Annotated in this window: 47 protein-coding genes and 1 pseudogene (2 of these 48 cut by a window edge); 31 read left to right on the top strand and 17 right to left on the bottom strand. The window is 71.4% G+C overall.

Annotation, left to right across the window (positions count from 1 at the left end):
• A protein-coding gene (treZ, locus tag ACWD4J_RS23170; RefSeq protein WP_451397318.1) for a malto-oligosyltrehalose trehalohydrolase crosses the window boundary here: on the top strand, positions 1-1,382 show its 3' portion. Its footprint begins 400 nt before the window's first position; 1,382 of the gene's 1,782 nt are visible here — the last part of the coding sequence; its start codon lies off the left edge, out of view; its stop codon occupies positions 1,380-1,382.
• 22 nt (positions 1,383-1,404) lie between these two features.
• Here the strand turns inward: treZ and ACWD4J_RS23165 are convergent, their stop codons facing one another.
• The 3 genes and pseudogenes from ACWD4J_RS23165 to ACWD4J_RS23155 all read right to left on the bottom strand — a co-directional run.
• Positions 1,405-2,325, bottom strand: a complete 921-nt coding sequence (locus ACWD4J_RS23165; protein WP_451397317.1) for a phosphotransferase family protein — start codon at positions 2,323-2,325, stop codon at positions 1,405-1,407.
• A 109-nt stretch (positions 2,326-2,434) separates the two neighbouring features.
• Complete coding sequence (locus ACWD4J_RS23160) at positions 2,435-3,559, bottom strand: M24 family metallopeptidase (RefSeq protein WP_451397337.1); 1,125 nt, start codon at positions 3,557-3,559, stop codon at positions 2,435-2,437.
• A 190-nt stretch (positions 3,560-3,749) separates the two neighbouring features.
• Positions 3,750-4,034 (bottom strand): annotated as a pseudogene (locus tag ACWD4J_RS23155) (LysE family translocator); the annotation flags it as partial.
• Between the two features lie 164 nt (positions 4,035-4,198).
• On the opposite strand from ACWD4J_RS23155, the gene ACWD4J_RS23150 reads away from it, so the two are divergent.
• Together ACWD4J_RS23150 and ACWD4J_RS23145 are read left to right on the top strand one after the other, a co-directional pair.
• Positions 4,199-4,684, top strand: a complete 486-nt coding sequence (locus ACWD4J_RS23150) for a cation:proton antiporter regulatory subunit (protein ID WP_451397316.1) — start codon at positions 4,199-4,201, stop codon at positions 4,682-4,684.
• Positions 4,685-4,688: 4 nt separating this feature from the next.
• Entirely contained in the window at positions 4,689-6,041 is a 1,353-nt protein-coding gene (locus ACWD4J_RS23145) for a cation:proton antiporter (RefSeq protein WP_451397315.1), read from the top strand.
• Between the two features lie 63 nt (positions 6,042-6,104).
• Here ACWD4J_RS23145 and ACWD4J_RS23140 read toward each other — a convergent pair whose 3' ends face one another.
• Entirely contained in the window at positions 6,105-8,315 is a 2,211-nt protein-coding gene (locus ACWD4J_RS23140; protein ID WP_451397314.1) for a terpene synthase family protein, read from the bottom strand.
• Between the two features lie 165 nt (positions 8,316-8,480).
• Here ACWD4J_RS23140 and ACWD4J_RS23135 point away from each other — a divergent pair, with 165 nt between their 5' ends.
• Positions 8,481-9,230: an MBL fold metallo-hydrolase gene (locus ACWD4J_RS23135; protein WP_451397313.1), complete on the top strand. Its 750-nt coding sequence runs from the start codon at positions 8,481-8,483 to the stop codon at positions 9,228-9,230.
• A gap of 25 nt (positions 9,231-9,255) precedes the next feature.
• Here the strand turns inward: ACWD4J_RS23135 and ACWD4J_RS23130 are convergent, their stop codons facing one another.
• Complete coding sequence (locus ACWD4J_RS23130; protein ID WP_451397312.1) at positions 9,256-10,122, bottom strand: putative protein N(5)-glutamine methyltransferase; 867 nt, start codon at positions 10,120-10,122, stop codon at positions 9,256-9,258.
• Positions 10,123-10,377: 255 nt separating this feature from the next.
• On the opposite strand from ACWD4J_RS23130, the gene ACWD4J_RS23125 reads away from it, so the two are divergent.
• From ACWD4J_RS23125 to ACWD4J_RS23115, 3 genes are all read left to right on the top strand, one after another.
• Positions 10,378-11,004, top strand: coding sequence for a hypothetical protein (locus ACWD4J_RS23125; protein WP_451397311.1), 627 nt, complete (start codon positions 10,378-10,380; stop codon positions 11,002-11,004).
• 202 nt (positions 11,005-11,206) lie between these two features.
• The gene (locus ACWD4J_RS23120; RefSeq protein WP_451397310.1) at positions 11,207-12,583 is read left to right on the top strand and encodes a protein kinase domain-containing protein; all 1,377 of its coding nucleotides are present in this window, start codon (positions 11,207-11,209) and stop codon (positions 12,581-12,583) included.
• Positions 12,584-12,705: 122 nt separating this feature from the next.
• Positions 12,706-13,236, top strand: a complete 531-nt coding sequence (locus tag ACWD4J_RS23115) for a hypothetical protein (protein WP_451397309.1) — start codon at positions 12,706-12,708, stop codon at positions 13,234-13,236.
• A gap of 12 nt (positions 13,237-13,248) precedes the next feature.
• Here the strand turns inward: ACWD4J_RS23115 and msrB are convergent, their stop codons facing one another.
• The 4 genes from msrB to ACWD4J_RS23095 all read right to left on the bottom strand — a co-directional run bounded on the left by msrB (position 13,249) and on the right by ACWD4J_RS23095 (position 16,970).
• Positions 13,249-13,656 carry a peptide-methionine (R)-S-oxide reductase MsrB gene (msrB, locus tag ACWD4J_RS23110; RefSeq protein WP_451397308.1) on the bottom strand — a complete coding sequence of 136 codons (408 nt, stop codon included), beginning with the start codon at positions 13,654-13,656 and terminating at the stop codon, positions 13,249-13,251.
• A gap of 22 nt (positions 13,657-13,678) precedes the next feature.
• Positions 13,679-15,067: a UDP-N-acetylmuramate--L-alanine ligase gene (gene murC / locus ACWD4J_RS23105; RefSeq protein ID WP_451397307.1), complete on the bottom strand. Its 1,389-nt coding sequence runs from the start codon at positions 15,065-15,067 to the stop codon at positions 13,679-13,681.
• 517 nt (positions 15,068-15,584) lie between these two features.
• Positions 15,585-16,058, bottom strand: a complete 474-nt coding sequence (locus tag ACWD4J_RS23100; RefSeq protein ID WP_451397306.1) for an indole-3-glycerol phosphate synthase — start codon at positions 16,056-16,058, stop codon at positions 15,585-15,587.
• Positions 16,059-16,172: 114 nt separating this feature from the next.
• Positions 16,173-16,970 (bottom strand): pyrimidine reductase family protein, encoded by a 798-nt coding sequence (locus ACWD4J_RS23095; protein WP_451397305.1) that lies wholly within the window; start codon positions 16,968-16,970, stop codon positions 16,173-16,175.
• 37 nt (positions 16,971-17,007) lie between these two features.
• On the opposite strand from ACWD4J_RS23095, the gene zapE reads away from it, so the two are divergent.
• The 14 genes from zapE to ACWD4J_RS23025 all read left to right on the top strand — a co-directional run bounded on the left by zapE (position 17,008) and on the right by ACWD4J_RS23025 (position 33,103).
• Complete coding sequence (zapE, locus tag ACWD4J_RS23090) at positions 17,008-18,105, top strand: cell division protein ZapE (RefSeq protein WP_451397304.1); 1,098 nt, start codon at positions 17,008-17,010, stop codon at positions 18,103-18,105.
• Between the two features lie 196 nt (positions 18,106-18,301).
• The gene (locus ACWD4J_RS23085; RefSeq protein ID WP_451397336.1) at positions 18,302-20,290 is read left to right on the top strand and encodes an NAD-binding protein; all 1,989 of its coding nucleotides are present in this window, start codon (positions 18,302-18,304) and stop codon (positions 20,288-20,290) included.
• 313 nt (positions 20,291-20,603) lie between these two features.
• The gene (locus ACWD4J_RS23080; protein ID WP_451397303.1) at positions 20,604-21,617 is read left to right on the top strand and encodes a slipin family protein; all 1,014 of its coding nucleotides are present in this window, start codon (positions 20,604-20,606) and stop codon (positions 21,615-21,617) included.
• A 229-nt stretch (positions 21,618-21,846) separates the two neighbouring features.
• Positions 21,847-23,328: an alkaline phosphatase PhoX gene (locus ACWD4J_RS23075; protein ID WP_451397302.1), complete on the top strand. Its 1,482-nt coding sequence runs from the start codon at positions 21,847-21,849 to the stop codon at positions 23,326-23,328.
• Between the two features lie 254 nt (positions 23,329-23,582).
• Positions 23,583-23,858, top strand: coding sequence for a DUF1876 domain-containing protein (locus ACWD4J_RS23070; protein ID WP_451397301.1), 276 nt, complete (start codon positions 23,583-23,585; stop codon positions 23,856-23,858).
• A 142-nt stretch (positions 23,859-24,000) separates the two neighbouring features.
• Positions 24,001-24,927, top strand: coding sequence for a polysaccharide deacetylase family protein (locus tag ACWD4J_RS23065; protein WP_451397300.1), 927 nt, complete (start codon positions 24,001-24,003; stop codon positions 24,925-24,927).
• A gap of 38 nt (positions 24,928-24,965) precedes the next feature.
• Entirely contained in the window at positions 24,966-25,178 is a 213-nt protein-coding gene (locus ACWD4J_RS23060) for a hypothetical protein (protein ID WP_451397299.1), read from the top strand.
• Positions 25,179-25,248: 70 nt separating this feature from the next.
• Positions 25,249-26,004 (top strand): aminoacyl-tRNA hydrolase, encoded by a 756-nt coding sequence (locus tag ACWD4J_RS23055; protein ID WP_451397298.1) that lies wholly within the window; start codon positions 25,249-25,251, stop codon positions 26,002-26,004.
• 202 nt (positions 26,005-26,206) lie between these two features.
• Positions 26,207-26,968, top strand: a complete 762-nt coding sequence (locus ACWD4J_RS23050; RefSeq protein WP_451397335.1) for a DUF4142 domain-containing protein — start codon at positions 26,207-26,209, stop codon at positions 26,966-26,968.
• Positions 26,969-27,078: 110 nt separating this feature from the next.
• Positions 27,079-28,410: a DUF692 domain-containing protein gene (locus ACWD4J_RS23045; RefSeq protein ID WP_451397297.1), complete on the top strand. Its 1,332-nt coding sequence runs from the start codon at positions 27,079-27,081 to the stop codon at positions 28,408-28,410.
• A gap of 4 nt (positions 28,411-28,414) precedes the next feature.
• The gene (locus tag ACWD4J_RS23040; RefSeq protein WP_451397296.1) at positions 28,415-29,437 is read left to right on the top strand and encodes a TIGR04222 domain-containing membrane protein; all 1,023 of its coding nucleotides are present in this window, start codon (positions 28,415-28,417) and stop codon (positions 29,435-29,437) included.
• Positions 29,438-29,572: 135 nt separating this feature from the next.
• Positions 29,573-30,418: a DUF4142 domain-containing protein gene (locus tag ACWD4J_RS23035; RefSeq protein ID WP_451397295.1), complete on the top strand. Its 846-nt coding sequence runs from the start codon at positions 29,573-29,575 to the stop codon at positions 30,416-30,418.
• 43 nt (positions 30,419-30,461) lie between these two features.
• Complete coding sequence (locus ACWD4J_RS23030) at positions 30,462-31,292, top strand: TIGR04222 domain-containing membrane protein (protein ID WP_451397294.1); 831 nt, start codon at positions 30,462-30,464, stop codon at positions 31,290-31,292.
• A gap of 119 nt (positions 31,293-31,411) precedes the next feature.
• Entirely contained in the window at positions 31,412-33,103 is a 1,692-nt protein-coding gene (locus ACWD4J_RS23025; RefSeq protein WP_451397293.1) for an alpha/beta hydrolase, read from the top strand.
• Between the two features lie 122 nt (positions 33,104-33,225).
• Here the strand turns inward: ACWD4J_RS23025 and hemQ are convergent, their stop codons facing one another.
• Both hemQ and hemG read right to left on the bottom strand, forming a co-directional pair.
• Complete coding sequence (gene hemQ / locus ACWD4J_RS23020) at positions 33,226-33,957, bottom strand: hydrogen peroxide-dependent heme synthase (protein WP_451397292.1); 732 nt, start codon at positions 33,955-33,957, stop codon at positions 33,226-33,228.
• Positions 33,958-33,961: 4 nt separating this feature from the next.
• The gene (gene hemG, locus ACWD4J_RS23015; protein ID WP_451397291.1) at positions 33,962-35,464 is read right to left on the bottom strand and encodes a protoporphyrinogen oxidase; all 1,503 of its coding nucleotides are present in this window, start codon (positions 35,462-35,464) and stop codon (positions 33,962-33,964) included.
• 174 nt (positions 35,465-35,638) lie between these two features.
• Here hemG and ACWD4J_RS23010 point away from each other — a divergent pair, with 174 nt between their 5' ends.
• From ACWD4J_RS23010 to ACWD4J_RS23000, 3 genes are all read left to right on the top strand, one after another.
• Positions 35,639-36,727: a DUF4349 domain-containing protein gene (locus ACWD4J_RS23010; RefSeq protein ID WP_451397290.1), complete on the top strand. Its 1,089-nt coding sequence runs from the start codon at positions 35,639-35,641 to the stop codon at positions 36,725-36,727.
• Between the two features lie 182 nt (positions 36,728-36,909).
• Positions 36,910-38,286: an FAD-dependent oxidoreductase gene (locus ACWD4J_RS23005; RefSeq protein ID WP_451397289.1), complete on the top strand. Its 1,377-nt coding sequence runs from the start codon at positions 36,910-36,912 to the stop codon at positions 38,284-38,286.
• 158 nt (positions 38,287-38,444) lie between these two features.
• On the top strand, positions 38,445-39,263 hold the full coding sequence (locus ACWD4J_RS23000; RefSeq protein ID WP_451397288.1) for a rhomboid family intramembrane serine protease: 819 nt from the start codon (positions 38,445-38,447) through the stop codon (positions 39,261-39,263).
• Between the two features lie 23 nt (positions 39,264-39,286).
• Here ACWD4J_RS23000 and hemE read toward each other — a convergent pair whose 3' ends face one another.
• Entirely contained in the window at positions 39,287-40,396 is a 1,110-nt protein-coding gene (gene hemE / locus ACWD4J_RS22995) for a uroporphyrinogen decarboxylase (RefSeq protein ID WP_451397287.1), read from the bottom strand.
• Between the two features lie 187 nt (positions 40,397-40,583).
• Here hemE and ACWD4J_RS22990 point away from each other — a divergent pair, with 187 nt between their 5' ends.
• The 6 genes from ACWD4J_RS22990 to ACWD4J_RS22965 all read left to right on the top strand — a co-directional run bounded on the left by ACWD4J_RS22990 (position 40,584) and on the right by ACWD4J_RS22965 (position 49,915).
• A complete protein-coding gene (locus tag ACWD4J_RS22990; RefSeq protein ID WP_451397286.1) occupies positions 40,584-41,243 on the top strand; it encodes a DUF3000 domain-containing protein in 660 nt (219 codons plus the stop codon).
• Between the two features lie 386 nt (positions 41,244-41,629).
• Positions 41,630-42,292, top strand: a complete 663-nt coding sequence (locus ACWD4J_RS22985) for a response regulator transcription factor (protein ID WP_030687574.1) — start codon at positions 41,630-41,632, stop codon at positions 42,290-42,292.
• 100 nt (positions 42,293-42,392) lie between these two features.
• Positions 42,393-43,688, top strand: coding sequence for an HRDC domain-containing protein (locus ACWD4J_RS22980; protein ID WP_451397285.1), 1,296 nt, complete (start codon positions 42,393-42,395; stop codon positions 43,686-43,688).
• A gap of 269 nt (positions 43,689-43,957) precedes the next feature.
• A complete protein-coding gene (locus ACWD4J_RS22975; protein ID WP_451397284.1) occupies positions 43,958-46,417 on the top strand; it encodes a SpoIIE family protein phosphatase in 2,460 nt (819 codons plus the stop codon).
• A 154-nt stretch (positions 46,418-46,571) separates the two neighbouring features.
• Positions 46,572-47,789 (top strand): thiolase family protein, encoded by a 1,218-nt coding sequence (locus ACWD4J_RS22970; RefSeq protein WP_451397283.1) that lies wholly within the window; start codon positions 46,572-46,574, stop codon positions 47,787-47,789.
• Positions 47,786-49,915 (top strand): 3-hydroxyacyl-CoA dehydrogenase NAD-binding domain-containing protein, encoded by a 2,130-nt coding sequence (locus ACWD4J_RS22965; protein WP_451397282.1) that lies wholly within the window; start codon positions 47,786-47,788, stop codon positions 49,913-49,915. The genes ACWD4J_RS22970 and ACWD4J_RS22965 overlap by 4 nt, the downstream gene beginning before the upstream one ends.
• 84 nt (positions 49,916-49,999) lie before the next feature.
• On the opposite strand, the gene ACWD4J_RS22960 is transcribed toward ACWD4J_RS22965, so the two are convergent.
• Positions 50,000-51,190: a phosphodiester glycosidase family protein gene (locus tag ACWD4J_RS22960; protein WP_451397281.1), complete on the bottom strand. Its 1,191-nt coding sequence runs from the start codon at positions 51,188-51,190 to the stop codon at positions 50,000-50,002.
• Positions 51,191-51,745: 555 nt separating this feature from the next.
• Here ACWD4J_RS22960 and ACWD4J_RS22955 point away from each other — a divergent pair.
• Positions 51,746-53,338, top strand: coding sequence for a hypothetical protein (locus ACWD4J_RS22955; RefSeq protein WP_451397280.1), 1,593 nt, complete (start codon positions 51,746-51,748; stop codon positions 53,336-53,338).
• A 30-nt stretch (positions 53,339-53,368) separates the two neighbouring features.
• Here ACWD4J_RS22955 and ACWD4J_RS22950 read toward each other — a convergent pair whose 3' ends face one another.
• The 4 genes in view from ACWD4J_RS22950 to ACWD4J_RS22935 are tightly spaced (at most 4 nt apart) and all read right to left on the bottom strand, a layout consistent with a single transcriptional unit that may run on beyond the window.
• Positions 53,369-54,664, bottom strand: coding sequence for a phosphodiester glycosidase family protein (locus ACWD4J_RS22950; RefSeq protein WP_451397279.1), 1,296 nt, complete (start codon positions 54,662-54,664; stop codon positions 53,369-53,371).
• Positions 54,657-55,385: a hypothetical protein gene (locus ACWD4J_RS22945; RefSeq protein WP_451397278.1), complete on the bottom strand. Its 729-nt coding sequence runs from the start codon at positions 55,383-55,385 to the stop codon at positions 54,657-54,659. Before ACWD4J_RS22945 ends, ACWD4J_RS22950 begins: the two co-directional genes overlap by 8 nt.
• Complete coding sequence (locus tag ACWD4J_RS22940) at positions 55,382-56,173, bottom strand: rhamnogalacturonan acetylesterase (protein WP_451397277.1); 792 nt, start codon at positions 56,171-56,173, stop codon at positions 55,382-55,384. The genes ACWD4J_RS22945 and ACWD4J_RS22940 overlap by 4 nt, the downstream gene beginning before the upstream one ends.
• A 4-nt stretch (positions 56,174-56,177) precedes the next feature.
• Positions 56,178-57,671: the 3' end of a bifunctional glycosyltransferase/CDP-glycerol:glycerophosphate glycerophosphotransferase gene (locus ACWD4J_RS22935; protein WP_451397276.1), read on the bottom strand. Its footprint extends 3,072 nt past the window's final position; the window shows 1,494 of its 4,566 coding nt (coding positions 3,073-4,566); the start codon falls outside the window, past its right edge — the gene reads right to left on this strand; it ends in the stop codon at positions 56,178-56,180.

The following is a 57,671-nucleotide window of genomic DNA, read 5'->3' as shown; positions in this document are numbered from 1 at the left end:
AGCTCGGCGTCACGCATGTGGAGCTCATGCCGCTGTGCCCGTTCCCGGGACGGCACGGCTGGGGGTACGAGGGGGTCTCGCTGTGGGCCGTGCACGAGCCCTACGGCGGCCCGGAGGCGCTGAAGCGCTTTGTCGACAGAGCGCATGAGCACGGTCTTGGTGTCGTACTCGACGTCGTGCACAACCACCTCGGCCCGTCGGGCAACCATCTCCCGCAGTTCGGGCCGTACTTCACGGACGCGTACCACACGCCGTGGGGCGTCGCCGTCAACCTCGACGGCGCCGGTTCGGACGAGGTGCGCGCGTATCTCATCGGCAGTGCGCTGGTCTGGCTGCGCGACTACCGGATCGACGGGCTGCGGCTCGACGCGGTGCACGAACTGCACGACAAGCGCGCGATCCACTTCCTGGAGGAGCTGTCCACCGCGGTCGACGGGCTCGCCGACGAGCTCGGCCGGCCGCTGTTCCTGATCGCCGAGTCGGACCTCTGCGACCCGCGCCTGATCACACCGCGCCCGGAGGGCGGCCTGGGGCTGCACGCGCAGTGGAACGACGACTTCCACCACGCGCTGCACACCGCGCTCAGCGGCGAATCTCAGGGCTACTACGCGGACTTCGCCCAGGCACCGCTCGCCGCGCTCGCCAAGACGCTGACCGGCGGATTCTTCCACAACGGCACGTACTCGAGCTTCCGCGGCCGCCACCACGGCCGCCCGCTCGACCTCACACGCATCTCCGCGCACCGCCTCCTCGGCTACTCGCAGACCCACGACCAGGTCGGCAACCGCGCCCAGGGCGACCGGCTCGCCGCGTCCCTCTCCCCCGGTCTGCTCGCCTGCGCGGCGGTCCTCACGCTGACCGGGCCGTTCACGCCGATGCTCTTCATGGGCGAGGAGTGGGCCGCGAGCACGCCCTGGCAGTTCTTCACGGACCACACCGACCCGGCCCTCGCGGAGGCGGTCCGCCGGGGCCGGCGGCGGGAGTTCGCGGCCCACGGCTGGGCGGAGGAGGACATCCCGGATCCCCAGGACCCGGCGACCCGGGACCGCTCGTGCCTCGACTGGTCGGAGCGGGAACGCGAGCCCCACGCGCGCGTGCTCGCCTGGTACCGGGAGCTGATCGCCCTGCGGCACGGGCTTCCGGACCTCTCCGATCCGGACCTGGCGGCCGTGCGGGTCGCGTATGACGAGCAGGCGCGTTGGTTCGCCTTCCGGCGCGGTGAAGTCCGGGTGGCCGTGAACCTCTCCAAGGAGCCGGTCGCAGTCCCGCTGGATGCGGCCCACGCGCGCGTGCTGGCCGAGTGGGAACCGGTCGGGCAGCCGGACGCCGAGGGGACGCTCGTCGTCCCGGGCGAGTCGTGCGCGGTACTGGTGCAGGGCTGACCGAGGCCTCCGGCCCCGCTGGTCAGAGGCCCTGGTCCGGCACATCCGTGAGACGTTCGAGGAGGATCGCCTCCCAGGCGCGCCGCTGCTGCGCGCGCAGCGGCGGCAGCGGGCCCTCGTCCGGGCCGTGGAGCCGGCCCGCGAGCCGGATGACGGTGTCGCAGCGGGCCAGCCACAGACCGCGCAGGCACACCCGGGCCTCGTACCCCGCAAGGGTCGCGGCCCGGACCGCGGCAGGAGCGCCCACGGCGACGGCGAGGCCGGCGATGTCCTCGGCAGGGTCGCCGATCACCGCGTGGGCCCAGTCGAGGACGCCGCACACCCGTCCGTCCGCGGTCACCCTGAGGTGCTCGCCCGTGAGGCCGTGGTGGACGACGACACCGGTGCCGGGCAGCGGAGCGAGCTGCTGCATGGCGCGGGGCGTCAGCCGGTCGAGCCCAACGGGGTCGAACTCACCGTCCGCGGCGAGTCGTTCAGCGGCCCGCGCCGCCTGCGCCCGCAGCTTCTCGAGCGACCGCGGCCCCGTCACTCGTACGCCGAGTGCCGCGGCCGCGTGCACGGGCACCGAGCGCAGCCCGGACAGCAGCCCCGCGAGGTCCGCCTCACCCGCCGGGGAGACGCCGCGCCCTTCCGCGAAGGCGCCCGGCAGCCGGGTGTCCAGCGTGAAGGCGAGCCCGCTCGCCCACTCACCGGCCGCGTAGCTGGCCGGTACGGGGACGCCGACGTGGGGGCGTACGAGGTCGCGGAGCCGGACCTCGCGCCGCTGGCGGGCGGAGGCGGCGGGGTCGGGGGCGAGCCGCAGCACATGGCGCTTGCCGATCCACCAGTGCTCGCCGCCCTCGTCGACGGGGCGCACGTCGAGGCCGTCGGCGACGTCGGCCGCATCGCCCAGGGCGGTGCGGACGAGTCCCCGAACGGTGTCCGCTGTCGGTGGCCGGTGCATCCTCGCCGTCGCTCCCAGTCCACGATCTCCACGTTCGCCGGTTACCCGACCTCCACGATGTCCGGCCGGCACTCGTCCCGCGCCGCCGGGTCTCGCCCGCAGTCGGTCGCTAGTGGACGATCGCCATCTCCCGTGCCGTGGTGTTGAGCCGTCGCCCGCCGTCCTCGGTGACGGTCACGATGTCCTCGATACGCACCCCGAAACGCCCCGGCAGATAGATGCCGGGCTCCACGGAGAAGCACATCCCCGGCACCAGCGTCCGCTGTTCCCCCTCGATCATGTAGGGCGGCTCATGGGTGGTGACGCCGATGCCGTGGCCGGTGCGGTGGATGAAGAACTCGCCGTACCCGGCCTCGGTGATGTACGCGCGGGCGACCCGGTCGACGTCCTGGCAGGCGATACCGGGCCGCACGGCCTTGACGGCCTCCTCCTGGGCGGCGCGGACCACGTCGTGGACGCGCTGCTCCTCGGCGCTCGGCTCTCCGACGTGCACGGTGCGGGAGGTGTCCGAGCCGTAGCCGTGCATCAGGCCGCCGAAGTCCAGGACGACCATGTCGCCGTGCCCGATGACCCGGTCGCCCGCCTCGTGGTGCGGATTCGCGCCGTTGGGTCCCGAGCCGACGACGGTGAAGTCGACCTGCTCGTGCCCGCACTGCCGCAGCAGATGCGCGAGATCCGCAGCGACGTCCGCCTCCCGGCGGCCCTCGAACTGGACCCTCTTGATCTCCTCGTACGTCATGTCGGCGGCCGCCCCCGCGGCCGTGAGACGTTCGAGTTCCGCGGCGTCCTTCACGGCCCGCAGCATCGGCAGGGCGTCGGTGAGCGAGACGTACGAGGTGCTCGGCAACTCCTTCTGGAGTCCGAGCAGATGCAGCGCCCAGGTGCTGTCGCTGATGCCGAACCGGCCGGAGGCGTCCAGGAACGGTGCGGTCGCCGCATAGGGGTCCTTGCCGTCGGTCCAGTCGTGCAGGGTCAGCGCGGGCGCGCCCGCCGCCTCTGCCGCGTCCGGCGCCTCGAGCGTCGGTACGACGAGAACGGGGTCCTGCCCGGCGGCGAGCACCAGCAGGGTGAGCCGCTCGGTCGTCGCGGGCGGCCGGTAGCCGGTGAGCCACACGAGGTCGGGGCCGGGCGCGACGAGGACGCCGGCCAGACCCGCATCCGCCGCCGCCTGTGCGGCGCGGTCCATACGGGCCTTGTAGTCGTCGGCGGTGAAGGGCGCGGGCATGCCGGACATCTGGACCTCCAGGTCTCCATGGCTCACGCGTCCACGGACCTACGGTTTCGAGGGTGCGAGGGGTGCGAGGGTTCGCGGGTCTACGGCTCCAACGGTCTCTCTACGGGTCTACGGGCAGCATCCTGCCCGCCCGTCCCGGTCCGCGCGAGCGGGCATGCACGGCTTCAGCCCTCGAGGCCCAACCGGATCCCGGCAGATGAGGCGCGCCAGCCGGCACGAACTGCGGCAGGAAGGACATCGCGAAGATCGCGGCTTTGGGGTTGGCGAGGTTGAGCAGCAGCCCGTCCCGGTAGGAGGCCCGGCCGGACTTCCGCGTGCCCTGCCAGCCGTCGTCCGCGGCCCCGGCTCCCTTGTGGCGGCGTGCGTTCCGCAGCGTCTGAACGCCGAAGACCACGAGGACGACGGCACCCACGATCCGCATGATGTCGTACGCGATCTGGGAGGCGGCCGGCAGCGCGGTCAGCCCGAACGCCGCGGGTGACACGGACAAAGCAGCAGATGACGGACGTGAACGGACCCCGCCGACCAAGGGTGAATCACGATCGAGTAAAAAAGATGCCAAATACAAAGACTTGGTAAAGCGCCCTGCAGGGGATCACGCCGCATCAGACAGGGACACATCAGACAGGGGAGACCACCGTGCCCGCACCGCGCCTGCGCCAGACACCGCTGCCCGGCATCGGCGTCCGATACGACCTCACCACCCGAGAACAGGACCGCCTCTCGGTGATCGCGCACCGTGACGGCGGCCGCACGCTCAGCGCATACCGCTCGGACGACCCCGACGCCTGTGCCCTCTCACTCCGGCTGACGGCCGGAGAATCGGCATACCTCGTCGATGCGCTGACACCGGAGCACCACAGCCCGAACCTCCTCCACACCACCGATCTGGGGCTGGTCGCCGAACGCATCGGGCTGTCCCCCACCTCGTACTGGAACGGGCGACTGCTCGGCGACACCCGGATGCGTACCGATACGGGCGCCTCGATCGTGGCGGTGCTACGGCGCGCGGAGGCCTTCCCCTCGCCCGCCCCGGACTTCCGGCTGGCCGGCGGGGACACGCTGATCGTCATCGGTACCCGCGAGGGCGTCGAGGCGGCCGCGGACATCCTGGGACGGGCGTGATTGCGTGCACTCCGCTGTCTTCCTCATCGAGTTCGGCGCGATCATCCTCGGCCTCGGACTGCTCGGACGGTTCGCCGCCCGTTTCCGGTTCTCGCCGATTCCGCTCTATCTGCTGGCCGGGCTGGCGTTCGGGGAGGGCGGGCTGCTGCCCCTCGGCGCGAGCGAGGAGTTCGTCGCCATCGGTGCTGAGATCGGCGTCATCCTGCTGCTGCTGATGCTGGGCCTGGAGTACACGGCGAGCGATCTGGTCAGCAATCTCAAGACCCAGTACCCGGCCGGACTCGTCGACTGCGCCCTCAACGCGCTGCCCGGCGCCGCCGTCGCGCTGCTGCTCGGCTGGGGTCCGGTGGCCGCCGTCGTCCTGGCCGGCGTCACCTGGATCTCGTCGTCGGGTGTCATCGCCAAGGTCCTCGGCGATCTCGGCCGGCTCGGCAACCGCGAGACGCCCGTCATCCTGAGCATCCTGGTCCTCGAGGACCTGGCCATGGCCGTGTACCTGCCGATCATCACCGCGCTGCTGGCCGGTGCGGGCTGGGCCGCGGGCGGCGCCACGCTCGCCATCGCGCTGGGCGTGGCCGGGCTCGTACTGATGGTCGCCGTGCGCTACGGCCGGCACATCTCGCGGTTCGTCTCCAACGACGACCCCGAGAAGCTGCTGCTGGTCGTCCTGGGACTGACCCTGCTGGTCGCGGGCATCGCGCAGCAGCTCCAGGTCTCCGCGGCGGTGGGCGCGTTCCTCGTGGGCATCGCACTGTCCGGGGAGGCCGCCGACGGCGCGCACACACTGCTCAGCCCGCTGCGGGACCTGTTCGCCGCGGTGTTCTTCGTGTTCTTCGGCCTGCACACCGATCCCGCCAGCATTCCGCCCGTTCTGCTGCCCGCACTCGCGCTGGCCGTCGTCACCGCGCTGACGAAGATCGCCACCGGATACTGGGCTGCCCGGCGGGCCGGGATCTCCGTCAAGGGCCGCTGGCGGGCGGGCGGTGCGCTGGTCGCGCGCGGCGAGTTCTCCATCGTCATCGCGGGTCTGGCCGTCAGCGCCGGAATCGAACCCTCGCTCGGCCCGCTGGCCACCGCGTACGTGCTGATCCTCGTCGTACTGGGGCCGCTCACCGCACGGTTCACCGAGCCGGTGGCCATGGCGCTGGGGGCCCGGCGCCGCAAGGCCGGCGGGCGGGCGCAGGCGGACCGGTCGACGGACACGCCCGCGCCCGCGTCGGCGCCGGAACCGGCATCGGGGCCCGCCCGGGCTTCGACTCAGGCCCCGGCTTCGGCTCAGGCCTCGGCCACGGACGACTCGGTCACGCCTCTCGACGAGGACAGCGACAGCGATGAGGCGGCCGTTCACCGTCCGTGACATGCCCTACTGACCACTGACCACTCACCACCGCCCGCTGCCCGCTGCCCGCAGGCGGTCCGGTCACAGCACTGCGGAGGCCGAGGTCCCGGCTCCCCGTCCGGTCCAGGCGAAGGGGAGCCGGGGCGGCCGCGGCACGGGCACGGCCGGGCGCCTCGCCGCGGCCCCATGGGAGAGGTGCTCCTCCCGGTAGCGGCCGCACTCCTGATGCCAGGTCAGGATGCCCGCCATCCAGTTCTCGAGCTCCGTCACATACCCGCCGAGAACCGCCCGCTCGTCATCGGCGAGGCCGAAGTCGTCGTAGAGAACGGGAAGTTCCTGCGCGGCGACGTGCTGGAACTGGCGCAGGCGGCCGTTCATCAGATCGTGGACGATGGCGACGGCGGTCGCGTAGTCGCAGCCGAAGAAGTTCTGCACGACCAGGACGCCGTTGTGGACGTCGCCTTCGAACTCGATCTCCTTCTGGTACGAGAAGAGGTCGTTGAGCAGCGCGGCGTAGTCCACGGCGGCGTTCACCAGGGAGCACAGCGGCCCGCTGCCGCAAATCTTGGGCGGGATCCGCCTCGCGCCGGAGATCCGGGACAGGCTCATCGTCATGTCGGCGCCGAAGGTGGCCCGGCGCATCTCGATGTAGTCGACCGGGTCGGGGATGCGGTGCTGCACCTGGTTGGCGAGCTCCCAGTGGAAGCCATGGAGAAGGGTCTCGACGGACTCGCGGAACACGGCGCGCGCGTCCGGGGCCATCGGTCCCGCCGTACGCGTCCACAGATCGGCGAGGCCCCGCTCGACGGCGTTCGCCGGCACGCCGCCGTTCGTCATGTCGAGCGGCATCAGCGTCTTCAGCCGTTCGGTGCACACCCGCGCCCCGACGACATCGCGCGCGCCGCCGTAGACGCCTGTGTAGAGGTCGTCGGCATACGTGCCCCAGGCCAGCCAGGACGAGTCGACGTCGAGGTCGTGGGGTGTGGCGTCCGGATGGAGCCCCGCGGCGCACAGTGCGAAGTCGAAGCGGTGCAGGGCCTGTTCGTCCCAGAGCCCCTCGCCCAGCATGCCCATGCTGCGGGTCCAGTCCACGAGGTTCTCGCGGGCGACCTGCAGGTGCGGGCTGAGGGTGGTGCGGTACGGCAGTTCCAGCTCGGGGACCAGCGATGCCCCGACCCGCTGGTACGGGACATGCGTGTAGCTGCGCACCCGGTTCGCGCCCGCTGCCGAGAGGAGCGCCCCGGCACCGGCTGCCGACGTCCCGAGCCCCACGGGCCCGCCGAGCACCGGACGCCCGCTCAGGGCGCCCTCGTTCATATAGCGGCTGGAGCGCAAGTGCCACTCGTGCCCACCGGACTGCCAGTCCTGCAGACCCTTCACGTACGCGGCCACGGCCGCGCACTCCTCGGAGGTGAGCCCCTTCTCGGCACACAGCGCGGGAAGCTCGGTCAGCGCCGTCGTCTCGAACTGCTGCAGCCGTGACGTGATCAGGTCGCCCACGGTGTCCGCGGCCTCCTGCGTCGAACAGCCGAGGAAGGTCTCCAGGACCAGCACGCCATTGCTGAGCTCGCCCTCCTCCTCGATCTCACGCTGGTACGAGAAGAGGTCGTTGCGCAGATGCACGCCGTCCGAGAAGGTGTCGCACAGCACGCGCAGCGGCCGGGTGCCCGCGACGGGCGCGGGGATCTCGGCCGTCGCGTACTCCACGAGACCCGACGACCACGGTGCGCCGCCCACCTTGCGGCGCATCTCGATGTACTCGACGGGGTTGGCGATCCGCCCCTCGTGGATGTTGGACAGCTCCCACAGGGACTCGCCCAGCAGGTTCTCGGTCGACTGCGCGAACCGTCTGCGCCACTCGGGGGACATTACGGGCACCGTGCGCGCCCAGAGATCCGCGAGGCCGGCCTCGACCGGGTTCCGCGGCTCCGGCACGGGCGTCGACAGGTCCATGGGCATGAACAGCGGCAGCCTGTCCAGGTATGCCTTGCCACCGTCCCGGTCCTGGCTGCGTTTGAACGTCTCCAGGAAGTGGTCGTCGAAGAAGAACACCCATACGTACCAGTCGGTGATCAGCGACAGCGCCGGGCCGTCGCAGTCGGGGTGGGTGTAGGCGCACAGCAGCGCGTAGTCGTGCGCGTCGAGGTCGCGCTCCTCCCAGATGCCGGATCCCTCCAGCATGGACATCTCGCGCGCCCACCGCTTGGAGTGCGCCCGCGCCTCCTCGACATGGGGATTCAGCCGCGCGGGATACGGCATGTAGAACTGCGGCAGATCGAACGGCTGGCTCATGGCCGGGCAATACCCGTGCCCCGAAAGGCACATCCGCGCAGCCGGAGATGATCGCACCATCGCGTGAACGGACGAGTGCGGGCACAGCGTACGGGGAAGAGCGCGCCAAGCCGCACGAACATCAACTACCGTACCTTCTGTCACAGTTCGACACTCGGGATGGTCATGCGCGAAGACGCCATCGTCCAGGTCGCCACCGGCGTGCATCTGGTCCACGGCTCCAACACGAACTGGGTCGTCCTGACCGAGGGCGACGCCGTCACCCTGGTGGACACCGGGTACCCGGGAGACCGCGAGCAGCTGCTCGAGTCGCTCGCGGCGCTCGGCCACGCGCCCGAGGCGGTGACGGCCGTGCTGATCACGCATGCGCACAACGACCACATCGGCTCGGCGGAGTACCTCAGCCGCACCTTCGGCACACCCGTCCTCCTGCACGAGGCCGAGGTGCCGCACGCCCGCCGCGAGTTCCTCCACCAGATCTCCGTCGGCCAGGTCGCGTTGAACGCGTGGCGGCCGGGTGTGCTCCCCTGGGCGGTGCACGCACTGCGCTCAGGCGGCACCGCCAAGGTCCCCGTCACCGATCCGCAGCCGTTCCCCGCCCAGGGTCCGCTCGATCTGCCGGGCCGCCCGGTCCCCGTCCACACCCCCGGCCACACCGAGGGCCACTGCGTGTACCACCTCCCCGACGCCGGGATTCTGATCTCCGGGGACGCCCTGGTCAGCGGGCATCCCACGGCACGCGCGCGTGGGCCCCAGCTGCTGCCGGTGATGTTCGACCACGACCGGCGACGCGCCCTCGCCTCGCTCGACGTCATGCAGCCGCTCGCGGCCGACGTCCTGCTGCCGGGCCACGGGCCGGTGCACCGCGGTCCGGTGGCCGAGGCGGCGCGCCGCGCACGGGAGCTCGCTTCCTGATCAGCCCGTACGAGCGCGCCGCTTCCTACTCCGCCCTCTGGCCGCCTTCGCGGAGCCCGTCACCCGGGTCGAGCCTCGTTCCGATGACGACGGTGGCGTACAGCTCCTCGGACGCGGCGACCTGTGGCGTCAGCCCGCAGCCGGCGAAGGCCGCGCACGCGGCCGGTGCCTGTCGTTCGGTCGTCTCGACCAGCAGATGACCGCCCGGTGCCAGCCAGAGAGCCGCTTCCGCGGCCACCCGCCGCAGGACGTCGAGCCCGTCCGCGCCCCCGTCCAGCGCGACGCGTGCCTCATGGACCCGGGCCTCGGCGGGCAGCAGTCCGATCTCGTCCGTCGGTACGTAGGGCAGGTTGGCGAGCAGGATGTCGACGCGGCCCCGGAGGGCGGCGGGCAGCGGTTCGTAGAGGTCGCCCTCGTAGACCCGGCCGCCCGCGGCGGCGACATTGCGGCGGGCACACCGCACCGCGGCCGGGTCGATGTCGGCGGCGTGCAGCTCGACCCGCTCCTGGGACGCGGCCACCGCGGCGCCCAGCGCTCCCGAGCCGCAGCCGAGATCCACGACGACAGCGCCTGGACGGGCACGGGCGGCGGCCTGCCGTACGAGGAACTCGGTACGGCGGCGGGGCACGAAGACGCCGGGGTCGACGGCGATCCGCAGGCCGTGGAACTCGGCCCAGCCGACGACGTGTTCGAGGGGCTGGCCGGCGACCCGCCGGTCGACCATGGCGGCGAGTTCGTCGGATGTGCGGGCCGCGGAGACGAGCACGCGGGCCTCCTCCTCGGCGAAGACGCAGCCCCCGGCCCGCAACGTGGTGACCACGGTGGAGAGGGAGGTGCGGTCGGAGAGAGAGGTGGCGTCGGAGAAGGGGGGAAGGGACGGCGAAGCCGACATGAGAGCCTTTCGAGATGCCGAAGGGCGCTCTCGCGCTCGCCTATGCCTGAGCGACCGTGCGAACACTCGGTGAGAGCACCCAGCCTGCTGCAGCGGTAATGGGTCCCACCTCCTCGGTCGTCTTCGAGTTGCTGCTTCCCTCCAGTGCTGGAGACGCCACACAGTACCCGAGCAGGCACCCACGGAAGCAACCCCTTTAGAGCTCCTTCAAGGCAACCCCTTGCACTCCACCTGCATCGGCGTAACTTTGATTACATGATTACAGCCGATCAGCGTGAGAAGCTACGCGGCTGGTTCGCCGGCCGCCTGCCGGACGATCTCTTCGAGAGCCTGCTGGATGTGACGGTGGACCGCGAGGAGATCACCGTCATCGGACGCATCCCCGGACCCCGGCTGGCCGAGGACGCCTCGGACGCCGAGCGGGAGGCGGCCGTGCAGGGCCGTATCCAGGAGTTCCGTGAACGTACCCGCGAGGGCCGCGTCGCCGTGGCCCGCGAGGCCGAGCACCGCTTCCGCCGGAAGGTCTCGTGGGGCGTGGAGTGCGGCGGGGAGCGCGCTCTGTTCACCCATGTCGCCGCGCCGGTGATGACCCGGCTGCGGCAGCCCGAGCGTCAGGTCCTCGACACGCTGATCGCGGGCGGCGTGGCCCGCAGCCGCAGCGATGCGCTCGCCTGGTGCGTACGCCTGGTCCAGCAGCACACGGACGACTGGCTGACGGAGCTGCGCGAATCCCTGGAGCACGTCCAGCGCGTGCGTGCCCAGGGGCCGGACGCGCAGCCGCGGGGGCGCAAGGACGCCGGGCCGGAGGAGGGTCCGGCACCGGGCCCGGCGGAGGGGCCCACGGAGGACCCGGAGGAGGGCAAGTCCGACACGCCGGGATGACTCGGTGACAGCACCCTGACGGCACTGCACCATGCCCCGCGACTTCCGGAACAGCTGGTGAGAGGGGGTGGTGGCGTGCGGCAGCCGCACCGACCGCCGGTAAGCTGAGACGGCTGCGGCTCCCCCAACTCCCACGTCCGTGGGCGAAATGCGTTCCGTGGCCGTCCAGTTGGCTGCTGTCCGGAACGAGGTTGGTGCGCAAGTGCTGGTGGCGGATCGATACCGGTTGCACTCCCCGATCGGCCGGGGCGGCATGGGCGAGGTGTGGCGCGCCACCGACGAGGTGCTCGGCCGGGCGGTCGCCGTGAAACTGCTGCTGAGCCAGGATCCGGATCCCTCGGCCACGGCCCGCTTCCGGCTGGAGGCGCAGACCTCTGCGCGGCTGAGTCATCCGCACGTGGTGGGCGTCTTCGACTTCGGTGCCTGGGACGGGCGTTTCTACCTCGTCATGGAGTTCGTCGAGGGCGGCAGCCTCGCCCAGGAGACCTCGGACGGGGGCCGCCTCGCACCTGAGCGGGTCGCCGCCATCGCCGCCCAGGCCGCGGCGGGACTGGCCGCGGCGCACCGTGAGGGCGTGGTGCACCGGGACATCAAGCCCGGCAATCTGCTGCTCGCCGCCGACGGCACCGTGAAACTCGGCGACTTCGGCATCGCCCGGTTCCTCGACGACCCGGCGGCCGCGCTCACCAGTACCGGACAGATCGTGGGCACCGGCCTCTACCTCGCCCCGGAGCGCGCCCTCGGCAAGCAGGCGGGCCCGGCCTCCGACGTCTACTCGCTGGGGTGCGTCCTGTACCAACTGCTGGCCGGGCGACCTCCGTTCGCGGCGGACAGCGCCACCGCGCTGCTCTACCAGCACGTCGACAGCCCGCCGGTGCCGCCGGGGCAGCTGGGGGTAGCGGTCCCGCCCGCCTTCGAGAACTACCTGCTCGGCCTGCTCGCCAAGCAGCCCGAGGACCGCCCGTCGGCGCAGCAGGTCGCGGACTGGTTCCGGGCGGATGCGTGGCGCGGACATCCCGAACCGCTGCCGCCGACGACACCGGCCGCCGGTCCGGCGCCCTCGCACACGGCGCCCTCCACGTTCGGGGCGACAACGCCCCCGTACGCAACAGCCCCGGCCACGCCCGGAGCGACACCGCATGCGCCTCGCCCGGATGCCGGGCCTGCCCGGGCCAGGCACACCGCGTCGTACAGCAAGCCCACCACCGGGGGTACCTCCCGTGCCCTCAAGGCGATGGGGGAAGGCCGGTCGGCTCATGCCCGGCAGCGTCCTCCGGCGCGCAGCGGCAGCGGTCTGCGCGCGCTGGCGGGGCGCCGTCCGAGGGTGACGGGCCTCGTCGCGGCCGTCGCGCTCTTCGTCGCTTCCCTGCTGATCGGCATGGTCTGGTTCGCGCCCGACGGCAGCTCCGGGGAACAGTCGGCCGACCCGGGGACCACGACGGACGCCGGTACGAACTCCACGGCTCCCGGTAGCCCGGCGGCCACGGAGTCCGCGTCGCCCGTCGCCACCGACGCGCCACCCGCGGCGGACAAGAAGCAGAAGGGGCACAAGGAGGGCCAGGACGACGACGAGGGCTGAGGCGGCACGACCGGCGCGCGGGTCCGAGACCCGTTCGGGGGGATCCGGCGGCCCTACCAGCGGGGATGGTTCCCAGCACCCCGTACGGACACCCCCGCCCGCGACGTCGGAGGTCCACCGCCATGCACGACAGCACCCTCCGTCTCTCCGGCCGGCGCCTCCGCGGGGTGCTCGCTCAGCCCAACGTGCTGTTCGGAGGTGTGTACGGGGCCGTGCTGGCGAGTTCCCTCGCTGCCGCGCTGACCCAGTACGGGGAGACGTCCCGCGCCGACCGCCTGTACGACTCCGCATGGCTGCTGTTCACCGCGTGCGCCTCGGCCCTCGCCCACGGCTACGCACACATCATCGCCCGGCGCGGCGAGCGGCCCGCCCGTCTCGACGTACGGACCGCGCTGCGCGTACTTGCGGAGGAGTGGCCGCTGGTGGTGGCCACGCTGCCCACGGTGCTGATGTTCTTCGGCGCGGGCCACGGATGGTGGGACTCCAAGGAGATCGAGTACATCGCGTTCGGCTTCAACATCCTGCTGCTCTTCAGCTGGGGCCTGTTCGCGATGCGCGCCGCGGGACGGACCTGGCACTCCTCCCTGGTGATCGCCTGCGTCGACGCGCTGCTCGGCGTGATGGTCGTGATCGCCAACGCGTTCATCAAGTAGGCGGTGAACTCGTCAGCCCTCTTCAGGCTCCATCCGCAGCGAGATCGAGTTGATGCAGTACCGCTGGTCGGTCGGCGTCGGATAGCCCTCGCCCTCAAACACATGCCCCAGGTGCGAGCCGCACCGCGCGCACCGCACCTCCGTGCGCACCATTCCGTGCGACCGGTCCTCGATGAGTTCGACCGCGTCGGTGTCCTTCGGGTCGAAGAAGGACGGCCAGCCGCAGTGCGACTCGAACTTGGTGTCCGAGGTAAAGAGTTCGGCGCCGCAGGCGCGGCACGAATAGACGCCCTTCGCCTTGGTGTTCGTGTACTCGCCGGTGAACGCGGGCTCCGTCCCGGCCTGGCGCAGCACCGCATACTCCGCCGGGGTCAGCTCCGCCCGCCACTGCTCGTCCGGCTTTTCGACGTCGTACGACATGAAGCTCAGCCCCTCACTCCGGCTACTTCGACAGATGGTCCAAGATCTGCGGGCCGAGCTCCGTCACGTCGCCCGCGCCCATGGTGAGAACCAGATCACCGGGCTTGGCCATTCCCGCGACGACCTCGGGCGCCGCGGCCTTGTCGTGCACGGCCTGCACGTCCGCGCCGGCCGCCCGTGCCGCGTCGATGATCAGGGCACTCGTGACGCCCGGGATCGGGTCCTCGCGGGCCGGGTAGATGTCGAGCACCACCGAGGCGTCGGCGAGGGCCAGCGCCTCGCCCATCTCCGTGCCGAGCTCCTGCGTGCGGGAGAAGAGGTGCGGCTGGAAGAGGACGAGAATCCGGGAGTCTCCGGCGGCCGAGCGCATCGCCTCCAGGTCGGCGGTCATCTCGGTCGGGTGGTGGGCGTAGGAGTCGATGACCTGCACGCCCGCGGCCTCGCCCTTGAGCTGGAGGCGGCGCTTGACGCCGGTGTAGGAGGCGAGGGCGGGGGCGAGGTCCGCCGCCGGGATGCCGAGCGCGGCGCCCGCTGCCAGGGCCGCGACCGCGTTGTGCGCGTAGTGCCGGCCGGGGACCGAGACCGTGAAGGTCAGCTCGGCACCGTCGAGCAGGACGGTGACCTCGCTCTTCAGTCCCTGCGGGACGACGGAAAGGACACGGACGTCGGCGTCCTCGGCCTCGCCGTACGTCACCACCCGGACACCGTCCCCGATCCGCCGGGTCAGCTCGCGGGCGCCCTCGTGGTCCGCGGAGATCACCAGCGTCCCGCCGGGGACGATCTTTCCGGCGAACGTCTCGAACGACTCGTAGATCTCGTCCATGGACGCGTAGTTGGCGTGGTGGTCCAGCTCCACGTTGAGCACGATCGCGACCTCGGGCGCGTACTTGTGGAAGCTGCGGTCGCTTTCATCCGCCTCCGCCACGAAGATCTCGCCGGTGCCGTGGTGCGCGTTCGAGCCGGGGGCGTCCAGGTCGCCGCCGATCGCGTACGACGGGTTCAGGCCGAGGGAGGTGAGGGACACCGCCAGCATCGACGTCGTCGTGGTCTTGCCGTGCGTACCGGCGACCGCGATCGGGCGCAGGCTGTCCATCAGCGATGCCAGGGCGTCCGAACGGTGGACCACCGGGATGCCCAGCTCGGCGGCGCGGGCCAGCTCGGGGTTGTCGGCGCGGATCGCAGAGGAGACGACGACACAGGTGGCGTCCCGGGCCAGGTGCGCCGCGGCGTGACCGATGTGCACCGTGGCGCCCAGCGCGCGCAGCGCGTCCGCGGTCGCGGAGTCCTTCGCGTCACTGCCCGCGACCTTGGCGCCGCGCTGGGTGAGGATCTTCGCGATCCCTGACATTCCGGCGCCGCCGATGCCGATGAAGTGCGGTCGGTCCATGGCGGTGGGAAGGCCGGGTGCCATGCGTGTGTCTCCCAGGTGACGAGGTACGGGCGGTCGGGCAAGGTATACGGCTGGGGCCGCCGCCCCCGGCGGAACAACGCCGGAGCGGGCCCCCAGCCTATGCCTTGCGGGTGGCCGGCAGCGCCCCGGCCGGTCCGGGCGCCCGTAGGAACAGGGGCACCCGCCGTAGTGGCGCTTGACGGCGCAGCCGCCCACCCCGCCTGCCGCTGCAAGCGGGAACCGGTCACCGGCCGGAAGCCGCGAGCGCGCCGAAGGGGACGTGCCGGGATGCGCGCCCGCTGGGGGTACCTCCCAGGCCCTTAAGGCACTGGGGGAGGCTGGCGCACAGTGTGGGCTGACCCGACGACGTACGGCTCGGCGCCAGACTTGGGGGCACCTCCCAGGCCCTTAAGGCACTGGGGGAGTACATCCCGGCGCGGCCCCGACCCACCCACCGGCCGTGGGCGCACCAGCCACCCACAGGCCCGCACCCGGCAAGCCGCCGCAACTCACAAAAAGCCGCCCCCGCCGAAGACCCCTACGCCTTCTTGTGCGAGAACAGCTTCAGCACCGGCACCCCCACCTTGTGCCGCGCCCGCGACGCCCAGTCGCGATGGAAGAACTCCTCCACATAGTGGGGGTCGGTCAGCACGATGACCTCGTCGGCGTCCCTCTCCGCGACGAGCGTCTTGAGCGCGTCGAGCGGGTGGTCCTCGATCAGCTGCCCCTCCGCGGTGCAGCCCGAGGCGCGCAGAGCCGCCAGCGAGACGTCCAGCGCCCTCTCGCCGACGGCCACCGCGTCCGTGCCCTCGGGGGTCTCGTGCTCGTGGGCGGCCTCGTCGAGCTCACCCATCGCGATGTCGTCGATGGCGCGCAGCAGCCGGTCCGCCTGGTCGCCGCGCGGCTGCAGCAGTACGTGGAAGGAAACCTCCTCGTCACCGTGCAAGCTGGTGATGAACTCCACGTCGGCGGATGTCAGGGCCTTCTCGATCATCAATACGCTCGTGAACACGACAGGAGCCCTCTCCTCCATGGGCCGCGAAGTGCCCCTTCGGAAACCATCCCGCCCCGCCTCTGCACGGGGTCTCCAAGATTCAGTTTGCCTGCGAAGACGAAGCGGAACGAGTCATTCCACTGTGTGTCGGTTACGACGGTAGCGAGCGAAGAGGAACCCAGTGTCCTCCAAGAGAGAGGCCAAGGCGAATCGTTTCAGCACATCCACTTCCGCCCCTCCGACGATCCGCTGCGCCGCCCCCGCGGCCAGCATCGGGGACAGTGTCAGACAGAACTCGTCAAGGACGTCCGCGGCCACGAACTGGCCGAGCAGGCGCGGTCCGCCCTCGGTCAGCAGCCGCCTCAGACCGCGGTCGGCGAGCGCCCGTACGACCCGGGCGGGCTCCGCGCCCACTCCCTCGCCGGCGATCACCACCTCGACGCCCGCCTGCTCCGCGGCCCGCAGTCGGTCCGGGGGCGCGGCCGCACCCGTCACCAGGAGAGTGGGGACGAGCGGCTCCGTGAAGAGGGGGAGGGAGAAGTCCAGTTCCAGGCTCGCACTGACGACCGCGATGGCGGGCGCCGGCCCCTGTCCCGCCGCGGCACGGCGAGCGGCGAACGCCTCACGCGCGCGTGCGGGCCGGTAACCCTCGAGGCGGACGGTCTCCGCGCCCACGACCACGGCGTCCGCGAGCCCGCGCAGCGCCCCGAAGATGCGCATGTCGGTCTCGCAGGAGATGGGCTGCGAGCGGCCTTCATGCTGGGCGGCTCCGTCGAGCGTCGACACCATGTTGGCGCGCAGCCACACGTCCTGGTCGGCCGGGTACGCATACGCGTCGGCGAGCTCTTCGACCCCCCAGTCGCGGTCGGCGGACTCCGTGGAACCCGTACGGTCTGCTGTTTCGTCGGTCACAGGGAACAGGCGTCGCATGTCGATCAGTCTTCCACGCCCCCTAAAGTGGGGAAGCGTGTCGTCCTCCACAGCCGCCCGCGGGCACAGCCCGATAACCGAAGCGGCCCCGCTGTCCCTGTGCGCCCGTGAGCCGCACGTCCCCGCGGACCGGCTCGTCGCCGAGATGGTGCCGCCGCCGCGCTTCGACTCGGTGCGCTTCGATACGTACATTCCGGACCCGAACCAGCCCAGCCAGCGCGAGGCGGTACAGGTCCTGAGCGGCTTCGCGGCCGGGCTCGGCGGGGCGCACGCCTCCGGGAGCGGCAAGCGTCGGTGGTTCGGCGGACGGGCGAAGCCCGCCGTGCCGTCCGGTCCGCGCGGTGTGTATCTCGACGGCGGGTACGGCGTCGGCAAGACGCATCTGCTGGCCTCGCTCTGGCATGCCACGCCGGCCGCGCCCGAGCGGAAGGCGTTCGGCACGTTCGTGGAGCTGACCAATCTGGTCGGTGCGCTCGGCTTCCAGCAGACCGTGCAGACGCTGAGCGGCCACAGCCTGCTCTGCATCGACGAGTTCGAGCTCGACGACCCGGGCGACACGGTGCTGGTGTCCACGCTGCTCGGCAAGCTGGTCGACGCGGGTGTGGCGCTCGCCGCGACGTCGAACACGCTGCCCGGGAAGCTGGGCGAGGGCCGGTTCGCGGCCGCCGACTTCCTCCGTGAGATACAGGGCCTGTCCGCGCACTTCCGCGCCCTGCGCATCGACGGCGAGGACTACCGCCACCGCGGCCTTCCTGAGGCGCCCGCGCCGTTCTCCGACGACCAGGTGACACGGGCCGCGTATGCCACGCCGGGCGCCTCGCTGGACGACTTCCCGCATCTGCTGAACCACCTCGCGCGCGTGCACCCCAGCCGGTACGGCGCGCTGGCGGACGGCCTGAAGGCGGTCTGCCTCACGGACGTGCAGCCGGTCCCCGACCAGTCGACGGCGCTGCGCCTCGTCGTACTGGCCGACCGGCTGTACGACCGCGAGGTCCCCGTCCTGGCCTCCGGGCTGCCGTTCGACAAGCTCTTCAGCGAGGAGATGCTGCGCGGCGGCTACCGGAAGAAGTACTTCCGGGCGATCTCGCGGCTGACCGCCCTGGCGAGGGACGCGAAGGGGCTGGTCGGCGAGTAGCCGGGCGTGCGCGGGCGCCCGCGCACGCCTGCGGCGTGGCTCCGGCGGCCGAGGGCGTCGGCGGATGCCCAACTCGGGCGCGTTCGTGTGTCTGTTCGCCGGTTTCGGTGGAACTGGAGTGCCGTCTGCGGCAGTCTTGCTGATCATGTCCAGCCTTCCGCCTCAGCAGACCGCGTCCACGCCCGCCGCCGGCCACATGGTGGTCTGCGGTGACGACGCGCTGGCCCACCGGCTCGCCGCGGAGCTCCGCGGCCTGTACGGCGAGCAGGTCACGTTGGTCGTGCCACCCGCCGGCCAGAGCGGGCTGCGACCCGTCGTGGGCCGGGCGCGCGCCTCGTCGCTGCTCGGGCGGATGTCAGCGGCGGTGACGCGGACGAACGGCAACAGCAACGGCAACGGCACGGCTGCGGCCGGTGGGGCCGCCGACGCCGTGGCCGCCAACGGCAGGAACTCCGGTGGCGCCACCGCCGACGGCGCCGCCCGCAACGGCGACTCCGCCCCGCCGGAGCGGTTGCTGGAGGCCGCCGAGCCCACGGAGGCGATCCTGGCCGAGGCGGGCGTGGAGCACGCGGCGGCGCTCGCGCTCGTCCATGACGACGACGAGACCAACATCCGGGCCGCGCTGACGGCGCGCCGCCTCAACCCGCGGCTGCGGCTGGTGATCCGGCTCTACAACCGCCGGCTCGGCCAGTATCTGGAGGCCCTGCTCGACCAGGCGGCCGCACTGGCCGCACCCGGACCTGACACGGAACCGCACGACGCGTCCACCACCGTGCTCTCGGACGCCGACACCGCCGCACCGGCCCTGGCCGCGAGCGCCGTGGCCGGCACCAGCAAGGTCGTCCAGGCCGACGGACTGCTCCTGCGGGCCGTGGAACGCACCCCGCCGGCGCCCGGCGAGGTCGCCGACCCGGGGTTGTGCACCCTGGCCCTGCTCTCGGCGATCTCGACGGACCCGGCGGCCGCCGAGGGCGCGGAGGGCAGCGGGACGGAAGGGCCCCGGCTGCTGCCCGACGAACAGTCGGTGGCCTCCTCGACCGGCCGCGGCACAGTCGTACTGGAGACCGTGTCGTACTCGGGCCCGGCCCTGCCCGCCGGCCGCAGCGCCCCCTTCGCCTCCCTGCTGTCGCGCCGGCTGCGCTGGTCCTTCGCGACCCTGGTGGGCAGCGTGGTCGCCCTCGCGGTCGCCGCCATCCTGACGACCGGCGAGAGTCCGTTGCATGCCACGTATCTGACGCTGCTGGATCTCTTCGCCATCAACGACCCGGCGTTGCACGAGCGGACCAGCCGCAAGGTGCTCCAGCTGCTGTCCGGGCTGGTGGGTCTGCTGCTGCTTCCGGTGCTGCTCGCGGCCGTACTGGAGGCGCTGGGCACGTTCCGCAGCGGGAACGCGCTGCGCCGGCCGCCGCGCGGGCTGTCCGGCCACGTCGTGCTCCTCGGCCTCGGCAAGATCGGCACCCGGGTGCTGGCCCGGCTGCGCGAGCTCGACATCCCCGTCGTGTGCGTGGAGTCCGACCCGGAGGCGCGAGGCCTCGCCCTGGCCCGGCGGCTGCGGGTCCCGGTGGTCCTGGGCGACATCACGCACGAGGGCGTCCAGCAGGCCGCCAAGATCGGGCGGGCGCACTCCCTGCTCGCGGTCACCAGCTCCGACACCACCAACCTCGAGGCCGCGCTGGTCGCCCGGTCGGTCAGGCCCGACCTGCGCGTGTCGCTGCGGCTGTACGACGACGACTTCGCGACCGCCGTCTTCCGGACCCTGCGCGCCGCGCACCCGGGCGCGTTGACCCGCAGCCGCAGCGTCTCGCACCTCGCCGCGCCCGCCTTCGCCGGGGCCATGATGGGGCGCCAGGTCCTGGGTGCGATCCCGGTGGAGCGGCAGGTGCTGCTGTTCGCCGCCGTCGACGTGGCCGGCCATCCGCAGCTCGAGGGCCGCACGGTCGAGGAGGCGTTCCGGCCCGGCGCCTGGCGGGTGCTCGCCCTGGACTCTGCCGCTCCCGGCGAACGGCTGCCCGACCTGTCCGCCGGCCCCTCGCCGTACTCCGGCGGCCGCCCGTCCGAGCTGGTCTGGGACCTGCACCCCGGCCATGTGCTGCGCCCCGAAGACCGCGTCGTGCTGGCCGCAACGCGACACGGCCTCGCGGAACTCCTCAGCCGGCGGACCCTGCAGCGGACGCACGCCTCCTGAGCGGCGTACGCCTCCGCCGGCACGCGTACATCCTGGTCAGCGGCCCGCCCGTGCCGCGCTCAGCGGCGCAGGTCCGATGCACACCATCGGCGCGACCGGCGACGTCGCCGCCTGCGGCACGGGCACACCGCCACCGGGGCACTCAGCCCGCCGCCGTGACGGCAGCCGTACGGGACCTCACGCACCGTTCTCGGCCCACCCGCGCTCGACTGCTCGACCGCGCACCGAGCGCGTCCTATCGTGGCAATAGTGCCGACAACGGCACCATCGGGCGGCTCAGACGGAATCAGACGTCAGGGACCAGGGGGTCGTCATGCTCGAGGATCTGCTGGCAGCGGTAGCGGCCGCTGGCGCTGCCGGAGTGGTGTACGTCATGGCGGGAGCCAGGATCATCAAGCAGTACGAGCGGGGCGTGATCTTCCGCCTCGGGCGCGTGCTCGGCGACGTACGCCAACCCGGATTCACCATGATCATCCCCATGGTGGACCGGATACGGAAGGTGAACCTGCAGATCGTGACCATGCCCGTGCCGGCCCAGGAGGGCATCACACGGGACAACGTGACGGTCCGGGTCGACGCCGTCGTGTACTTCAAGGTGGTCGACGCGGCCAATGCGATCGTCCAGGTCGAGGACTACCGCTTCGCGGTCTCCCAGATGGCGCAGACCTCGCTCCGCTCGATCATCGGCAAGAGCGACCTGGACGATCTGCTGTCGAACAGGGAGAAGCTCAACCAGGGCCTGGAGCTGATGATCGACAGCCCGGCGGTGGGCTGGGGCGTGCAGATCGACCGGGTCGAGATCAAGGACGTGTCCCTGCCGGACACGATGAAGCGGTCCATGGCCCGGCAGGCCGAGGCCGACCGGGAACGCCGCGCCCGCGTCATCAACGCCGACGCCGAACTGCAGGCCTCCAAGAAGCTGGCGGAGGCGGCCGGGGTGATGTCCGACGAGCCTGCCGCACTCCAACTCCGCCTGCTGCAGACCGTGGTGGCGGTCGCCGCCGAGAAGAACTCCACGCTGGTGCTCCCCTTCCCCGTGGAGCTGCTGCGCTTCCTCGAACGCGCCGCCCAGCAGCAACCGGCCCCCGCCACCACGCCCGTCGCCCCCGCGCCCGCGCCCGCGCCCGTAGGTGCGGTGACCGAGGGGAACCCGGCCGCCCCACCCCAGCCGAACCCGGCCACGGCGCCCGAGGACTCACCGGCTCAGGCGGACGCACCGGCCGGAACGCCAGACGAGTCGCCCAATCCGTCCAAGTCCGCCGAGTCGCCCGAGGTCGAGTCCCCCTCCTGGACATCCTCGGACTCCCCTCTCCGGACAGACGCCTGAACCCTCCTCCCGAGAGACCCGAAAAGACCCAGCCGCCTGACGGACAGTCAGGCTGTCAGACACGGCTGGAAGGCGGCCGACACCACACGAGCCCGCGGACGCCGCCCCGGCGTCCGTGACGGCACGTGACTCGCGTGGCCCCCGGCGGCAGGCGTGGTTCCCGAGATCCTCGGTGAGTGGTACACACAGGCGGGTCACAGTTTCCTGTCCGCCAACAGGAGGTTGCCCCATGTCTGCGTCCGCACAGCCCGCATCCTCGCGGCCCTCGGAACAACCGCCCTCGGAACAAGCGTCCCCGGAAGGACACCCTCCGGCGCAACGGTCCGCACCACGGCAATCTCCGCGAGCCCAGCAATCTCGGCAATCTCGGCGCCAGATCCTCGCCCGCACCGGCGCGGTCGGCGCTGGCATCGCCTTCAGCGGCGCCCTCTCCGAACTCTTCGCGGGCACGGCCGCCGCCCAGGGCAGGACGGGATACGGCCCGCTCGTACCCGACCCGCACGGCCTGCTCGACCTCCCGCAGGGCTTCCACTACAAGGTGCTCTCCCGCGAGGGCGACGACCTGCGCTCGGGCGAGGGCAAGGTGCCCAGCAACCACGACGGCATGGCCGCCTTCGCGGGCAGACAGGGACGCGTGCACCTCGTACGCAACCACGAGAACCGTGTCACCGGCAGGATCCCCGTACCGACGGTCGACGGCCTCACCTACGACCCGGCGGCCAAGGGCGGCTGTACCGCGCTGACCCTCGACAGCCATGACAACGTCCTGGGGGAGCGCGTCACGATCGCCGGCACCGCCGTCAACTGCGCGGGTGGGCGTACCCCCTGGGGAACGTGGCTGACCTGCGAGGAGACCGAGGACAAGGCCGGCACCAACGGCTACACCAAGGACCACGGCTTCATCTTCGAGGTCCATCCGTCGGATCCGCACCGCTCCGGAGCCGTACCGCTCACCGCGATGGGCCGCTTCCAGCACGAGGCGATCGCGGTCGATCCGCGCTGGGGCACCGTCTACGAGACCGAGGACGCCTTCGAAAAGCCCTTCGGCCTCTTCTACCGTTTCCTGCCCGAGAAGCCGGAGGGCGGGCTCGGCTCCCTGCGGGCCGGCGGCAGGCTGCAGGCCATGCGCGTACCGGGCGTGCCAGACCTCTCCGCCGTCCAGGAGACGGGCACGACGTTCGACGGCATCGAGTGGGCCGACGTCCCGGACCCGCTCGCCACCTCGACACCCGTCCGCCTCCAGGACTTCGGCACGAAGGGCATCACGCACGCCCAGAAGCTGGAGGGCTGCTACTGGGGCGGCACATCCGTGTACTTCGTCTCGTCGTACGCACGCAGCCGCGAGGGCTCGGCCGCCGACCACTTCGGTCAGATCTGGCGGTACGACCCGGCCCGGCGCCGTCTCACCCTGGTGATCGTCTTCGGCCCGGACACCGATGTGCAGCTGCCCGGCGAGGAACCGGACAACATCTGCCTGGCACCCAGCGGCGGCCTCATGGTCTGCGAGGACGGGGCGGGAGCCCAGCACGTGTTCGGCGTGACGCGGCGCGGCGAGGTCTACGCGATGGCGCGCGGGCGCCAGAACATCGGTACAGCCGAGGCCCCGGAGTGGGGGGAGTTCGCCGGCGTCACCTTCTCCCCCGACAGCTCCACCATGTACGTCAACTGCTACACGCCCGGCACGACCTTCGCGGTGACCGGGCCCTGGTAAGAGAAAGGGGTCCTGAGCGGCCCGGGCCCGTGCGCCCAGGCCGCTCCGGCACCCGCCCCACCGGCGTGGCGACACTCAGAGCTCTCGTGCGGTACGCAGTGTGACCACACCCCTTCACGGCTTGCGCCCGCGCTTTCAGGGGCGTACAGGATTGGACGTCACCCTTTCGGACGTACAGGATTGAATATGGAGATTCCGGGCGTCCCGCGGCGGTGCAACGCGATGGCGAGCACGTAGGAAAGAAGGCGATCGTCATGCCGAATCCGAACGACGCAACCTGGCATGTGGATCTGGGCATCGACGAAGACGGCAGCGACACCGGTGCGAACGCGGCACTGCGCCTGCCGGACAGTACCGAGCTGAAGGCTCACGGGCACGCCAAACGGCACCCGGACGACCCCGTGCAGAATCGCGTGGGCGAGGAGCTCGCCGCTGCGCGGGCGCTCAACGACCTGGCACGGCAGCTGCTGCGCAAGGCCGCCCACGAGATCGAGGAGGCCACGCACGTGCCGGCCCACCCGCACCCCTGACCTGCAAGGCGGATACGCGGCCGCGTGTGCGACGGACGGGCGACTCTCCCGCCGGGCAAGCGGGTGACTTCGGCGGGCCGAACGGGGGTGTCCGGCGCGACATCCCACCGATAAGCCGGTTTTAGAACTATATGTTCACCGAGTGATCACCTCTGCACGGAGAATCATCACGCGCCGCGCGTGGAGCGCCGCGCTCTGCGCGCTGGGCGCCGTACTGGTCGGGTGCGGCGCCCACGGCGTGCAGGACGCCGGACTTCCGGAGCATGGAGGCCGCGCGACCGCCACCGCCTCGCCATCGGCCGCTCCCTCGCCGTCCCCGTCGCGGCCGCCCACTCTCGCGCCCGGTCCCGCCGGACTGACCCCGGTCTTCAAGAACGGTCCGCGCACCGCCGGGAAGGTCGTGGCGCTCACGTTCGACGCAGACATGACCGCGGACGAGGGCCCACGAGCGGTGGCCGGGGAGCACTTCGACAACCCGGAACTCATCGCCACGCTGCGCCGTCTGAAGGTGCCGTCGACCATCTTCATGACGGGACGGTGGGCCGACGAGTACCCGGCCGAGGCCCGCTCCATGGGCCGCGACCCCCTCTTCGAGATCGCCAACCACTCCTACAGCCACTACGCCTTCACCTCCGACTGCTATGGCCTGCCGACCATCGAGCCCGCGCGGATGCGCTCCGACGTGGAGCGCGCCTTCACGGCGTTCCGCAAGGCGGGCGTACCGCATGTGATGCCGTACTTCCGTTTCCCCGGCGGCTGTTACGACGACCGTGCGCTGCGGGAGCTGACACCCGTCGGCGTCACGGCCGTGCAGTGGGACGTGGTGAGCGGCGACGCGTTCGCGACGGATGCCCATGCGGTGGCGCAGCAGGTGCTGGACGGGGTCCGGCCCGGTTCCGTCGTGGTGATGCACTGCACGCGAAGCGCGGCTCCGGTGACGGAGGAGGCGGTACGGACGATCGTCCCGGAGCTGCGTGACCGCGGGTTCCGGTTCGTGAAGGTGTCGGAGCTGATCGGGGCGAAGGCAGGGCAGGCCCCGAAGGCGGCGGAGGCCAGGAGCCGCCGATAGACGGGCCGACCAGGGCCCCGGCGTTCTAGGCTGGCGGCATGGAGGACTCGTACTGCACCACCCGCGACGCGACCGGCCAGGACGCCGCCCCCGGCACCGCCGCGCACCCGTCCGCGAAGGCGGACGGCCCTCCCTTCGCCGAGTGCGTCCTGTGCCGTGAGCCCACCGATTATCCGGAGTCGTACAAGGGCGTCACGCTGTGCCCGGTCTGCGAATGGCAGGAGGCGCAGCGCACGGCCTGCTCGGGCTGAGGCACCGGCCGGACCGGGCGGCACAGGGCCGGGCCCGAAGAACCGATCATCCCCCTGGCAGACTGGACGGGTGAGCAGCCACGACGCCCCCAGCACGCCCGGCACCGACATACCCGCCGCAGTCCCCGAGAGTCCCTTCCTTCCGCGACGGACCGTGCGCGACACGGCCCCCCAGTTCGTACTGCCCCTGGTCGTACGCATCGAGCGCGCCGCTCCCCCGGCCCGTACGGACGCATTGGAGACCGCCGCCCGTGCCGTCCTGACGATGCTGAGCGACGAGCGGTCGCGGGGCGACGGAGTGTGGGCGCAGGCGGTGCGGGACTGGGAGGACGCCCGGATCCGCAAGGTGGTGCGGCGGGCGCGCGGCGCCGAGTGGCGGCGGGCCGAGGCACTGCCCGGCATCACGGTCACCGGAAAGTCCGCCGAGGTGCGCGTCTTCCCGCCGGTGCCGCTGGACGGCTGGCCGCAGGACCTGGCACGCCTGCAGGTGTCGGGCACGGACCTCGACGACCCGGAAGCCCCGGCCGACGCCGACGGGACCGCTCCTGTCCTGTGGCTGAACCCCGGCGTCGAGATGTCGGCGGGCAAGGCGATGGCGCAGGCGGGCCACGGCGCGCAACTGGCGTGGTGGGGGCTGGCGGACGAGGAGCGTTCGGCCTGGCTCGACGCCGGCTTCCCGCTGTCCGTGCGCACGGCGGATCCCGGGCACTGGGACGAACTCACCGCGAGCGGCCTGCCGGTGGTGCGCGACGCCGGCTTTACGGAGATCGCCCCCGGCTCGTGCACGGTGGTGGCGGACCATCCGGCACTGCACCGGAATCGCTGACCGGAATCGTTGACGGGGCGGGAGGGCGGGCGGCGGCGGCCGGAACAGACCGCCGCCCCCTTCACCGGCCTTTGAACATCCCGGCCACGGTGCACGTACCTCTCGATACCGCCAAGTAGCTCGAACTTCCTTGCGCTCGGCGGTGGTTCACGTGATCGAGCAGAGGCAGCTCAGCTGGCACACGCACCGGGAGGCTCATGTGCTGCGTCGGATCAACGGCACAGGACTCGTCATCGCAGCGCTCGTCGCCACCATCGGCGCCCTCGCCTTCCCCGTGTGGTCGTACGCCGACCGGTCGGGCACCGGGCCCGCCAACCTGGCCGCGGGCACCGTCGCCACACGTTGGGGTCCGCTGTCCACGCTGGACCGTGAGCTGGTGGTCAAGGTGCGGCTCGCCGGGCTGTGGGAGATACCCGCGGGCCAGCAGGCCATGGAACGGGCGCCCACCGAGGCGATCAAGGCCGCGGGCGACCATCTGGTGGTCGGCCACACCGATCTCGACAAGCGGGTACGGAACGTCGCCGCGCAGCTCGACATCGAGCTGCCCAACCAGCCGAACGAGCAGCAGCAGGGCTGGCTGCGGGAGCTGACGGCGGCCCAGGGCCAGGACTACGAGCGGAAGTTCGCCAACCTGCTGCGAGCCGCGCACGGCAAGGTGTTCAGCGTGATCGCCCAGGTCCGCGACAGCACCCGCAACTCGCTGGTCCGGCAGCTGGCCACGGACGCCAACCAGACCGTGCTCGACCACATCACGATGCTCGAGGCCACCGGTCTTGTCGACTTCGACGCGATAGCGAACGGCTCCGCCGCGACGCAGACCGCGAGCCCCACCGGGCCTCCGCCACCCTCCGGCATCGCGCCGTCGCCACCTCCGGCCGGGCCGACAGGCGATGTCTCGGCCACCTCGCGGCCGTCGCCGACGACGCCGGGACAGGTCGACACGGACCGGCCCGATCCCGGGTAGGCCGACGAAGCAACCTCAAATGTTGCTCTGAACGTCCCCGCAGCCGGGTTCGGCGCCAGGCGCCCGGGCCATCACTCCGTCACATCGCCACGCGCGTGAAGGAGGGGGACATGCAGCACTTGGGTACCGGAATCGGCTGGCGGCCGGAGATCGCCGACGCGGTCGAGCGGATGCCGGGCGTCGACTGGGTCGAGGTCGTGGCGGAGAACGTCTGCCCCGGGCACCTTCCCGACTCCCTGCGGCGGCTGCGCGAGCGCGGTGTCACGGTGGTGCCGCACGGGGTGTCGCTGGGCCTCGGCGGCGCGGACCGTCCCGACGAACAACGGCTCACCGCCCTCGCCGAGCGCGCCCGGGCCCTGGGCGCCCCGCTCGTCACGGAGCACATCGCGTTCGTACGGGCCGGTGGGGCGCTCACCGCGTCGCAGCCGCTGGAGGCGGGGCACCTGCTGCCGGTGCCGCGCACCCGCGACGCCCTGGACGTGCTCTGCGAGAACGTGCGGATCGCGCAGGAGGCACTGCCGGTGCCGCTCGGCCTGGAGAACATCGCGGCGCTGATCTCCTGGCCGGACGAGGAGCTGACCGAAGGCCAGTTCCTGTACGAGCTGGTGGAGCGCACCGGCGTACGTCTGCTCATCGACGTGGCGAACCTGCACACCAACCACGTCAACCGCGGTGAGGACCCGTCCGCGGCGCTCGCCGCGCTGCCCGTCGAGGCCATCGCCTACGTCCACGTGGCGGGCGGCTTCGAGCGCGACGGCGTGTGGCACGACAGCCACGCCCACCCGGTCCCGGAGCCGGTCCTCGACATCCTCGCCGACCTGGCGTCCCGCGTGACCCCGCCGGGCGTCCTGCTGGAGCGCGACGAGAACTTCCCGGCTGCCGCGGAGCTGGAGAGCGAGCTGGAAGCGATCCGGTCGACGGTGCGGCGGGAGTCGGCGGGGGCGGTGGCGTCGGCGTTCACGGAGGCGTCCCCGTCGGCGAGCTCCGGCGGCGGCACGGCGGCCGCGGACTCCGTGACCGGCCCCGCACGCCAGCGCGTTGCGCTCGCGCAGGCCTCGCTGCTGTCCGCGCTGGTAGCCGGGACGCCCGTGCCCGAGGGATTCGACCGGGCCCGGCTCAAGGTGCAGGCCCGGGCGCTCACCGCCAAGCGGGCCGACGTCGTCGCCAAGGTCGCCCCCGAACTGCCGGGGATCCTTGGGGACGCGTACCGCGCCGCATTCTTCACGTACGCCTGCAAACGGCCGATGACCGGTGGCTACCGCCGGGACGCTCTCGGCTTCGCCGAGCATCTGCTGCTCGCCGGGAAGCCGGAAGCCGCCGATGAACGGCGGCAGTTGACGGAGTGGTGGCTCGAGCGCACCGGCCCCGGGCCGTCGTCCCCGCGCCCCGTGGCCCGGCTGGTCCGCGCGGCCGCGTCCCGCCTCGCACTGCACAGGAGGTGACGTCATGAACACCATGGCGATTGCGATCTTGTACTACATGCTCATCGGTGGCTCCTCGGCCGCCCTGATCGTCGCGCTCGTCAAGGGGCGCGGTCGTGGTGCGCCCGCCGGCGCGTTCGTACACGACACACTGGAAGCCGCCTTCCTGTCCGGCGGGCCCGGCCGGGTCGCGGACACGGTGATCACCGCGATGCACGAGGACGGACGGCTGGCCGTCGTATGGCCCGGCATCGTCTCGATCGCGCAGGGCGCCGCCGCCCGCAACCCCGCCGAGAGCGCACTGCTCGAAACACACTCCGCCGCCTCCAACGGCGCCCTGCACCAGTTGCGTGTCGGCGTGATGCGCAGTCCCGCCGTCCAGTCGGTCGGCGACGGGCTCGCCGCGCGCGGCCTGCTGATCCAGCCCGGCGCACTGCGCCCGGTCCGCCGCTGGGCCCTCACCCAGATCCTGCTGTGCGTGGCGGGGTTCGCGCTGGCGATGGTCCTGACCGTCGTGCAGTTCGCGCAAAGCGACGCGTACGACTTCGAAGTTCCTCTCTTTTTCGTGGTGTTCCCGGCCGTGGCCCTCGGCGTCGTGGTCGGGGCGGTGTGCGCGGCCCGCACCAGGAGCCGGCTGACCGGCGCCGGCCAGAGCGCCCTGCGCCAGTACGCGGGATCCCCGGCCGCCCGGGCCAGGGGCGCCGCACACCTGGTGGCCATGGGCGGCCCGCGCGCAGTGCCCGACGCGGACCTGCGGACCCGGCTGGCGGCGGCGGCGCGGACGCGGGTGAGCGTGGGCGGCAGCCCCTACTCCGGCTCCTCCTCGTCCGGCTCCCATGACGCAGTGGTGTGGGCATCGGCCGCTGATGCCGTCACGTGGTGCGGCGGAGGCGGAGGGGGCGGGTCCGACGGCGGTTCCTCGTGCGGCGGTTCCTCGTGCGGCGGTTCGAGCTGCGGAGCGTCGGGCTGCGGTGGCTCGTCGGGCGGATCGAGCTGCGGTGGGTCGAGCTGCGGTGGCGGTGGATCCAGCTGCGGCAGCTCCTCGTAGGCCGCCTGCTGCTCCTCGTAGCCCGCCTGCGGCGCCACCACCGCACTCACGTACCGAAGTTGACGTACTCACGCGCGTATGGCGACGGCGCGTACCCGAAGCGCATTAGCGTGCGGTGCCGCAACAGGAGGCACCATGCGATCCATCAACGGCACCGGCCTCATCGTCGCGGGACTCACCGCGACACTGGTCGCGCTGATCTTCCCCATCTGGTCCTACGCCGACCGTTCAGGCACCGGCCTGGACACCCTCAACGCTCAGACCGTCTCGACCAGATACGGCCCGCTGTCCGCTCTGGACCGCGACTTCATCACCAAGGTCCGGCTCGCCGGCCTGTGGGAGCTGCCCGCCGGCCAGCAGGCCGAGGAGCGCGGCACGACCAAGGCGGTGCAGACCGCCGGCGAGCATCTGGTCGAGGGCCACACGTTTCTGGACGCACGGGTACGCGAGGTCGCCGCGCAGCTCAGTCTCGAACTGCCGAACCAGCCGAACGCCCAGCAGCGCGCGTGGCTCACGGCGCTGAGCGCGGCGCACGGCGACGAGTACGACGCGCTGTTCGCGAACATCCTGCGCCGCGCCCACGGCAAGGTCTTCTCCGTGGTGGCCCAGGTACGCGCGACCACCCGCAACTCGCTCGTACGGGCCCTCGCCGACGACGCCAACGCCACGGTCCTGGACCACATAAAGGTGCTCGAGAGCACGGGCCTCGTGGACTTCGACGCACTGGCGCGGGACGCCGCCACGACGGGCCCGCAGCCGGTGACCAGTTCTCCCGCGCCGCCCGGCCCGATCCCGTCCCCCAGCCCGCCGGTACCGGTCACTCCGTCGCCGTCGCCCACCTTCTCGCTGCCGCCGGCCGCGTCCCGGCCGAACCCGGCAGACACGAGCAAGAGCAAGGACGGCAAGGACGGCAAGGACGGCAAGGACGGCAGCAAGAAGGACAGAACGTCACCTATGGAACACACTCCGTCCACATCGTGAACACGCCGTGGCGGGCAGGCGATCGGTCGCATAGAAAGCCGACATGTTCTGGGTCCCTCTCCTGCTTCTCGCCTGGGCCGCTGCCGGTCTCTCCTGCACCCGGCTGTGCCTCGCGGCCGTTCGTACCGCCGCCGAAGCGGAAGCCGCAGCCGCGGCGGACTCCGGCTCCGGCCACGACCGCGACGGGGACCGCGAGTTGACGCTGTACGAGGCCGCCTTCCTGTCCGGCGGCCCCTACCGGGTCGCCGATCTGGCCCTGGTCGCGATGGCCCGTCAGCGCAGGCTGCTCCTCGCGCACACCGGCTGGGCGACCGTGGTCGACGCTCAGGGACGGGACGACATCGAGCGGTCGGTGCTGGGCGCGATCGGTCCCGGCGGCGTGTCCCGGATAACGCCGATACGTTCTGCGGCCGCTGCCGCCGAGGCGGTACGCGCTCTCGCCGACCGGCTCGTCGCGGCGGGGCTGGCCGTGCCGGACGGGGCACGTACGACAGTGGCGGGGGCGGTGCGCCAAGTGCAGGCGGCGACGGCGGCCGTGGTGGTGCTGGGCGGAGCCGCCCTGCTGATGCTGACACCGGATCAGGTGTCGCAGGGTCAGCGCGCCGCGGTCGCCGTCTGGTTCGCGCTGCCGCTGGTACTCGCGGTGGGTTGTCTCGCCGTCGCCCGCTTCGAGGTGCATCCGTACACGCGCTGGGCGTCACCTGCCGGTCAGCGGCTGCTGGGGAAGTTGACGCCGCGGGGCGGGAACGCCGGCGACCGGGACTGCCTCACGGCTGTGGCGATCCGCGGCATCCGTGCGGTACGCGATCCCGGCCTCAGGGCAGCGTTCGCGCATCACCCGTCCGACCGGGAGACGACGCAACGGGGTCATTGAAGAGGGCATCGAGGGGTCATTGACCCGACACCGGTGGTCCGGTGCTTTACTTCACCGTTCACCGATCGAATCATCCCTTTTATTGCCGTACGTTGCCGTACGAAGGGATGCCGGAAGCGATGAGAGCAGCCGTCCTCTGCGGAGCCGCCGGATCCATGGTCTTCACGGCCCTCGTCACATCGCCCACGGGCAGCAGTGCCTCTGCGGAAACGCGCGGCGCCACGGCGGAGATGCGCGGTACCGCCGTCGCGGCCGCACGTGCCGCGGCCGCCGGTATCCGGTTCGGCGCCTGTCCCAAGGAGGAGAACCTCCCGGACCACGTCCGGTGCGGCACGGTGACCGTGCCGCTCGACTACGCCGCTCCCGACGGCAAGCAGATCACACTGACCGTCAGCCGCGTGGAGGCCACCGGCAGGGTCGGGGCCGGGGACAAGTCGCCCGCTGACGGCGGCAGGGACGGAGAGACGGACAGGGAACGGAAGGGCACAGGCGCCGGGAAGAGCGCCCCGGTCGCCCGCCAGGGCACACTCGTCTTCAACCCCGGCGGTCCCGGCGCCTCCGGCATGTACTTCCCGATGGCCGCCGGAATGCCCGAGTGGCGGCGCATCGCGGCCGCTTACGATCTCGTCGGCTACGCCCCGCGCGGCGTCGGCCGGTCGGCGCCGCTGTCCTGCCAGGACCCGGAGAAGTTCGGGCAGGCGCCGACGCAGGCTCCGACGCAGCCCTCCGAGGCGTACAAGACGCAGCGCATCGCGGAGGCGAAGGCGTATGCGCAGGGCTGTGCGCGCAGGGCCGGGTCCGCGCTGCGCCACTACACGACGCTCGACAACGTCCGGGACCTCGACGTGCTGCGCGCCGCGCTCGGCGAACGGAAACTGACCTTCCTGGGCGCCTCCTACGGCACGTACATCGGGGCTGTCTACGCCACGCTCTTCCCGTCGCACGTGCGCCGCATGGTCTTCGACTCGGCGGTGGACCCGGACCCGCTGCAGATCTGGTACCGCAACAACCTCGACCAGTCGCTCGCCTTCGAGCAGCGCTGGGAGGACTTCCGGACCTGGGTGGCCGGGCACGACAGCACGTACCACCTGGGCACCACGCCCGATGCGGTGCAGCTGAGCTACGAGAAGGTGCGGGCGGAGCTCGCGCAGCGACCCGCGGGCGGCACGGTGGGGCCCGGCCAGCTGCACGCCGCGTATCTGAAGGCGGGCTACTACGACGACTACTGGCCGATGCGCGCCGCCGCGCTCACCGAGTTCCTGAAGGGCGATCCGCAGCCGTTGATCGGCCAGGCGGCACCGTATCCGCAGGTGGCCGGCGAGGAGGAGAACAGCGCCGCCGTCTACACGGCGGTCCAGTGCAACGACGCGCCATGGCCCACCGACTGGGCGACATGGGATCGCGACATCACCCGCCTCGCGCGCGTGGCGCCGTTCACGACCTGGGACAACGCCTGGATGAACCTGCCCTGCGCCTACTGGACGGCGCCGCGGCAGCAGCCCGTCGACGTGGGTACCGCCGAAGGTGCCCTGCCGCCGACGCTGATCCTGGCGGCGGAGCGGGATGCGGCAACGCCCTACAAGGGGGCGCAGGAGCTGCAGCTCCGGCTGCCGGGGTCCGTGCTGGTGACGGAGCGGGGGGCGGGCACGCACGGGATCGCCGGTGGGGCCAACCAGTGCGTCAACGGGTATCTGGACGCGTATTTGCTGGCGGGGCGGCTGCCAGGGCTTCGCGCCGCGTGCGCACCGCATGCGGCGCCGAAGCCGGTTTCGCTCGGCTCCGGAGCGTCCGGAGCCGAGCAGGGGGCTTAGAGCCCCTGGGAGCCCTCATGCCCGAGGTGCTGTACGTCGTGGGTTGTGCCCACCCTCCCCCAGCTACCGCTGAGAGGTGCCCCCAGCCCAGCGGAACGATTGCCCACAACGGTCAGCGTCGGTCAGGCCAGGCCCGCCACCAGTTCCGCAACCGACTTGCGGCGGCCCGTGTAGAACGGGATCTCCTCGCGTACGTGCCTGCGGGCCTCGGAGCCGCGCAGGTGGCGCATCAGGTCGACGATGCGGTACAGCTCGTCGGCCTCGAAGGCGAGGATCCACTCGTAGTCGCCGAGCGAGAACGAGGCGACCGTGTTGGCGCGCACGTCCGGGAAGCCGCGGGCCATCTTGCCGTGGTCCGCGAGCATGGTGCGGCGCTCGGCGTCGGGCAGCAGGTACCACTCGTAGGAGCGGACGAAGGGGTAGACGCTGACGTAGTTGCGGGGCGTCTCGTCGGCGAGGAACGCCGGGATGTGCGAGCGGTTGAACTCGGCGGGGCGGTGCAGCGCCATGTTCGACCAGACCGGCTCGAGCGCGCGGCCCAGCTTCGTGCGGCGGAAGAGGTTGTACGCCTCCTGCAGCTGGTCGCTGGTCTCCGCGTGCCACCAGATCATGAGGTCGGCGTCCGCCCGCAGCCCGGACACGTCGTACGTGCCGCGGATCGTCACATCCTTGGCGGCGAGCTGGTCGAACAGCTCCTGGACCTCGTCGGCGTAACCGGCGCGGTCCTCGGGCAGCACGTCCTTCAGCTTGAAGACGGACCACAGGGTGTAGCGGATGACCTCGTTGAGGTCCTTGGCCAGCTTGCCCTTGTTCGGGATCCTGCCGGACTCGGTGGTGGGGGCGTCGTCGCTCATGGGCCTATTCTCCCGCTCCGCCGTGCAGGCTCTGCACCGGGTTCGCGGTGAGCTCCTCCACACCCCGCCCGTCACCGCTCAGCTGGTCCACGGCCGCGTACGCGCTCGCGATGCAGGCCGGGATGCCCACGCCGTCGTACGCCGCCCCGCACACCGCGATCCCCAGCAGCTTGCTCACGTGCTCGCGGATGCGGGCCACGCGCGCGTGGTGGCCGACCGGGTACTGCGGCAGGCCGCCTTGCCAGCGGGTGACACGGGTGGCGACCGGGGTCGCGTTCAGGCCGGTGGCCTCGCGCAGATCGTGCCGGGAGAGCTCGACGAGTTCGGCGTCCTCGCGGCCGAGGTCCTGCTCCTCGCCGTACCGCCCGACGGAGGTGCGCACCACCAGCAGCTCCGGGTTCTCGTCGGCGATCCACCCCCACTTGCGGGAGGAGAAGGTGGACGCCTTGATGGTGCGGCCGTCGACGGGCGGCACGAGGAAGCCGCTGCCCTCGGGGAGCCTGGCCTCGTCGCGCCGGTACGCGAGGGTGATCAGCGCCATGGAGGCGTACTCGACGGTGCGCAGCTCGGCGGCCGCGGCCGGCGACTCCGAGGCCAGCAGCTCGGCAGCAGCAGGCGCGGGGAGCGCTAGGACGACGGCGTCGGCCGTCTCCACGTGGTCGCCGAGCCGCACCTCCCAGCCGCCGGGCGTCCGGCGCAGGCCGCTGACCGGGCTGTTCAGTCGGATCTCGCCGCCACGCGCGCGTACCGACTCCGCGACCGCGAGCGGCAGCTCGCCGATGCCGCCCCTGATGCCCATGAAGACGGGACCGGTCTGCTGGTTCTGCGCGGCGCGGGCCTGGATCCCGCGGACGGCCTCGGTCAGCGAGGTGTGGCGCTGGGCCGCCTCGAAGAGCTGCGGGACGGCGGAGCGCATCGAGATGCGGTACGCGTCCCCGGCGTAGACCCCGCCGAGGAGGGGCTCGACGAGCCGGTCGACGACCTCGCGGCCGACGCGTTCGGCGACGTAACCGCCGACCGCGACGTCGTCGCCGATCTCGGTGGGCGGAAGATCACGGTCCTGCTCGATACGGCGCAGGCCGTCCTCGGACAGGACGCCGGAGACGGCGTCGGCCGTGCCGGGCACGCCCATCACATGCCCCTTCGGCATGGGCCGCAGCGCGCCCCGGGTCCAGATAGACGCGGTCGCGGTGGCGGGGGGCTGGAGCCGGTCGTCGAGACCCACCTCGCGGGCGAGGGCGACGGCCTCCGGGCGGCGGGCCAGCATCGACTCGGCACCGAGGTCGACCTGGGCGCCCGCGATCTCCCCGGCGTGCAGCTTGCCGCCGATGCGGTCGGAGGCCTCCAGTACGGTCACGCGCGTAGCGCCGCCGGACGGGCCGTCGTGCGCGGCGACGGGCGAGCCGCCGGGTGGGCCGAGCAGTCGGTGGGCGGCGGCCAGGCCGGCGATTCCGCCTCCGATGACGACGACATGACCGGCACCCGTACGTGTGTCCCCTTCGCGCATGCATCCACTCTCTCAAACGGTGCAGAGGCGGCAGGACCCGGCAGCGTGGCCCCGACGAGTCCCGACCGTGACCGCATCGGGACCGGACGGCGACAACGAAACGGGGGACCCCGGCGTCGAAGGAGCACAAGTCATCACCAACCCCGGGGGTACGCCGAGATGTTCGCTCGCAGCATGTCCAGGCACCGAGACGGCACGTCCAGGCACCGGAACGGTCCGTCCAGGCAGCGGTCCGTCCAGGCTCTGTCGGCCGTCCTGCTGGCGGCGGCGCTCGCGCTGGCGGGATGCGGCGCGGACGACATGGCCGGAGGCTCCTCGGACTCGGCCGCGAAGGCGGACAGCGGGGCGGGCGCGGACGCCAAGGAGGGCGCCGCCGGACCCGGCAGCGAGGCCTCCAGCGGTTCCGGAAAGCAGGCGGGCGACAAGGCGACCTCCTCACCGAAGCTCACCGGCATCCACATCATCCGTACCGCGTCGCTCACGGTGCTGGTCAAGGACGTGTCGAAGGCGCTCGACGAGGCGCGCTCGGCCGCCGAGGGCGCGGGCGGCATCGTCGGCAACGAGACCACGACCCGCGACGAGGACAGCCGCGAGGAGTCCCACGTCGTACTGCGCGTTCCCACGGAGCGGTACGAGGACGTGCTCACGGAGCTGCAGGGCACGGGCAAGCTCATGGAGCGCAAGGTCAAGGCACAGGACGTCACCGACCAGGTCGTGGACGTCGACAGCCGCGTCAAGACGATGCGCGCGAGCGTGGAGCGCGTGCGGGACCTGATGGACAAGGCCACAAAGCTGAGCGATGTGGTCGCGCTGGAAGGCGAGTTGAGCAGCCGTCAGGCGGACCTGGAGGCGCTCCTGGCGCAGCAGGCGTCGCTCAAGGACCGCACCAGCCTGGCCACGATCACCCTGACGTTCTACGAGAACCCGAAGAAGCAGGCGGAGAAGAAGGACGACGACCCCGGGTTCGTGGATGCGCTGGCGGGCGGCTGGGACGCGTTCGTCACGCTGCTGCGCTGGATAGCGGTCGCCTTCGGCGCGACCCTGCCGTTCCTGGCCGCGGCGGCACTGATCATTCTGGTGTGGGTGCGGCTCGCACGCGCCCGACTGCCGCGCGGTGCGTCGCGGACGACGCTGCCGGGCGGTCCTGCCGGGGCTCCCACGGCGCCCGTGACTCCTGCAGCGCCCGTGACTCCTGCAGCGCCCGCGACTCCTGCAGCCGGCGCGGAGCGAGAGCATGGGGGTGACGCCGCCGAGGGCGAGTGATCGGCGGGCCGGGGGCCGGGGGCGAGGCCCACCGGCCCCCGGGGTGGCAGGCGTCCCCAACGTCGCCTGCCGCCCCGGGCGTCCGCCCGCCGCACCGCCGTCCGGAGTCGTGCCGACGTACGGTCGCCTGTACGGCGCCTACGGTGCCGCGGTGCGCGCGGACGTCAAACGAGGAGCAGGCGATGCGAGAGCGACTGGTGGTCATCGGCGGGGACGCGGCGGGCATGTCCGCCGCGTCGCAGGCGCGCAGACTCAAGGGCCCGGACGAGCTGGAGATCATCGCGTTCGAGCGCGGCCACTTCACGTCGTTCTCGGCGTGCGGCATTCCGTACTGGGTCAGCGGCGACGTCCCGGAGCGGGGTGATCTCATCGCACGCTCGCCGGAGGAGCACCGGGCCCGCGCGATCGACCTGCGGATGCGTACCGAGGTGACCGAGATCGATGTCGCGGGCGGCCGTGTCCGGGCCCGTGATCTGGAGTCCGGCGCCGAGGGGTGGACGGCGTACGACAACCTCGTGCTCGCCACGGGGGCCCGGCCCGACCGGCCGTCGCTGCCCGGCATGGACGCGCCCGGGGTCCACGGGGTGCAGACCCTCGACGACGGCCAGGCGCTGCTCGACACTCTGGAGCGGGCCGAGGGCCGGCGAGCCGTGGTCGTCGGCGCCGGCTACATCGGCGTGGAGATGGCCGAGGCGATGATGAAGCGCGGCTACGAGGTCACGGTCGTCAACCGCGGCCAGGAGCCGATGGCCACGCTCGACCCGGACATGGGCCGTCTCGTCCACGAGGCGATGACGGGTCTCGGCATCGCCATGGTCGGCGATGCCGAGGTCACCAAAGTCCTCACGGACGCGGAGGGGCGGGCGCGCGCGGTCGCCACGGACGACGCCGAGTTCCCGGCGGACGTGGTGGTGCTCGGCATGGGCGTGCGCCCGGAGACCGGGCTCGCCCGCGCGGCGGGCCTGCCCCTGGGCGAGTACGGCGGGCTGCTCACCGACCTCGCGATGCGCGTGCGCGGCCACACCAACATCTGGGCGGGCGGCGACTGCGTGGAGGTCCTCGACCTCGTCTCCGGCCGCGAACGCCATATCGCGCTGGGCACGCACGCCAACAAGCACGGGCAGGTCATCGGCTCGAACGTGGGCGGCGGATACGCCACGTTTCCCGGCGTCGTCGGCACGGCGGTCAGCAAGGTCTGCGACCTGGAGATCGCCCGCACAGGTCTCCGCGAGAAGGACGCGCGGGCCGTCGGGCTGCAGTATGTGACGGTCACCGTCGAGTCGACGAGCCGCGCCGGCTACTACCCCGGCGCGGCCCCCATGACCGTGAAGATGCTCGCCGAGCGCCGTACGGGACGGCTCCTCGGTGTGCAGATCGTCGGGCGCGAGGGTGCGGCGAAGCGGGTCGACATCGCGGCGGTCGCCCTCACGGCCGGGATGACGGTGGAGCAGATGACCGCGCTGGATCTGGGGTACGCGCCGCCGTTCTCGCCTGTGTGGGATCCGGTGCTGGTCGCTGCGCGGAAGGCTGCGGCGGCTGTGCGGGCGGTGGGGGACTGAGGATTTCCCCTCGTAACCAGGGGCTCCGCCCCCTGGACCCCCGGATCGCCCTTCGGGCTCGTCCTCAAACGCCGGAAGGGCTGATTTGTTGCCGGACGGGCTGAGTCGTTCAGCCGAGCGCCCGGATTCGAGCGGGCCGTGCCGGGCAGGGATCGTATGTGGTCATTCCCGTCTATGACGTGAATCCGGCGCGGCGCACCCCCTGGGTGACATACGCCCTGATCGTCATCAACTTCGTGGTCTTCCTGCGTACGCCGGGAATGGCCGGCTCACTCACAGGCGGAAGCAGCCTTGCCCAGCTGTGCGAACTGCGAGCGTTCATGGAGCACTGGGCGGCCGTGCCCCAGGAGCTGATCCACCTGCGGATGCCGCGTGCGGTGCCCACGGGCGAGGTGGGCCTGGGGCCGTCCGGAGCGGGCTGTGTGGTGGGCCCGCCCGGCTACCACAAGTCTGCCCCGCTGTCCGTCCTCACCTCGATGTTCCTGCACGGCAGCTGGCTGCACCTGCTCGGCAACATGCTGTTCCTGTGGGTCTTCGGCAACAACGTCGAGGACCGCCTCGGGCATGCGCGGTATCTGCTGTTCTACCTGGTGTGCGGATACGCCGCCGGCTACGGCTACGCGCTGGTCAACCCCGATTCCGAAGCCCTCCTGATGGGCGCGTCAGGGGCGGTCGCCGGGGTCCTGGGCGCCTATCTGGCGCTGTATCCGAAGGCGCGCGTGTGGGTGCTGGTGCCGTTCCTGTTCTTCCTGCCGCTGCGGCTGACCGCCTGGCTCGTGCTCGGCCTGTGGTTCGTACTGCAGGCGGTGTACTCCTACGGCGCCGCCGTCACGGAGGCCGGAACCGTGGCCTATGTGGCCCATGTGGTCGGCTTCCTGGTGGGGCTGGCCCTCGCCTGGCCGCTGCGCCGGGGCACTCCGCCACCGCCTGCGCCGAGCCGCATCCTGTGGGGCAGGCGGGCCCGGCACAACTGGTGACCGACCGGCGCCGGCAGTGGGCGTCAGCGTGCCGTCTGCGTGTGCACGTACTCGACGAGGCGGGTCAGCGCGTCGGGCTCGGTGGTCGGCAGGACGCCGTGCCCGATGTTGAACACGTGGCCCTCGAGTCCGGCCGCGGCGTCCAGCACCTCGCGGGTCTTCTGCTCGACCGCCTCGGTGGACGAGAAGAGCACCGCCGGGTCGAGGTTGCCCTGGAGCGCCTTGCCGGGGCCGACCCGCCGGGCGGCCTCGTCGAGCGGGACGCGCCAGTCGACGCCGACGACGTCCGCGCCGGCCTCGCCCATCAGGCCGAGCAGTTCGCCGGTGCCGACGCCGAAGTGGATGCGCGGCACCCCGTACGAGGCCACCGCGTCGAAGACCTTCCGCGAGGCGGGCAGCACCGAGCGCCGGTAGTCGGCGGGCGCGAGGGCGCCCACCCAGGAGTCGAAGAGCTGCACGGCCGAGGCGCCCGCCTCGATCTGCACCTTCAGGAACGCCGAGGTGATCTCCGCGAGCCGGTCGATCAGATCGGCCCACAGCTGCGGGTCGCCGTACATGAGCGCCTTGGTGTGCTCGTGGTTGCGCGACGGGCCGCCCTCGACGAGGTAGCTCGCGAGGGTGAACGGTGCGCCGGCGAAACCGATCAGCGGGGTCGCGCCGAGCTCGGCGGTCAGCAGGCCGATCGCCTCGGTGACGTAGGACACGTCCTCCGGCGTGAGGTCCCTCAGCCGCGCGAGGTCCGCGCGCGTGCGGATCGGGTTCTCGACGACCGGGCCGACGCCCGGCTTGATGTCGAGGTCGATGCCGATGGCCTTGAGCGGTACGACGATGTCGCTGTAGTAGATCGCGGCGTCGACACCGTGCCGGCGCACCGGCTGCAGCGTGATCTCCGTGACCAGCTCGGGCCGCATGCACGACTCGAGCATGGGGATGCCCTCACGGACCTTGCGGTACTCGGGCAGGGAGCGCCCGGCCTGCCGCATGAACCACACCGGCGTGTGCGGCACGGGCTCGCGCCTGCACGCCTTCAGGAAGGCTGATTCCTGGACTCCCTGCACGTCCTCGACGTCGCGGTTGACGTCGCTGTGCGGCGCGGTCTGCTGGTGGCCCGTGGGGCTGTCGTTGGCACTCACGTCGGAAAGTCTCGCATGCACCGCAGAGCGCCTGGCCCCGGGGACGGACGGCGTAAGAGCAACGGCGCGCGTTCACTCGTATGGGGACTGGCGCGCGGAGTATTCCTGGGGGCGTGAACCGGACAGTGATAGCGCTGCCGGGTGTCTCTCCCTGCGCGAAGGCTCCGTTCCCCTTAATGTTCCCCGCATGGCTGCGGCTCAGGGACAACTGTCGGACGACGCTGACGGTATGGACGGTACGGCGGGTAACGCGGCGGACTCGGCGACGCTGCCCTTCCGCACGGCTGTCGACGCTCTGCGGGGCGCGCGACTGCGCCCGGAGATCGAGATCTCCCCGGCGCCCCCGCCGCAGCGTCTGGCTCCCTTCGCCCATGCGCTGGAGGCCGCGGTCGTCGACGGCGAGGACGACCTCGCCGACGGGCGGCTCATCCTGCTGCACGACCCGGCGGGGCACGAGGCGTGGCAGGGCTCGTTCCGGCTGGTCACGCTCGTACGGGCGGAGCTGGAGCCGGAAATAGCGGCTGACCCGCTGCTGCCGGAGGTCTGCTGGTCGTGGCTGACGGGCGCGCTCACAGCGCGCGGGCTGTCGTTCGGGGAGCCGAGCGGCACCGTCACGCGCGCGAGTTCGCACTACTTCGGCGCGCTCGCCGAGCGCCCGCCGGCGTCGCAGATCGAGATCCGTGCCTCATGGACGCCGCGCGAGGGCCTCAGCGGGGCACCGGACACGGCCGCGCATCTCGCCGCATGGTGCGACCTGCTGTGCCAGGTCGCCGGGCTGCCGCCGGCCGGTCCCGGCGATGCGTCGGTGGTCTCGCTGCCGCAGCGCCGAGGCCCGCAGACCCGCTGAGACCCCATCGGGGCGTGGTGGAGACGGTGGCCGCCTCCGTACGCCCCGAGAGCGGCGCCCCACGGTTCCGACACCCATGGGGCGCCCACGCGCCCACGCCCCGCGCTCCCACTCCTCGGGGTGCATTTTCAGACGCGTACGGACACGCAGCGGCCCGATTCGGCCGCCCCGCGATGGATTGCGACGGATTGCGACCTGGTTCGGCTCGATTCGATGTCTCACATGATCGCTCGCGTGTCCGAATTGCACGAATTGTTACTCACCAAATCGTGATCTTTCTCTAAAGGCGGACGGGTTTGGTGCCGAAGAGGTCTGTGACCTTGAAAGCACGGTTCGTCCCGGCTTCATCCCCGAGCCGGTTTCGTCCCGCATCCCCAGGAGGCCTGGTGTCCGTTCTCCTCGAGCAGCCCGCAAGCCTGGTCGCCTACCGCCCGAACAAGCCGACCGCCATGGTGGTCGTGGCCGACCCGCGCGTGCGCTCCACTGTCACCCGTCATCTGTGGGCGCTCGGAGTCCGCGACGTCATCGAGGCGTCGTCCATCGCGGAGGCCCGCCCCCGGATCGGCAACCCGCGCGACATCTGCGTCGCCGACGTCCACCTTCCCGACGGCAGCGGGCTCACCCTGCTGTCCGAGACCCGAGCCGCCGGCTGGCCCAACGGGCTGGCCCTCTCCGCCGCCGACGACATCGGCGCCGTACGCAACGCCCTCGCGGGCGGCGTGAAGGGCTACGTCGTCACCGGCACCCGCACGAACGTGGGGCTTCCCACCCGCCCAGGCGCCGCACCCATCGGTTCGGCCGCCGCCCGTATGCACCGCCGCCCCCCGGGCGCCCCGAGCCACCCGGGCGGCTACCGCGAGCTCTCCGGCCGCGAGGTCGAGGTGCTGCGGCTGGTGGCGGAAGGCCAGTCGAACAAGGCCATCGGAGTCTCGATGGGCCTGTCCGCGCTGACCGTCAAGAGCCACCTCGCCCGCATCGCGCGCAAGCTCGGCACGGGCGACCGGGCAGGCATGGTCGCCGTCGCCCTGCGCACCGGAATCATCCACTGACCAGAAACATTCACCGACCTGACTGATTTACGTCCCCTCCGCGCCCGCCGACGGAACGTTCCGACGACGGGCGCTGTGTACGCACAGATACCCTTGACAGGTGACCGACGCCCAAGAGACCGCAGCAGCCAGTTCACTGCGAACCACCGGGGGCGCCCCTCCGGACCACGGCGTCGCAGGCCTCGTAGTCGACGGGACGCCGATCCCGTTGCTGGAGCCGCGTGACGGCATCCCCCCGGTGGTCGCCGACGAAGCGACCCTCGCCGAGGTGATCGCCGCCTTCGCCGACGGCACAGGACCTGTCGCCGTCGACGCCGAGCGCGCCTCCGGCTACCGCTACGGACAGCGCGCCTACCTCGTCCAGCTGCGCCGCGCGGGCGCCGGGACCGCACTCATCGACCCCATCGCCTGCCCGGACCTCTCCGGCCTGGGCGCCGCGCTCAACGACACCGAGTGGGTGCTGCACGCCGCTACCCAGGACCTGCCGTGCCTGCGCGAAATAGGCACAGTCCCCACGCGTCTGTTCGACACCGAGCTGGCCGGCCGCCTCGCGGGCTTCCCGCGGGTCGGCCTCGGCGCGATGGTCGAGGGCGTCCTCGGCTACGTACTGGAGAAGGGGCACTCCGCCGTCGACTGGTCGACGCGGCCGCTGCCCGATCCCTGGCTGCGCTACGCCGCCCTCGATGTCGAGCTGCTCGTCGACCTGCGCGACGCGCTGGAGAAGGAGCTCGGCCGGCAGGGCAAGCTCGAATGGGCCCATCAGGAGTTCGAGGCGATCGCCGCGGCGCCGCCCGCGGCGCCGCGCAAGGATCCCTGGCGCCGCACCTCGGGCATGCACAAGGTGCGCCGCCGCCGGCAGATGGCGGTCGTACGGGAGCTGTGGAACACCCGGGACCGGATCGCCCAGCGGCGTGACGTGTCACCCGGGAAGGTGCTGGGCGACGCGGCGATCGTCGAGGCGGCGCTCGCCATGCCCCCGAACGCGCAGGCCCTGGCCGGGCTGAACGGCTTCGGGCACCGCATGGGGCGGCGTCAGCTGGAGCAGTGGCAGGCGGCGGTGGACCGCGCCAGGGCGCTGCCCGACTCGGCCCTGCCGCAGCCGGGCCAGGCCGTGACCGGGCCGCCCCCGCCGCGCGCCTGGGCCGACAAGGACCCGGCCGCCGCCGCGCGCCTGTCCGCGGCCCGCGCCGCCGTCTCGGCGCTCGCCGAGCAGCTGAACATGCCGCAGGAGAATCTGATCACTCCGGACACGGTCCGGCGGGTGTGCTGGGAGCCGCCGGTGTCGCCGTCCGCGGCGTCGGTCTCCGAGGCCCTGGCGGGATACGGCGCCCGGGCGTGGCAGATCGAACAGGTGACCCCGGTTCTGGTGGCAGCGCTCAAGGCCGCGAAGGGCTGACGGTCCGCTTCGGGTTTCCCTCGCGGACCCGGTGACGACGCACCGTACGACGTGGGTTGTGCCCACCCGTTCCGCCCCAGCGGAACGATTGCCCACAACGGTCGACCCGTAGGCGCCAGACCGAGGACGTACATCCCGGCGCGGCCCCGACCCAGCCACCGGCAGAAGGCGCCCCGACCGACCACCGGCGGGTGTCGGCAGGGTAACCACGGGAACAAACCGGGAATGAGGCTGTAAAGCACTCGTTCGCTGAAGGGGCAACCGTGGGGATGCGCGCGGACAGAGACCGCACCCGACGCCAGGCCGCATTCGATGTGGCGGATGCCTCGGTCCTGCTGCTCGACGCCGGAGGCGTGGTGCTGAGCTGCAGCGGGAGCACGGGACGCCTCCTCGGCTACACGCAGGACGGCCTCCTGGACCGCGGCGTCACCTCCCTCCTGACCGACGAGGACGCGGCGCGGCTTCCGGCCATCACCGAACGGTGCCGGCAGGACGGCGGCTGGAGCGGTCTGCTGTCGGCTCGGCACCGGGACGGCCGGCCGGTCAGGCTGATGGTGCGGATGATCCCCGTACAGGAGACCGGCGGGACCGCCCGCTGGATCGTCCTGGCCGGGGACATGACCGGGGCCCAGGGGTGGGACATGAGCCGCCACCTGCTGGAGCGGATCGCCTCGCAGTCGCCCATGGGCATCGGCGTCGTGGACACGGACCTGCGGTACGTGTGGTCGAACCCCGCCCTGGAGAAGTTCGGCGGAGGACCGCCGCAGGGGCGGCTCGGGCGCCGGCTCGGCGACATCCAGCCCGACCTGGACGTGCCGGCGATCGAGGCGCAGATGCGCCGGGCGCTCGAGTCCGGTGAACCGGTGATCGGTTACGAGCACGTCGGCCGGCTGCGGGCGACCCCGCACCGGGAGGCGGCCCACTCGATGTCGTTCATGCGGCTCGACGACGACCACGGGCACCCGGTGGGCGTGTACTACACGGTCACGGACATCACCGACCGCTACCGCGCGCGGCAGCGCCTGGCCCTGCTCGACCGGGCGGCCGAGCACATCGGGCGCACGCTCGACGTCATGCAGACCGGGCAGGAGCTCGCCGACTCGGCGGTGCCGGAGCTCGCCGACTTCGTCGCCGTGGACCTGCTGGAGTCCGTGCTCAAGGGGGCCGAGCCGACGCACAGCCCCCTCGAGGACCCGGAGGTCCTCCCGCTGCGCCGGGCGGGCCACCAGTCCGTGCTGCCGGGGGTCCCGGATGCGGTCGTCGAGATCGGGGGCGTGGCCCGCTACCACGCCGGTTCGCCGCCCGTGGAGTGCCTGAGCAGCGGCAAGTCATGGCGCGAGGAGCGCCTGGACCCGCTGGCGAAAGAGTGGGCCACCGACATTCCCGGCGGCCGCGCCGCCACGTTCCTCGACCTCGGGCTGCACAGCGTGATGATCGTGCCGATCCGCGCGCGGGGCATCACTCTCGGCATCACGACGTTCTTCCGGCGCCAGAAGCAGGAGCCGTTCGAGGCCGACGATCTCAGCCTCGCCGAGGAGTTCGTCGCCCGCGCGGCCGTGTGCCTCGACAACGCCCGCCGCTACACCCGGGAGCGCGACGCGGCCCTCGTGCTGCAGCAGAACCTGCTGCCCCACGGCGCCCCCGACCAGGAGGCCGTCGACGTGGCCACCTGCTACCGGCCCGCCGACGAGCTGACCGGTCTCGCCGGCGACTGGTTCGACCTCATCCCGCTGTCCAGCGCACGGGTGGCCCTGGTGGTGGGCGAGGTGGTCGGCCACGGCATCGAGGGGGCCGCCGCGATGGGACGGCTGCGCACCGCAGTACAGACTCTCGCCGACCTCGACCTGCCGCCCGACGAGGTGCTCGCACATCTCGACGACCTGATCAGCCGGGGGGCGCGGGAGGCGGCATCGGGCCTCGGAGCCCCGGCCGGAGGCGCCCACACCGTGGGGACGAGCTGTCTGTACGCGGTCTACGACCCGGTCAGCGGGGACTGCGTCATGGCGAGCGCCGGCCACCTCCCGCCCGCGATCATGGCACCCGACGGCACGGTCACCTTCGCCGAACTGCCGCTCGGTCCGGTGCTGGGGGTGGGCGGCCTGCCTTTCGAGTGCGCCGAGTTCAACCTGCCGGAGGGCAGCGTGCTCGCGCTGCACACCGACGGCCTGCTGGCCACCCACGGCACGGTCCCCGACGCCGAGGCGGGCAGGGAGCGGCTGCGCCGCGCGCTGGAGGCGCACCACCTGCCGCTGGACAGCCTGTGCCGGACGATCGTGGACGACCTGGTCCCCACGCAACCGCACGACGACGCGGCCCTGCTGATGGCGAGGACCCGCCGCCTCGGCGCCGACCGGGTGGCCTCCTGGGACCTGCCCGCGGACCCGGCCGTCGTCGCCCAGGCCCGTCAGACGACCGCCCGGCACCTGGCCGCATGGAGCCTGGAGGAGCTGACCTTCACCATGGAGCTTGTGGTGAGCGAGCTCGTCACCAACGCGATCCGGCACGCCTCAGGTCCGCTCCGGCTGCGCCTGATCATGGAACGGGCCCTGATCTGCGAGGTGTCCGACACCGGCAGCACGGCACCGCACCTGCGCCATCCGCGGACGACCGACGAGGGCGGCCGGGGGCTCTTCCTGGTCTCCCAGCTCACCCAGGGCTGGGGCACCCGCTACACCCCCGATGGCAAGATCATCTGGGCGGAACTGCCGCTGACCGAGCCGATGGCGTGACCGCCACCGGCCCGTGTCCCGGGTGTGACCTTCGCCGCTCCGGCCGGGGGGACTGGGCAGCATGGTTACCCGCAAGTAGCATGATGAGGTGAGCGCGCGCTCAGTGGCGCGCGCAGCGCAGCAGTGCCATCCCGCACCCTGGAGGAGAGCCATCGTGCCTCGTACCGTCAGGGACGTCGTCTTCGTCGACGGCGTCCGCACCCCGTTCGGCAAGGCGGGCCCGAAGGGCATCTACCACGAGACCCGCGCGGACGATCTCGTCGTGAAGGCCATCCGGGAGCTGCTGCGCCGCAACCCCGGCCTCGACCCGGCCAAGATCGACGAGGTGGCCATCGCCGCGACCACGCAGATCGGCGACCAGGGCCTGACCATCGGCCGCACCGCCGGCATCCTCGCCGGGCTGCCGCAGTCCGTGCCCGGCTACTCCATCGACCGCATGTGCGCGGGCGCGCTGACCGCCGTCACGACCACCGCGGGCTCCATCGCCTTCGGCGCGTACGACGCCGTCATCGCCGGTGGTGTCGAGCACATGGGCCGCCACCCGATGGGCGAGGGCGTCGACCCGAACCCGCGCTTCGTGTCGGAGAAGCTCGTCGACGAGTCGGCCCTGTTCATGGGCATGACCGCGGAGAACCTGCACGACCGCTACCCGCACATCACCAAGCAGCGCGCCGACGAGTACGCCGTGCGCTCGCAGGAGAAGGCCGCGAAGGCGTACGCCAACGGCAAGATCCAGCAGGACCTGGTGCCGATCTCCGTACGCCGCACCAACCCCGAGGCCGGCGAGACGGGCTGGGGCCTGGTCACGGCCGACGAGCCGATGCGCCCGGGCACGACGCTGGACAACCTGGCGAACCTCAAGACGCCGTTCCGCGTCCACGGCCGGGTCACCGCCGGCAACGCGGCCGGTCTGAACGACGGCGCGACGGCCTCGATCATCGCGTCCGAGGACTTCGCCCGCGAGAACAACCTCCCGGTCAAGATGCGCCTGGTCAGTTACGCCTTCGCGGGCGTCGAGCCCGAGGTGATGGGCTACGGCCCGATCCCGGCGACCGAGAAGGCCCTCGCCAAGGCGGGCCTGTCGATCGAGGACATCAACCTCTTCGAGATCAACGAGGCGTTCGCCGTCCAGGTCCTGGCCTTCCTCGACCACTACGGCATCGCGGACGACGACGAGCGCGTCAACCAGTACGGCGGCGCGATCGCGTTCGGTCACCCGCTGGCCTCCTCCGGCGTCCGCCTGATGACGCAGCTGGCCCGCCAGTTCGAGGAGCAGCCGCAGGTCCGCTACGGCCTCACCACCATGTGCGTCGGCTTCGGCATGGGCGCGACGGTCATCTGGGAGAACCCGCACTTCGAGGGGGACAAGTGAGCACCACCGCTGAGCTGTTGAAGGGTGCGGCCGAGCTGTTCCCGGACGAGGTCGTGACCCAGGCGCACGTACGCCACCTCGACCTGCCGAAGGGTGCGGGCCGCTTCGCCCTCATCACCCTCGACAACGGCCTCGACCACACCAAGCCGACCACCTTCGGCCCGGCCTCGCTGGCGAACCTCAACATCGCCATCGACCAGGTCGAGAAGGAGGCCGCGGACGGCGAGATCGTCGGCGTCGGCATCACCGGCAAGCCGTTCATCTTCGCGGTCGGCGCCGACCTCAAGGGCGTCGAGCAGCTGAAGGAGCACGGGCACGCGCTGGCCATCGGCAAGGGCGGCCACGACGTCTTCAAGCGTCTGTCGGCCGTGGCAGTGCCCACGTTCGCGTACTACAACGGCGCGGCGATGGGCGGCGGTGTCGAGGTCGGTCTGCACTGCAGCTACCGCACGGTGTCCAAGGCCCTCCCGGCCTTCTCTCTGCCCGAGGTCTTCCTCGGCCTGGTCCCCGGCTGGGGCGGCTGCACGCTGCTGCCGAACCTGATCGGCGCGGACCGCGCGGTCTCGGTCATCATCGAGAACTCGCTCAACCAGAACAAGCAGCTGAAGGGCCAGCAGGTCTTCGAACTCGGCATTGCTGACGCGATCTTCGAGGGCGCGGACTTCCTGGAGCAGTCGCTGCTGTGGACCGCGGACGTTCTCAAGGGCGACATCGAGGTCGTACGTCCCGTCATCGACCGCGGTGACGCCTGGGACCAGGCCGTGGCACGCGGCAAGTTCATCGCCGACAGCAAGGTGCACGGTGCGGCCCCGGCCGCGTACCGCGCCCTCGACATCATCGCGGCGGCCAAGAACGGCGACCTGCAGCAGGGTTACGACGCCGAGGACCATGCGCTCGCGGACCTGATCATGAGCGGCGAGCTGCGCGCCGGCCTCTACGCCTTCAACCTCGTCCAGAAGCGCGGCAAGCGCCCGGCGGGTGCGCCGGACAAGAGCCTGGCGCGCCCGGTGACGAAGGTCGGCGTGGTCGGCGCGGGCCTGATGGCCTCTCAGCTGGCCCTGCTCTTCCTGCGCCGCCTCGAGGTGCCGGTCGTCCTGACCGACATCGACCAGGCGCGCGTCGACAAGGGTGTGGGCTACGTCCACGCCGAGATCGACAAGCTGCTCGGCAAGGGCCGTATCAACCAGGACAAGGCCAACCGCCTGAAGGCCCTGGTCAGCGGTGTCCTGGACAAGGCGGAGGGCTTCTCCGACGCGGACTTCATCATCGAGGCCGTGTTCGAGGAGATCGGCGTCAAGCAGCAGGTCTTCGCGGAGGTCGAGGCGGTCGCCCCGGCGCACGCGATCCTCGCGACGAACACCTCGTCCCTGTCGGTGACGGAGATGGCGTCGAAGCTGCAGCACCCCGAGCGGGTCGTCGGCTTCCACTTCTTCAACCCGGTCGCGATCCTGCCGCTCCTGGAGATCGTCCGCGGCGAGAAGACGGACGACGCGTCGCTGGCCACGGCCTTCGCCGTCGCCAAGAAGCTGAAGAAGACCGCGGTCCTGGTGAAGGACGCCCCGGCGTTCGTCGTGAACCGCATCCTGACCCGCTTCATGGGCGAGGTCCAGAACGTCATCGACGAGGGCACTCCGGTCGAGGTCGCCGAGAAGGCGGTCGAGCCCCTGGGCCTGCCGATGTCGCCGCTGGTCCTCCTCGAGCTGGTCGGCCCGGCGATCGGCCTGCACGTCTCGGAGACGCTGCACGGCGCGTTCCCGGACCGCTTCAAGGTCTCCCCGAACCTCAAGGCCGTCGTCGAGGCCGGCAAGCGCGGCTTCTACGTCTACGACAGCGGCAAGCCTGAGCTCGACCCCGAGGTCGCCGCTCTGCTGAAGCAGGGCGACACCGTCCTGACGGAGGAGCAGGTCCGGGCCCGCGTCCTCGACGCCGTGGCCCAGGAGATCGGCCTGATGCTCGCCGAGGGCGTCGTCGCCGAGGCCCAGGACATCGACCTGTGCCTGATCACGGGCGCGGGCTGGCCGTTCCACCTGGGTGGGATCACGCCTTACCTGGATCGGGAGGGTGTCTCGGAGCGGGTGAACGGGAAGCCGTTCCTGGAGTCTGGCGTGGCGTCGGTTCCGGCGTAACCGTCGCTGTCCGGCCTGAACGCAGGGCCTGTACGGGAGTTCTCACACTCCTGTACAGGCCCTGCGCCGTGTACGGGTGAGGGCTCAGTTCCTCGCGACCACCACGATCGCGTTGGACACCTTCCGCTCCTCCCCCGCGTTCGACCCGTGCCCACCCGACGGATGGTTGCGGACCTCGCCGTCGACCACGACCGTGCTGGAGCCCCCGCCGTCCAGGTTCACCGCGTCGACCGCGCCCAGAGAGACGAGAATCCGGGCCGCCTCCGCGAACGTCGCGCCCACGCTCTTGCCGGGCCATCGGCCGTCCATGACGACGAGGAGCAGCGTGCCGTCGCTCTTCACCCCGGCGACCGTTCGCGGGTGCCGGGACTTGAGGGCCGAATCGGAGTATCCGTTGGCTGCCGCGTTGATCCACACGCGGCCGTCGCGGACCAGTGCGGGCCCCGCGCCGATGATCGTCACCCCGCTGCCCCCGACGGTCCGGCCGGCGGGATCCGTGACCCGGTTCGTCACCTTCAGCGTGCGTCCCGTCTTCGCGTGGGCGCGCAGCCACGTGGCGCCCTTGCCTGTGCCGACCAGGGTGCGCCCGCCCGCCGGGATCGGGCCGCCCGCCGGCGTACGCAGCCGCGTCACGCGGCCGCGGGAGTCGAGGACGGCCTCCACGCTGCCGCTGCCCGCCGATGGGGAGGTCGCTCCCCACTGCGGGCGGAAGTCGATGATCTCGGATCCGTCGGTGCAGAGCGCGCCCTGGCGCGGTGCGGTGACCTCCTGGCTGGTTCCGGCGAGCCGGTCTCCGCCGACGCCTCCGCAACCGAGGATCCACCCCGGTTTCCGGTTGATTCCGTCGACCGTCCTGCCGGCACCGTCCGACGAGGTGACGGTTGTGGCGGAGCGCAGTTCGGTGATGCGGGGCCGGACGCCGGAACCACCGAGGATCAGCGCGGTCCTGCCGTTCGCGGCCTCGCTCAGCAGCCGTCCTCCTGTGCCGTAGACGCCGAGCGGGTCGCCTTCGTATCCGCCGAAGTGCTCCCCGCTGCGTATGTCGAAGAAGGAGCCGTTGACCGCAGCCACGGCGCCGGCCGTGCTCGCGATCTGACGCACCGTCGCGCTGCCGCGAAGGGTCTTCCCGTGCGCGCCGACGACCTTGGCGCGTGCGACTGGCGAGACGGACAGCACGTGGATGCGCACGGGTTCGCCGTCGCCGAGGGTTCGCTTCGACTGCTTGAACGTGACACCGGCGGGAAGCCCTGCGGCGCGCGCGGCCGCGATCGTCAAGCGTCCGGACGACTCCCATCCGGCCACCTCACCTTCCCCGGCGCCGCCGCTCACGGAACCGGATGGCGCACACGCCGCGACCATCATGACCAGCGACGCACCCACCGCCCGCCGCCCGCGAATCCCCTGCCGTTTACGCCGCTCAGGCCGTTCCCGCCGTTTCCTCGGCGATCTTTCCGACGTCATGTCGTCCCCCTCCGTCGAGCCGCTGCCCCTCCTTGGGAAGCACGCCGGGACCCCGAAGCCCCCTACGCGGAAAGTGCCTTCGGACCACACCCCGTGCCCGCCTCCGCAGGGGTGGCTACCCGGGCCCCGGGGCGGAGCACCGCGCTCCGCCAAGTCCCTTCCGTATTCGCTGTCATATGACTCACTCTCGCCTCGGCAGCAACAGCCGGATAGACTTTCGTGGCTTCCCAAGGGAAGCCGGGGGCGGACATCACACAGAAGCGGGCACGAAGATTCATGCATACGGAACTCCCAGCACTCTCGCCGAATCTCGCGACGATCGACCGGCGAAGTGTGGTGACCGGCACGGACACTTCGGGAGCCGTCCCGGTGGAGTACCGATTTCGTGCCGCCGAAGGTGACGTACGCCATCTGATCGTGGTTTTCTCGGGGTTCGCCGCGCCCAACGGATACCACTTCGCCGGAAAGTCGCTGAACGGCCTGCGCGCCAATGTCCTGTGGATCCGCGACGAATTCGACGGGCACTACAGCTATTACATGTGCCGGGCGATGAACTTCGACATCGAGGCCGCTGTCGTCGGACTCATCGAAGGCACCATGGCACAGCTTGGTCTGACACGTGACCAGGTCAGTCTGCTCGGAGTTTCGAAGGGTGGCAGCGCGGCCCTCTATTTCGGCCTGAAGTACGGGTACCGCAACATCGTCACGGTGGTTCCGCAGTTCCTCATCGGAAGTTACGTGCGCGACCGCACGGAAACCGGCCGCTACATGCTGGGCGAGGACATGCCGCAGATGCATGTCGACATGCTCGACAGTGCCGTCCCGGAACTTCTGAAGAGTTACGGCGGACAGGGGCACAACATCTACCTGTTCACCTCGGGGGCCGATGAGCAGTACGAAACCGAGATCAATCCGCACCTTCAGCTCTTCTGGGCATGCGCCAACTTCAATCTGATCCGGACCAATTCACAGTTGGTGCGCCAGCACGGCGAGGTCTCGGGCTACAACCTTCCCCTCGTCTGTGGAATCCTGTCCGCACTGGCCGACTGGGCCGAGCCACGCCTGGGCTTCGTGGAGAACGGATACGCCCAGGTCAACCCGGTCGAGAGACAGCACTACCTGGCCGAACTCCGCCAGACAGAGGCACTCACCGCCGTACTGAACAAGCAAGACATACGCGGCAACAACCTTCTCCTGAGCGGACACGCCTTCATTCCGGGCGAGTCACCGCACGGAGAGTTCCAGCAGACCAAGAGCCTGATCGTCGAAGGCGGCGGACGGCACTGGGAATTTCCGCTGGCGACGGCCGAGGCGAAGCACACGTACAGCCTTTACTTCGACCGGTTCGCCCGCGACTACACGGACGGCGGATTCGAGCCGGAAGCGAAGACGGGTATTCCGATGGCAGGAATTTCCGGTGGTGCGTACGAACTCTCTGTGCGAGTGACGAGCCCCGCCGAGGGAATAGACCGGCGCACCAAGCTCGTGGCCCGGCGCCCCTTCGACATCCGGCGGCCGTTCGGCGGGCTCGAAATCTCGCTCATCGGCGACGAGAAGCGGGTACGACTACTCCGGCGCCCCGTCATCGGCCACTTCTCCCAGGAGACGGCCTTCTCCCTGGAGAAGAGCTGGCTCAAGGACAGGACTCTCCACGTCGAAGGAGTGTTCTTCATCCACGGGATCGAGGCGGCCGCTCACGGACACGCGAACTACTACCTGGTGCTGCGCGGCGCACAGTCCTCGTATTCGTTCCGGCTCGGTATGTCCCGCAAACCGGCGGCAGTCCGTCCACATGTCCGACGCGGCGACTTCGGCACGTACGACTTCGCCTACTTCGCCACCTCCGGATACAAGGGCATCGCCTTGACCAATGCCGCTCCCGGGGATTACGAGGTGTACATCTCGATGAGCACCGGTGGATCTCTTTTCTCGGCCTCCGCGGGCGGCATCACACTTTCCTGAGGCGCCAATTGAGCGTTGCCGCTCTCGCCGTTATTCGGGCAGGACGGCGATTGCATTGGCGACAGGGCGTTCGGTCACGGCTCCTTCTTCGGTAGTACGCGGACTGTTGCGGACTTCCCCGTGGAGCACGGCGGTCGTGGAGCCGCCCCCGTCGAGGTTGACCGCGTCGACAGCGCCGAGGGACAACAACAGATCCGCCGTCTCGGCCGGGGTCGCGCCGACGCTGTGACCGCGCGCCCGGCCGTCGACGGTGACCAGCAGGAGTGTGCCGTCGGCCGTGACTCCGGCCGCAGTTCGCGGTTCGCGGTGCGGGCCGAGAAGGCTGGTGGCGTCCGGATCGGGTTTCCCTGCGCGGAGCAGGCGCGCGCTGCCGCCCACGGCGGTCTGGACGGGGCCGCTCAGTGCCTGCCCGGCCGGGTCGGTGATCCGCAGGGACACGGCCATGCGTGTGCCGGGGGCGGCGTGGGCGCGCAGCCAGGTGGCACCAGCGCCGATGCCGTACAGCGAACTGCCGCCCTTGGGCAGTGGTCCGCCCCCGGGAGTCCGGCTCCGGATGACGGTCCGATCCGCGGAGAGCAGCACCTCCGTGCTGCCTGCCGGGCCCGGCGGGGTGTCGCCGCCCCACTGCGCGCTGAAGGAGACGATTTCGTCGGCGTCGGTGCAGCGTCCGTTGTAGGGCTCCGCCTGGAGCCGGCCGGTCGTGGCGATGCGGTCGCCTCCGACTCCGCCGCAGCCGAGGATTCGGCCCGCGACCCGGTTGACGCCGTCGAGTTCGCGACGCGCGCCGTCGGCGGCCCGCAACCGGCCGGTGGTGGACGCCTCGGCGACGCGGGCGGTGAGCCGTCCGCCGTCGTACCCGAGAAGCAGGGCGGGGCGGCCGGACAGGGCCTCGCTCAGCACCCTGCCGTCCTCGGCGTACAGCCCGATCGGGTCGCCCTCGTACCCGGAGTGGTCTCGGCCGGTGCGGATGTCGAAGTACGTGCCGTTGACGGCGGCGAGCGCCCCGGCCGAGCGGGCCAGGGAGCGGACCGTCTTCGCGCGGGTCATGCCGGTGCCGTGCACCCCGGTGACCCGCACCCGGGCGTCGGGCGCGATGGTCAGGACGGTCAGTCGCAACGGGCGGCCGGGCCCGAGGCGCCGGGTGAGCTCTTGGTAGCGGAAGCCCGCGGGGAGGGCCCCCGCGGCCGGCGTCGGCTCGGCGGAGCCGGACGCCGCAGAGGGTGCGGGCGCCGGGGCTCCGGACGAGGCAGCCGGTGAGCCGCAGCCGGCCAGCGCCAGGCAGAACGCCGCGGCGACGGCCGAGGCGCCTCTTCGGCCTCTAGCCATACGAGGCCAGGGCTCCCGGTGAGGCCCCGAAGTCGCCGATGTGCACGGTCACTTCGGACCAGACCCGGTGGCCGCGCTCGTCCTCGAAGGCGAGCTCGAAGCGGTCGTACCCCCGATGCTCCGGGTCCGCCTGGTAGGTGATGCTGCCGTCGGGCATGCAGGTGAGCACACCGTGCCGGGCGACGCCCACGCCCATGAAACGCAGTCCCGGGGCCGGGGTGTGGCCGGCGGGCAGGACCGCGCGTCCGCCCGGCCGCAGGGTGATGCTCTGCCCGGGCAGCCAGTGCCGCCGTACCCGGAAGCCCGCGTCCGAGACCGCGGTCGAGGGGATCAGCTTGTCGCCCTGGTTCGGCATCAGGCCGATGATGACGCGAGGCAGGAGCACCGCGCCCTCCTGGGCGTCGTCGTTGACGCGGATCAGGCAGCTGACCGTGCGGGGCTCGGCGTCACTCGCGTAGGTGGCGTACCGGCCGTTGGTCAGATGGCTCATGCCCTGGTGGCGGACCATCGTGGCTGCGCCGCCGAGGAAGTCGTCGAGCAGATAGCCGTACGTCCGGTAGGACCCGCCGGTGGGTGTCACGGCCAGGGTGAAGGCGATCTCCTGGCCGGGCGCGACCGGCAGCGCCGGGTCCGCGTCGGCGAAGAGGTCCAACGTACCGCCGACCTGGGGAGCTTGCGGGTGTGTCACCCAGGCGCGGGCGATCGGGTGCCAGTCGCTCACAGCAGTACCCCGCTCTCGGGTGCCGCAGCGCGTCCCACACGGGACTTGGTGAGCTGCTCGAAGACGTGGTCGTCGAGGAACTCCACGGCCGTCTCCGGGATGTGCGCGTCGAAGTTGCGGAAGTGCTCCGGGGTGAGCAGGCCCTGGGCCTGCATGTCCCCGGCCACGAACCGGGCGCACTCCACCGCGCCGTGGCCGCGCAGATGCGTGTTGTCGGCGACTCCCTCGGGGTAGTTGGGGTGCTCACCGGGCTCCAGATAGACGAAGAGCTCCTTGGTGCCCTCCGGCCCCGCCTGGCGCCACCAGGCGACACTCCACTCGTTGAGGTCGATCAGGGGCACGGACAGGCCCATGGCCAGTTCCCGCATGGCCGTCGGATACAGGCCGAGCGGTCTGCGCATGTTTCCGTGGTCGTCGAAGACCCGTCGCTCGTGGCTGGTCACGAACACCGGGTGCGCACCCCGGTCGCGGGCCCCGTGCACGTACTGCCGCAGGAACCACTGGTAGTCGCCGAAGGGCTCGGTGAAGCGGCCGTCGCCCGGCTTCATGTCGATGAGGCCGAAGGAGACCAGCAGAAGGTCGCCGGGAGCGATGTTCTCCAGGATCCATGCGAGCCGGCCACGTTCCAGGAAGCTGCGCGAACTCGAGCCCGCACGGCCGGCGTTGACCACTTCGGCGCCCGGGACGAACAGGTGCAGCACCTGCCCCCAGCCGACCATCGGCGCCATGCTCTGCGGCCGGCTCGTCACGCTGGAGTCGCCGGCGAGGAAGATCCTCGTGTGCCGCACGGGGTCACCCACCTCCTTGCTGCTGGTCCGGACGCCCCATGACCAGTGGCGCCGACGGAAGACCCGGATCACCCGCGACGGAGGCGTCCATGGTGTCGATGACGTCGAAAGCGCGTTCGCAGTTGTTGGTGTCGCGCAGTACGAAGAACTCATCCGCGCGCCGTCGGTACCGCGGCTCGACCTGGAAGCCGCGTTCGATGCACGCGATGATCTCGTCCACCGCGTGGTCGACCGTTCCGCAGGTCGGGCCGAAGCCGTCCCGCGCCAGGTCGAAGTAACCGCGCTTGTAGTGCTTGCTGTAGAACGCCTCGTCGTCGAAGTTCGTGTACACGATCGGCTTGCCCATGTATGCGACGTCGAAGAACACCGACGAGTAGTCGGTGACGAGCATGGAGCACTCGCGCATCGCCAGCTGCACGTCGCGTCCGGTCGTCGAGACCGTGATGGACGGGTGGTCGATGCGGAAGTGCTTGAGGTACGGCCGGATCTCGTAGTGCGGCATGAACTCCAGTTCCACGTTGTAGTACTGGAGTGCCTTGAGCAGCCGCTCGTCGCGCAGCAGCGACGAGAAGAAGCGGTAGTACTCGGAGGCCGCGAAGGGGATCTCCGGCTTGGCCGCCTTGTTGTACGAGGGGGCCACGATGTCGCGCCGCCAGGTCGGCATGACGAGGATGCGCCGCATTCCCGGCACGGTTTCCAGCGCGTCGAAGCGCGGCAGACCGGTGGCGGCGACCCGGTCGTATCCGTAGCCGCAGTGCTCGGCGTAGTAGGCGCGCTCGCTGCGGCCCGTGGTGAGCACCATGTCGACGTTGGTGACCTGGGCGTGGATGGACGGGGCGACGTCGTTGTAGACCACGCCGTGCTGCAGGAACACGCGCTTGTAGCGCAGCAGGTCGCCGTACCCGGTCAGGAAGGCCCGCTTGGACAGGCCGGGGAAGCCCAGATAGGCCTCCAGGTCGTAGGCGTTGACGAGTCGCCTGGCGTGCAGCAGGTGGACCCGGTACTTCCACGACAGGCGGTCGATGACATGGCCGAGGTGGTCGATCTTCTCGCGGTCGGCGGAGTCGCCGTTGATGGCGTAGTACACCTTGCGCTTGGGCTCGTTCTGCCGGATCCACTTGAAGAGGTGGTACGAGTTGTCCTGGGCGGTGTCCTCGCGCTCGCCGATGATCCAGATGTCCTTGCGGTGCAGCCAGGGGTGCGTGAGCCAGTACAGCAGCCTGGTGCGCCAGCCGGGCCTGCCGGGCAGGGCGGCGCGGAACTCCTTGCGGAAGCGACGCAGTTTGTGAGTGGCCCGGCGGACCGGCCCGGCAACCCGGCGCACGGTGATCCGCTCGTCTCCGTCGATGGTGAGGATCACCGTGGCACGGCCGGCGCGGTGCACTCCCTTGAAGCGGTGCAGCATCTGGCGGGCGTCTATGGGGGTGTCGAGGAACCCGTCGCCGTCGTGGATGCGCAGGGTGAGCGTGAGGTCCCGGTTGTTCAGGGTCGCGAAGTC

This window comes from Streptomyces sp. NPDC002577, assembly GCF_053594815.1.
This window is presented reverse-complemented; position numbering and strand designations above follow the sequence as displayed.

Coding starts and splice junctions, on each gene's coding strand:
- ACWD4J_RS23165 (WP_451397317.1), bottom strand. CDS start 2,325: ATGCACCGGCCACCGACAGCGGACACCGTTCGGGGACTCGTCCGCACC.
- ACWD4J_RS23160 (WP_451397337.1), bottom strand. CDS start 3,559: ATGTCCGGCATGCCCGCGCCCTTCACCGCCGACGACTACAAGGCCCGT.
- ACWD4J_RS23140 (WP_451397314.1), bottom strand. CDS start 8,315: ATGAGCCAGCCGTTCGATCTGCCGCAGTTCTACATGCCGTATCCCGCG.
- ACWD4J_RS23135 (WP_451397313.1), top strand. CDS start 8,481: ATGCGCGAAGACGCCATCGTCCAGGTCGCCACCGGCGTGCATCTGGTC.
- ACWD4J_RS23130 (WP_451397312.1), bottom strand. CDS start 10,122: ATGTCGGCTTCGCCGTCCCTTCCCCCCTTCTCCGACGCCACCTCTCTC.
- ACWD4J_RS23125 (WP_451397311.1), top strand. CDS start 10,378: ATGATTACAGCCGATCAGCGTGAGAAGCTACGCGGCTGGTTCGCCGGC.
- ACWD4J_RS23115 (WP_451397309.1), top strand. CDS start 12,706: ATGCACGACAGCACCCTCCGTCTCTCCGGCCGGCGCCTCCGCGGGGTG.
- msrB (WP_451397308.1), bottom strand. CDS start 13,656: ATGTCGTACGACGTCGAAAAGCCGGACGAGCAGTGGCGGGCGGAGCTG.
- murC (WP_451397307.1), bottom strand. CDS start 15,067: ATGGCACCCGGCCTTCCCACCGCCATGGACCGACCGCACTTCATCGGC.
- ACWD4J_RS23095 (WP_451397305.1), bottom strand. CDS start 16,970: ATGCGACGCCTGTTCCCTGTGACCGACGAAACAGCAGACCGTACGGGT.
- ACWD4J_RS23085 (WP_451397336.1), top strand. CDS start 18,302: ATGGTGGTCTGCGGTGACGACGCGCTGGCCCACCGGCTCGCCGCGGAG.
- ACWD4J_RS23080 (WP_451397303.1), top strand. CDS start 20,604: ATGCTCGAGGATCTGCTGGCAGCGGTAGCGGCCGCTGGCGCTGCCGGA.
- ACWD4J_RS23075 (WP_451397302.1), top strand. CDS start 21,847: ATGTCTGCGTCCGCACAGCCCGCATCCTCGCGGCCCTCGGAACAACCG.
- ACWD4J_RS23070 (WP_451397301.1), top strand. CDS start 23,583: ATGCCGAATCCGAACGACGCAACCTGGCATGTGGATCTGGGCATCGAC.
- ACWD4J_RS23060 (WP_451397299.1), top strand. CDS start 24,966: ATGGAGGACTCGTACTGCACCACCCGCGACGCGACCGGCCAGGACGCC.
- ACWD4J_RS23045 (WP_451397297.1), top strand. CDS start 27,079: ATGCAGCACTTGGGTACCGGAATCGGCTGGCGGCCGGAGATCGCCGAC.
- ACWD4J_RS23040 (WP_451397296.1), top strand. CDS start 28,415: ATGAACACCATGGCGATTGCGATCTTGTACTACATGCTCATCGGTGGC.
- ACWD4J_RS23035 (WP_451397295.1), top strand. CDS start 29,573: ATGCGATCCATCAACGGCACCGGCCTCATCGTCGCGGGACTCACCGCG.
- ACWD4J_RS23030 (WP_451397294.1), top strand. CDS start 30,462: ATGTTCTGGGTCCCTCTCCTGCTTCTCGCCTGGGCCGCTGCCGGTCTC.
- ACWD4J_RS23025 (WP_451397293.1), top strand. CDS start 31,412: ATGAGAGCAGCCGTCCTCTGCGGAGCCGCCGGATCCATGGTCTTCACG.
- hemQ (WP_451397292.1), bottom strand. CDS start 33,957: ATGAGCGACGACGCCCCCACCACCGAGTCCGGCAGGATCCCGAACAAG.
- hemG (WP_451397291.1), bottom strand. CDS start 35,464: ATGCGCGAAGGGGACACACGTACGGGTGCCGGTCATGTCGTCGTCATC.
- ACWD4J_RS23010 (WP_451397290.1), top strand. CDS start 35,639: ATGTCCAGGCACCGAGACGGCACGTCCAGGCACCGGAACGGTCCGTCC.
- ACWD4J_RS23005 (WP_451397289.1), top strand. CDS start 36,910: ATGCGAGAGCGACTGGTGGTCATCGGCGGGGACGCGGCGGGCATGTCC.
- ACWD4J_RS22990 (WP_451397286.1), top strand. CDS start 40,584: ATGGCTGCGGCTCAGGGACAACTGTCGGACGACGCTGACGGTATGGAC.
- ACWD4J_RS22975 (WP_451397284.1), top strand. CDS start 43,958: ATGCGCGCGGACAGAGACCGCACCCGACGCCAGGCCGCATTCGATGTG.
- ACWD4J_RS22950 (WP_451397279.1), bottom strand. CDS start 54,664: ATGGCTAGAGGCCGAAGAGGCGCCTCGGCCGTCGCCGCGGCGTTCTGC.